Genomic DNA, 57,671 nt, shown 5'->3' on the forward strand with positions numbered 1-57,671 from the left:
ATCAGCTGTTGCCAATAAGGTAGTAGACTGACCCGCATTAATTACCTGATTATTGGTAGTAACCGTTGCTAAAGTTGCAGGTGGGTTAACAGAAACGTTAACTGCAGTTCTAGCACTTACCGCAGTTCCTGATACTGCCTCAACATAAAATACGGTTGGGGCAGCTACTGCAGGTGTTACAAAAACACCAGTATTATTGGTAACCAATGGTGTACTTCCGGTAGAAGCATACCAGTTATAGGTTACACCAGCTTGCAAATTGCTTACGCTTAATGTAGCCGGACTTCCAGCACAAACAGTTACTGCAGCAACTACTGGCGCATTAACTGTTACAGTTAAGTTATAAGCTGTTGTTGCTTTGTTTCCGTTTGCATCTGTTGCAGTTAAAGAAATTGAAAAGGTTCCACCTAAAGTTGGTGTTCCTGTAATTTCTCTTGTTGTGGTATTAAAACTTAATCCCGGAGGAAGGTTTGTAGCTAAATAAGTATATGGGCCAACGCCACCGGTTACCGCTGGTAAAGTTTGTGTTGGGTAAGGTGTACCTACAATACCATTTGGTAAAGTAGCACCTGGTAATGATAATACACCTATTACTTTAAGTGCATAAGTATTATTTGCGGTTCTGCCTTCACTATCTGTAGCGGTAACACTGATTGAATAATTTCCTGCCTGCGTAGGTGTTCCAGAAACTGCTCTAGTTGTTGGATTAAAAATTAAGCCTGGAGGAAGATTGCTTGCTACATAAGTATATGGGCCAACGCCACCGGTTGCCGATGGTAAGGTTTGCGTGGCATAAACTGTTCCTTCTGTTCCATCAGGCAAAGTTGCTGCCGGTAACAATAAAGGATCAACCACTACAATTGTATAGTTATTGGTTGCTGTTTTTCCATCAGCATCGGTAACCGTTACCGGTACGGTGAAAGTCCCGGATTGTGTAGGTGTTCCGGTAATCTCTCTTGTTGCAGGGTTAAAAGTTAATCCCGGAGGAATACCAGTTGCAGTATAAGTATAAGGTGTCGAACCACCTGTTGCAGATGGAATAGTTTGGGTAGGATAAACTGTGCCAGTAGTTCCATTAGCTAAAGTTGCCGCTGGTAAAACCAAAGGATCAGTTACCTTAAGCGTATAGTTAGCGGTAATGGTATTGCCATTGGCATCAGTAACCGTAACCGGTATAGTATAGGTTCCAATCTGTGTTGGTGTACCTGTAATTTCTCTTATTGCCGGATTAAAAGTTAATCCTGGAGGAACACCAGTAGCCGAATAAGTGTAAGGGCCTGTTCCACCTGTTGCAGCCGGAATTCCGTTAGTAGTGTAAGCTGTGCCTGTTACACCGTTAGGCAATGCTCCAGGAGCTAAAGCTAAGGCTGGTGTTACTGTTAAAGTGAAAGTTGAGGTTGTGCTACAACCTTTTGTATCGGTTGCTAGAACATCGAATGTTGGGTTACCGGTTGCAGTTGGCGTTCCACTTACCAAACCGTCTGGCGATAAAGCTAAACCAGCTGGCAAAGCACTGCCGGCAGCTAATGAGTAAGTATAACCTGGTGTTCCGCCAGAAGCTGCCGGAAGTTGCTTACTGTATGGAGAGGCAATTGTTGCATTGGTTAAAGTTGTACCTGCAAATACAATTGCCGGATTAACAGTAATAACCACCGGAACCCTTGTTGTATTTGAACATGTTCCTTTGCTTACCTGCACATAATAGGTAGTAGTTGCGGTTAAAGCCGGAGAAGTGAAGTTTGCTCCAGTTCCCACTTGGTTTCCGCCTGTCGGCGCATCAAACCAAGCTAAAGTTGTACCCCCATTTGCAGTTGCACTTAATGTTGCAGTGCTGCCTGAACAGATGGATTGTGCACCACCTATAAATGTTGGGTTAGGATAAACTATCGTTGCGCCATAAATATCTAAGCTGGTTAAAGCAGAAACCAGTGCACCAAAGCTTACCTGAACCCTATCATAAGTACCACCAGCTAAAACAGTTGCTGCAAAACGATTGCCTGATAAAAGTTGAAGACTTAATAATGCACCATTTAATTGTACTGTTCTTACAACCGTATTACCATTTAATACTGTAACGGTTACATTATTAAAAGACCGACATCGGCTAAACCAGTTGGTAAAGCCAGGTCTAAACGGATGCTATCTGTAGCAACGCCTGTAGATGGGAAAATTAATTGTTGGTAGCCTGTTGCTGTAACACCTACAGCAAGAGAAATTCTGGTGAAGTTGTTTGTATTAGCATCAGTAGAGTTACCTGCGCCATTTATAGCGCATAATAAACAGATACCATTAATGCCAGTATTCTGACTGTTTGCTGCATTACAAGCTGTTGCGCCGCCACCGTTAATTACAGTTACAGTTACCGGAACGCGGCTTGCACTTTTACAGCCATTGCTGCTTGTGGTTTCTATATAATAAGTTTTGGTTGCAGTTAAAGCTGGTGTAGTAAACGAAGTTCCTGTTCCAACCTGCGCTCCTGCTGATGGAGCATCAAACCAGGCAATGGTGTTTCCAGCATCAGCAATAGCGGTTAAAGTTGTAGTTTGTCCGGCGTTGATTACCTGGTTATTAGTCGTAACTGTGGCTAAAGTTGCCGGTGGATTAACTGAAACCGTAACCGATGCCCTCGAACTGATTGCTGTTCCGGAAACGGCTTCTACATAAAATACAGTTGCTGAACTTACTGCAGGCGTTACAAAAGTACCGTTATTGCCAGTTACTAATGGCGTACTTCCTGTTGAGGCGTACCAGTTATAAGTTACACCAGCCTGTAGGTTGCTTACCGTTAAAGTAGCAGTGCTTCCGGTACATACTGTAGCTGAAGCCACAACCGGCGCATTTACCGTTACGGTTATGGCATAAGTCGTTGTTGCTTTATTATTGTTAGCATCTGTAGCGGTTAAAGCAACATTATAAGTACCACCTTGTGTGGGTGTTCCGGTAATTTCTCTTGTAGTTGTATTAAATGACAATCCTGGAGGGAGGTTTGTTGCTGCATATGTATATGGAGACGTTCCACCTGTTACAGCCGGTAATGTTTGCGGTAAGTAAGAGGAACCAACAATACCGTTAGGTAATGTTTTTGTTGGTAAAATTAAGGTACCATTTACTTTAATTGGATAAGTGTTACTTGCTGTTTTACCTTGGCTATCAGTAACTGTAACACCAATTACATAATTACCTGCCTGGGTTGGAGTACCAGTAACCTCTCTTGTAGCTGGATTAAACGATAATCCAGCAGGAAGATTAGCACCTACATAAGTATAAGGACCAACACCACCAGTAGCAGCCGGTAAAGTTTGTGTAGTATAAACTGCTCCTTCTGTTCCATCTGGCAAAGTTGCAGCTGGCAAAAGCAATGGGTTATTGATGTTAATGGTATAATTGGTTGTTACCATTTTTCCATCAGCATCTGTTACTGTAACAGGCACTGTATAAGTACCGATAGCTGTTGGCGTACCGGTAATGGCTCTGGTTGATGGATTAAAAGTTAAACCTGGAGGAAGACCTGTTGCCGAATAAGTATAAGGCGTAGTTCCACCGGTTGCACTTGGAATAATTTGCGTAGTATAAACTGTTCCTGTAGTGCCATCAGCTAATGTCGCTGCAGGTAACAATAAAGGATCAGTAATTTTTACGGTGTAATTCGAAGTAATGGTATTACCGTTTGCATCAACAACCGTAACTGGTATCGTATATATTCCAGGTTGGGTTGGTGTGCCGGTAATTTCTCTTGTTGTTGGATTAAAGCTTAAGCCAGGAGGAACACCTGTTGCAGTATAGGTATACGGCCCTGTTCCACCAGTAGCAACCGGTATAGTCTGTGTTGGATAAACAGTTCCGGTTAAACCATCAGGCAATGCGCCTGGTGTAAGTACCAATGCTGCGGTAACCGTTAAACTATAAATTGCAGTTGCTTTACAGCCTTTGGCATCAGTTGCAACTACAGAAAAAGTGTAGGTATTGGCTACAGTTGGTGTTCCTGTAATTGCTCCGGCTGATGACAAACTTAAGCCTGCAGGCAATGTACTTCCTGCAGCCAGGGCATAAGTATAACCTGCTGTTCCACCTGTAGCTACATCTAATTGTTTAGTATAGGCAAAACCTGGAGTGGCATTTATTAATGTTGACCCATTAAAAATAATTTGTGGATTTACTGTAATTACAACAGGTATTCTTGCCGATTCAGCAGTACAGCCTACTCTTCTGGCAGCAACATAATAAGTTTTAGTAGCTATTAATGCTGGTGTTGTAAAGGTTCCATTAAAAGCAACTGTTTGTAATGCTGTTCCTCCTTCTATTGCTTCATACCATCTTAATTCGTTGGTGTTTGGAGTAGTAGCATTTAAAGCTACTGCGGTATTATAACATGCAGCAATTGCTGTACTTGCTGGAGTTGGCCTGCCCGCAGAGCGAATTACACCATAAACGTTGATGGTTTGTGTAAGGTTTAGCGCAACTACAGATCCGAGTGTAACCTTCACCCTGTCGTACACTACATTTGCACCGGGAGAAAAAGGTATCGATACTGGTTGCCCACTATTCAGTAAACCTAATAAGTCTAGATTTAATAAACTTGACGCTGAACCAGTGTAAACCTGGGTACCGCCATTATATGCGGTTATAGAAATGTTTTGTAAAAGCCCTGCTGTTAATAATGCAGGGGAAGCGCTAAGTCGCAGGTTAATATCATCACCAGGATTTGATGCTGTTGCAAAATAGAAATTTTGGCTAATGGATGATCCCACGCCAAGTACCCCTAAACTAAGTTCAGAAAAATTATTTGGATCTGAATCTATTGCCCTTTCACTATTTGTTACACCAGAACTGCCCAGCTGTAAGGCATCAAGTGTAATCCCTGTTCCTTCGTATCCAGTAGTAAATGCCTGTGCACAAGGATCAGTGCCTGAAGTATAAAAAGAATAATAAACCTTGGTATGATTAGCAACTGAAACCAAAAGTGCATTGGTTACATCTTTTACAAATACCCTATCATAAGCCTGTGTAGGGGTTATTGCGATATAAAAGAAACCATTTGCATCTTTTACCAAACGCAGATTATCTGAAGAAAATCCATCAATACTGTTACCGCCATTTGGGGGAACTGCAGAGGCACCGTTTCTGGCTCCCACCTGGAATGAATGGTTTCCAAGAACTACAGTTCCGCCTACATTAGCCAGCAAGGCACCCAAACTCCCTCCTAATAACCTGTCCAGTACATCTCCATCAAAATCTATCCTGATATAAGATGTCATTCCCGCAGCTACAGCAGCCGGATATTTTAATTCCAGTTCGCCACTATAAGAGCCAATACCAACAGCAATTCCACCATACGAATTAACCGAAGCAAAAGTGTTGTCGTTTAAAGTTGCATTTAATGCATTATCTACTCTGCTCTGAGCAGATACAGTATTTGCAAAAATTTTAGTTTGCGCATACGATTTGGCAGAAAAGAGCGTTAATAGAACGATGACTGCAACAAAAGTATTGCGGATTATCCCTATTCGGGATGAGAAAGTACGGGTTTTCATCATGTCAGGCGTTATTTTGGAAGACTTACTATGTATTAATGCTACAGTTTGGTAATGTTTTTCAAGGGGCATTATATTATTATGACAAATCTAAATCTAGAATAGGTACCTATCTTATCCATTACTATTCATTTTAATCCTATTACATTTCATTCATTTTATTCATACAGGTCTTTCTTAACGAATAGATTTCTTCAATTGTGAAATTATGATGACATTAGCAGTAAGTCATCCCATCTGTTAATTAATGAACGCTAACGACCTCCTTATCGAACTCCGGAAGTTTGTCCTTTTAAAATCTGGTTTGAGAAATATCGACCCGGGTCATTGTAAGATTATTTCTGAATATGTATATCAGGAAACCAAAAACTACGTAAGTGAAACGACGATCAAACGATTCTTTGGCTTTGCGAACACATTACATAAATTCTCCTTATTTACTTTAAATAGCCTTTCGCAATATGTAGGTTATAACGATTGGGACTCATTTTGTACGGATAAGAAAAATCAAACTACCTCTGTTCAAAGTATCTGGCAGGATTTAAAACTAAAAGCACATGCCCTTACAGAGGTATCGTTAATTGCTAAAAAAAATAATTCAGGCGTTCCATTTAATTCAACTGCGAACAGAAGTTTTTTTTATCCCGACTTTGATTATTTCTTAAAAAACAATTACCAGTTTACAACCGTAAGTGCCCAACCGGGTCAAGGGAAATCGATACTGCTCGCACACATGGTAGAGTATTTTTTCTTCTCAGAAAATGCCCTTTATAAAAACGATATTGTTTTATTAATTAACTCTGCAAGTCTTAATACCATTATCCAAAATGGAGATACTTTAAAAGAGTGGTTTTTAAAAGAATTTAAATTTGGAAGCCTTAGCGAGTTGATCAGTTTTTTTAAAAAAAATCCTGAAAAGAGAGAAGGCCGTTTTATTATTATTGTTGACGGTATTGACGGACACTTAGCTAAAGGTGATTATTTTAAAGCATTTATCGACTTCTTATATAGTATAGAAGAGAATAATTTTGTTAAGATCATATTTGGATTGCGAACTGATAGCTGGATTAATCTTCAGCCTGCTATTCATGGTTCTGCATCTTTAACCAAAGCCTGGTATATGGGCTTATTTTATGATGAGGACACATTAAGTAATGTACCACCGTTAAATGTTGAGGAGGTACTCTACACCTTAAGCCATATAGAAAATAGAATTATCAGCCAGGCAGACGTAAGTTTGCCCCTTTTAACCCAATTTAAAACACCATTCTGGCTACAGGTGTATTTCAAACTCAAGGATGAGCAACAGCACCTTGAACTGAATAACCCCTTGTTATGTTATGAATTAATTAGTTATTTTTTAGAGAGGCGCGTATTTATGGCAAAAAAAAGTACCAAAAAAATATTTCTCCTCAAAAAAATAAGTGATTGCATTTCAGAAGGAAATAAGAAATTAAGGGTTTCTAAAGAAAAAATCCTGAACTACATCAATTGTTATCCCGATGCATACGAAGAACTTTTAAATGATGGGATTATCATCCAGGAAAAAAGGTTAAGTACAACTATTCCTACAGAAATTGTCCGCTTTTTAAACGACGATATTTATACCTATTTTCTATTTATACAGATTACCGATAAATTTGAATATAAACCAAGTAAACCATTTTTCGAACACATATTAAGCAATTTCCCAGGTCAGAATTCCCAAAGAGATCATATCCTTAACTGGTCGATCAGGTTCGCTATCAACCGTAACGAAATAGCTGCTTTAAAAAACATTTTCAGGCTGCCATTTTCAAACCGCGAAAAAAATAGTGCTTTTGATTTTATTTGCTACGTATCGAAATATGAGCTTAGCAAACCCAATTCTAACTTCAATAAGTTGAGCATTGGTATCGATTTTATCGACCTTATGGCTACAGGGCGAACCATGGGCAACCTGTACAAGGAAACCATCAAAACCATATCTGAAAACGTACTGAATGAAGACATACAGATTATGCTGCATGTAATAGAATGCAACGTTAATCTCATTGATGTAGATAAAGTAGCTCTAGCCAATACCATGCAGGTATTGAAGAGAAATTATAAAAGATTAAACGAACTGTTTCCGATTAACCCTTACGATTTAATCCTTTATTTTTATAATCACCTGATTAATAAGCCTAACGAAAGCAAAAGCCTCGAAGATAAAATTATAAAACTTTGCCACGAGATAGATCAAAGTAAACCAAAAAGAAACGAAGAGATCACCTCTGCCGAAATACTCTCTTACAGATTGGCATTGATTGTCTTATTTTCTCAGAAAAATTATGCAGAATGCCACCGTTTTATTATGGCCATACTGAGTAAATATCCTAATATTTTTTACGTAAGATATTCGGTATTTTCTCCTTTTTTATTGCTTCATTTAGGTCAAACCTACATCAAACTCAACTACTTTAAAAAAGCGCAGCGCATTATGCAATTCGTAAATAAAATCATCAGCAGCGATTATACCTATTATACAAATTTTATATTGGCCTGCTTTAATGCTTTTAAAGCCAGCTTTTACAATGCCACGCATCATTATGAAAAAGCACTTACAGAAACTAATATTGGCTTGGGTATTACCCGAAAGAATAATTTTAAGACGTTAGAAATAACCTTATTATTAAGTAAGATCGATACCCTGAAACATACTGAAGAATCGGAAGAAGTATCAAGTGTTATTAAAGAACTGCTAAACTTTTTAACAGCTCACAAACTCTCTATGCCTGATTATTCTAACCTTAGCAGTCATGAGTTCGAACATACCTTTAAGATTTTAAAATCTTATCGTAAGTACCAAAGCCTGTAAAGAGGTGTTATTTTTAAAGCCAATTCTGTGTTGTTTCATGTTGAGCTCAGCTTGCATTGAGTTTGATGAAGAATCCAAACGTATTGCCGGGAATATTAATTTTGTTCTTCCGCAGGCTTAGGATATAAAATCAAACGCTTTCTCAGATTTGGAGCGCAAGGCCTGTACAAAACACTAAATTTCTTCCCGTTTTTCGCTTTTACGCTTCCTCGTACCTCGTTGCTGCAGGGTAAACGCTTCAACCTGGGCTAAAGGGGCTAATACAGTTTTTCATTTTTGAGGCTTAGGGTGTACAAACCCTTGTGCCTAAACCCGACAGCAACGAAAATACTTTTTGTTGCAGCAACCCTGAATCTGCTGTCATGCTGAGGTACGAAGCATCTGTAACCTATGAACAGATGCTTCGTACCTCAGCATGACAGCGGCACAAAAAGATTGAAGTGAATGGCGGGACTGCAAAATGCCAGGAACTGCTGTACCTTCATTTCCTGATCATAAAAACATGATTATTCTAATAGCCTGAGTTCGATAATTATTTGCTGAAAATTATATCTTATTTACGCCTAATCCCGCTTTATCGTCCTGCTGAATTTATTTCAGCATCTTTTTAGCGTGAAAGACCCTGAAATAAATTCAGGGTGACGACCGCTTTAACAGAAAACGTGATTAAAATGACACAAAATGAGATTTAATAATCGAACTCAGGTTAATAGGTTCTTATTTAATTATTATTATCTTATTTAATCAAATTATAAAGTTCATCCAGTTTTGGAGAAAGCACAATCTCTATCCTTCTGTTTTTGCTTCTTCCATCAGCATTTGCATTTGTACCCAGGGGTTGAAATTCACCTTTGCCAGTAGCCGTCATCCTTACACTTTCTACTTTTTCGTTCTCTGTTAAATAACGCACAACAGAAGTAGCCCTCAACACACTTAAATCCCAGTTGTCTTTAATCTGCCCCAGATTATTTATTTTCTGATTATCGGTATGACCCTCAACTGCAATGTTAATTTCAGGCTGCTGTTTTAATACATTGGCCAATTGCGTTAAAGCTTGTTTACCCTTTTCATCAATGATGATACTTCCTGAAGGGAATAAGAGTTTATCGGTTAACGAAACATATACCTTCCCATTTTTAATTTCAACAGTTAAACCACTTTTGGTAAAGCCCAATAAGGCCTGCTGTAGTTTCTCTTTGAGTGAGTTGGTCGCTTCATCACGTTTGCGCAGCACCTCTTCCACTTCTTTTAAACGTTTCTCACGGGCAGCTAAATCGCCAGATAGCTTGGTGATCTCACTTGAAGAATTATTTTTAAGTTTTTTATAGTTCGCATCAACGGTGTTGTAATTACTTTGCAAATCGCGAAGCTCTTCAGCCATTAATGTAGTATCCTTTTTCAATTTTGCTACTTCTTTTTCAAGGTTTTCAATTTTAATTAAACCTTCATTAAATGCGGTATAAAGTGAATCTTTGGTTCCCAATAAAGCTTTATACTTTTTTGGAGATAATACAACACAAGAAGTTAAGGAAGAAAAAAAGAGGAGAACGGCAAAGGCAAAAAAGGTATTTTTCATGTTTAAAGTTTCAAGGGTTTAGTATTCAGTAGTAAGTATTTAGTAGCAAGTATCAAGAAGGTATTATGTTTGGAAATTGATCATTGCTAATTGGTTATTCTTAATTGGTCATTGATATTTCTTGGTTATTGTTCTATAGCATTTCGTAAAAATGCAACTAATGGCTGTACTGTTTTAAAAGAACTTATCAACTTATTAACGAGGTTCGGTTTTAAAAATTCTTCATCATCGATTTTTGTGGTGGCCTCGAAGCTTTTCAGCTTTAAAAATTCGATGTTTGGATCTGCAGGATCATAGCCTTTCGGTGCATTTTTAAGGGCATTATCCACACCTAGTTTAAAGTTTTTCTTAAAATCCTTGCCGTTGATAATTTCTTTAAAATCGCCAATATTATAATCAATCTCCTGTCTGATCAATTTTAAATGCGATGCTTCAGGCATCCAGTATCCACCGGCAATAAAGCTTTTTCCTGGCTGGATGTGCAGGTAATAACCCGGTTCGTTCCCTCCTTTGCTTTTGGCCGAAAACCAGATACCGAAATTATTTTTATAGGGATCTTTATTTTTACTGAAACGCACATCGCGGTAAATGCGCAAAAGGCTTTTTTTAGGATCAGCCTCTGCCGAAAGTAATGGATCTACCTTAGCCAGTTCGGGGATTAATTTTGCTATAAGTTCGAGTACATCAGCTTTTGCAATTTCATAAACATCTTTATTGGCAGCAAACCACTCGCGGTTGTTGTTTTCAGCAACCTCTTTTATAAAGTTTAGGGTTTCTTTTTTTAACATTGCTAAAAATTGAAAGATTATATTTAAAAATGGTTGATCGTTCAAGGTTAATAGGCTAAACTGCCATCAAATAGTTTCAGCAGTCAACCTTTACCTATTGACTTCCGACTCCCGACCTCTGGCTCCCGACTTACTTATCGTAATATGGCTTATACTTAATGTTAGGCGATAAAACGTGGAGCAGTATAATTCTCGAATATCGATAGTTAAACGGATACAGAATAAAACAACCTGCAAAAATAACAATCAGATAAGGCCAGAAAGTCTCATCAGTAAGCGGACCAAAAACTAAATAGGTTAGAAAACTCGCGAAAAGCATTTCGATTACATTCATGGCATAACTAACGTACATCGCTGCATAAAAATAACCAGGTTCAATTTCTATACGTTGCGCACAATGCCCGCAAATTTCTTTGGTATGCTGAATGTTCCAGCCATACATACTGCCTGTAAAAATAGCTCCCCTGCGGCAATGCGGACATTTACAATGTACAATGGCATAAAGTTTTGAAGTAGTTTGCTCAGACATACTTTTAATTTAAATTAAAAGGTTCCTTTTTCATATTCAGGTGAATATTTCTTTTGCGGTATTTTTTATACCAGACTACACCAACAATAACAGCCATTAAATAGGGAATAGATAAAAGATACAATACGCCTGTATTTAAGCCTGCAGTTTGTGTATTCCCGTTTTTAACACCCTGCTCGGCATTAATGGTACACATCGAACATTGGGCATTAACATTGGGGCTTACCGCAAAGGTAAATACCAAAACAAACAGGATAAAAATTGCTTTCTTCTTCATCGTTTACAAATATAGGAATAAACGGATGGAGCGGTTTAAAAATTATGTCATAAAAAAAACCTCACTTTTTAGGGTGAGGTTTTATGAGATACAGTTAATTTATTCAATATTATTCGGCAATGATTTATCTGTTTTTACGTCAAGAAAGATACATTTTCCAATTATTAATAATGCCAACTTACCCATGCTTTAGCATCAGCTACGTTAACCATATCGTAAGTAATGGTTTCGGTAGTTCCAGCATTAGTTTGAATCAAATAATAGCCTTGCGATTGATTGATTTGTGCAAGATATTTTGCATAAACAGCCGCTGCCGCTGCAGGCACAGTACCAAATTGAGAACCACTGTTAGGAAAAATGATTTTACCATCAGTAGTAAAAGTTGGAATTACAGCGGGTCCATAATTTGTTGTAGCTACAATTCGAGCGTTATCATACGCACCACTGGCAGCTGGATAGTAGTCAATTCTTTTATATCCAGTTAAAGACCTTAAGCCTAATGCATCATCTACACCATTAATATGAAATCCTAATTCAGCCGACACATAAGTACTGGCTTTTGCCCATGCCCACCAATTTTTAGCAGCATTTATATCATAATACAGCGGGGCAGCTACACCAGAAATTGTAGCGGCTAAAGTACCGCTTTTGGCAGCAGCAGTGCCACTTGCTAAATCAATAGTAATTCCATCTAAACCAGTAATAATATTTGTACCATCACTAAATGCTGTTTTAAGCACAATGCCATTATTTGTAGCTCCGTAATAGGTATTAAATTGCTTATACACTGTACCACTTAGATAATTTAGCGTTAATATTTTAGTGGTGGGATTGATAATAAAATCGTATGATTTAGCCCCGATTGTTAAACGCTTAAAATATTGCACAAAAGATTTAAAACTAGCGATGCTTGTTACGGATTGCGTCATTTTACCAGCCAAATAATCAGTTGCATCAGTTTTGCTTGATTTAATTAGGGTTAGTTTACTACCTAATAAATCACCCACAAAACGTAGCGTATCACCTTTAGCAGATTTATAGGTATATGTACTATCAATTCCTCCCAAGGTTTTCGCCAATACCGCAAATGATGATGTAGAGCCTAAACTTAGTGTTGGGTTTGTTTGTCTTATGCTTAAACTATATTTAGTATCTGATGCTGCAGTAGCATTTGCTGTAGAGTTATCAAGTAAATATTTAGCTGTTGATGTACCATCAAAACTAATGTAACCTGCGTAATATTTGCCTGTAGAAGGCTCGATGGTCATTCTAAAACCATCCGTTCCAGCTGCAATCTGCTTTTTTAAATCATCAAGACTTACTGAAGGATCTGCAAATGACTTTTCAATATCGTATTTTGCCAATCCATCTTTTTTACAAGCTGAAAAAGCAATTACAATTAATAATAATATATATAATAGATTATTTTTCATTGTTGTTTATTTTAATTTCCAATTTAAAAATTAATAGAACCTGATCCAGTTTTTGCTATCTGTAACACTAACCAAATCATAGCTATTTGTACCAGTTTCAAAAGCGTAATACCCTCCTACTTCAGCGAGTTGATTATAAACTCTATTTACAATTGTAACATTGGCGGTTCCAGGATTTGTGCCTTGATTGCCATAAGGAGATTTCACAAATATCATTTTTCCGCTTGGATCTAAACGAGTGTTAAAAATTGGGCCGTATCTAGTTGCACCACCATTGTAGTAAAACCACAAAACATCAAAGGGATCAGAATAAAAGTTAGCGATAAACTGCATACCAATGTAACCGGGTATAGCCGTAACATTATGTGCATTTTTAACACCAGCAATTGTAAATCCATAGTCACTTGTAAAATTGTACTTTGTAATATACATCTTCGTTGGAGCATACGTATCAAATGTAAGTGGTGATGGTACGTTGTTTATTGATGTTACCGTTGTACCTGTTGTTACAGATACGCTGCTTATTCCAGTGTTTATATTAAAATCATGAAACTCACTAATGTTCACATTCTCATCTATAAACGGATGTCTAAAAATTATTCCTGTGGATGCTACTGCATATTCAGTAGTGAATCTTTGAAACCCATTTTTTAGATAATAAAAACTAACTGTATGCTGGTCTGCATTGATGGTAATATTATACTCTTTACCTCCCAAAGTAATTTTGTTATAATAATAAGGGAAATTGGCAATCTCAGCAACATAAGTATTATTTGTATAAGCCTTAGAAATATAATCGTCACCTTGATCAGCCTTTGCCCTTATCAAAATCAAATCACTTTTATTTAAATTTCCTTTTAGCTTAATGGTATCTGCACTTGCAGATAGTATTGAAAATTCGAAATCTGATAGAAATCCCGTTCCAGAGCCACCACCCAAAACATTAGGATCGGGATCGGCCAACATATGTAAATAACTATATGTATCAAAATACAAACTTGGCACCTGAGTTCCTTTTAAGCGATAAGAACTCTCTTTTGGAGTAGCCGCTTTGGTAGCATCAAGATCCGAATAGGTAATTACCCTGTTTTTATTGTCGAACTTAAATTTAAAGGTATACCCTCCTCCCCCTTGCGGAAAAAGATATCCAATCCACCCATTTTGCGCTCCTTGCAGCTGTGTTTGATATGCTGTTAATGCTTCTGTTAATCTTTCGTCTGGCCTTTGATCGGGTTCATTCGATTTTTTACAGGCCGCAAAAATAAAAATTAGCAAGCCAAAAAATAATATTTTTTTCATATTAAATATTTAATAAATGATTTAATTAGTTACCAGTGCGATACCATTTTTAACTTCAGTTTGCAACGCTCTAAAATCTATGCTATAAGCTGATCGATAATACTCCACAATCATCGCTTCTTTTGTTCTCAAAATTAATGCAGCTGTACCTGGATTAGCAGTAACCAAAGCATCAAAAGCTGTTTGGCCTTCTACCAATAAATATGCAATGGTTTCAACCCAGTCTTCATCAACCGCAGCCTTAGCATATGGAGTAACAAGCCCTTGTGCATTAGCATCAGCAGCATCGGTATTAAACCAACTAGCAGTGTACCATTGAGGATTAAGCTGTTTAAATTCGCGTGGGTATAAAATATTTTGATGAAGAATGTGGGCAAATTCATGATGTATGGTGTGCAGCATACGCTTAACCTCAGCAACATTTTTCCTATCATAAGTATTAATTACAAACAATGTAATTTTCTTACCTCCCTCAGCTTCACCGAGCGTTATAGTTCCATCTGAATTATAAGATGCACTACCGTACATTACATATTCTTTTGGGGAATACCTTCTTAAAAAATCATCGCCACTAACCTTTTTATAAGGAGCTATCCAAATTTTTTGAACTGCATCTAAGGCGGGGATTACATTATCCTCATTTACAGGGGTAATGTTTTTGTTATAAGATGTTTCATAAGGATCCCATTTATACTTTACCTGAATATTATAAGGGTCAGTAAAGTTAAGCTTGATATAACTATCAATGTTCCCCTTAACCCATGTATCACCTCCAAGGCCAACAATTGGTGTTTCTGGAAGAGTCTCTTTTTTACAGCTGGAGAATGTTAAACATATTCCAACCAGAGCTATATAAAATATTGAAAATTTAATTTTCATGTCTTAATAATTTAAATGATAAATTAACGCGGATTTCTTTCCAGGCCAGCTAATTCTGCCTCTGCAGGAATTTGAAGAACTCTTCTTGGATCGTTTGGACCTAATGTATATGTTGATTTCAAATCTGCGGTGGCATGAACAACAGGGAGGTTATAGCGGAGTATATCAAACCAACGCTGCCCTTCGAACATAAAATCGATCCGTTTAAAATCCAAAATTGTTTTTACAATTCCTTCCTGAATACTGAATGGTTTATAATAACTATTAATCTTCGCCTCCGTAATGGCATGTGTAGTGGCACTATAAACAGGATTTGCATCGCTAATGATTAATCGCTTACTTCCATAATCGTTAAGATCTTTTAATGCAGCCGCAGTATTACCTAAATAAGCATTAGCTTCTGCACGATTAAACAAAACCTCTTCAGCAGAAAATAAAGGGATCATATTATATGGGTCTCCAATATTTCCATTTTGACTAGTTAGCACAAAATGCTCAGGAAATTTGGGAATATTTAACGATAAATCTCTACCGTACAGTTGATAGGCCCAAGTACCGCCTGCAACATTGGCACCCCAAATGGTTTTATATACCAGGTTAAAGGTTAAAGAATAGCGATAAGATGGATAACTTCTACCCCATACCGAGTTTGCCTCTGCTAATAAAATATTAGCTGGATTACTTGCTGCAGTATAATAAGCTTGTCTTGTTGCATATTCCATAGAACGGCTATTTGATGCGACATAATCCCTTAAATTAGGCAATATGTTACCTCCAGCAAAAACCAGGTTTGCGTGTTCAATTACCTTCGCGTAATCCTTTTTGAAAAGAAAGAATCTAGCTGCAAATGCATGCGCAGCAGAGGTAGTAAAATGATATTTAGGAATCTTATATCCACTGTCTTTTATTAATGGCAAGCCTTGATTGAGGTCATTTTCAATTTGCTGATAAACATAAGCTACTGTTTTTCGCTCATACTTCTTAAAAACAATATCTTCAGGTTCAGTAACATATGGAATCCCTGGATCGGTTGCAGCTGTATTTACATCGTAAACTTTAGAAAATAATGTTACTAGCATAAAATGGCTATATGCGCGTGCAACTAAAGCTTCTCCTTTTTGCATACTATACTCATTTGGATTCGGTGCCAAGTTAATTGCCTTTAAGGCTTGGTTTGTTGCAGCGATTGCTTTGTAACATGCATTCCAATATGAATCTGGAGAATCAATATCTCTGCTTTGTACATCATCAAATCTCCATGGATCACGATTTACAGCATCACCTCCTCCAGCCGCGAGTCCTTTATCATCGGCATTATCACTCAATGCTTCGCAAAATGTAATATAGTTGGCATGAGGGTAAGCAGTAACCAACAATTCGGAAACTTTAGAGGGAGAATCAAGCGTTGCCCTTAAATCTGGTGCTTGTTCAAGATACTTTTTACAACCAGCAATTGATAAAGAGCCTAAAGCGATTAATGATATATATAAAATTTTATTTTTCATGTTTTTAAGATTAATTACAATCCAACTTTTAACGATAGTGTAAATTGCTTAGGGATAGGTAATGCCACACCGCCGCTTGTAAAAAATTCAGGATCTTGTCCATTCAATTTTTTATCAGCATATACTAACCATAAATTATTGGCAACTATATTTAACGATGCTGTTTTAAAACCTAACTTGTTTATCTGTGCTTTAGGCAAAATATAACCAAATGAAACAGATTTTAAACGAATAAATCCGCCATCAGCAACTCTATCTGAAGAATAGTTATATGCATTATATGGATATGTTCCATCTAAATTTGAAATGGTTCTCGGATCTGCTATTGAAGGTCTGCCAGTGTCGTTTGCAAATAAAAATCTATTTAAAAATTCATTTGGCATAGCATCCAGATCAGAATAGCTGTTTTTATATATTGGATTTAATCTTACTTTATTTCCTGCACTGAAGGTTAATAACATAGACAATGTAAAATTCTTATAATTGAAGTTGTTATAAAAACCTCCGTTAAACAATGGATCAACAGGCCCTTCATATTTAAGATACTTCGTAACCTCACTCTGTAAATAGACATTACTGCTCACTTCACCCTTTTCGTTAATGAAGGTTGGTACGCCTGTTTCAGCATCTAATTTTTGAAAATCAATAGAAAACAAGCCTCTAGAAGGATATCCTTGAAGAGGGCCTCCATCGGCTCCAACCAAGTTCCAAATAGTCGGCTCACTTCTCAAATTGGTAATCTTACCTTTATTGTATCCGAATGTAACCTGCGATTTCCATCCCCAATCTTTTTCTCTGAAAACATCGCCAGCAACCGAACCTTCAATACCTCTTGTTACCATATCAGCATAGTTGGCTATTTTAATAACCTCACCACCAATTCCTGAAGTTCTGATCGGGCCAATTAAATCAAACCCATCACGCTTGTAAGCATCAAGGGTAACGTTTAATCTATTTTTGAAAAATGATACATCTAATCCAATATTTGCTTCATACTGTTTCTCCCAGGTTAATTCAGAGTTTTCAAGATAATTGATCGATAAACTTGATTCAATTTCAGACAAACGTGGGCGTAAGGTACTACCGCTTCTTAAAACTAAACTAGAGTTGGTAGCACTCCCTAAACTTGCTGTTAAACCATATGTACCACGAATCGTTAATTTACTTATGGCATTCTGATTTTTCATAAAATTTTCTTCATCAACATTCCATGAACCACTCACATTCCAGGTTGGTAACCATCTTGCTTTTGGCGACTCGCCCATTTTATTGGATCCATCATATCTTAAAGTACCATTTAACTGGTATTTATTGTTATAGGAGTAAGATCCTGTGGAGGCGAATGCAACGTAACGATCAAACCATTGATCCATTGAATAGTAATTAAAGTTTCCTTCAACAGATTGTTTAATTGCATTAGGGTCGATAAACGGAACGCCTCCCTTATCATATTGATACCCGTAACCTGTAAATTGAGCATTGCGTCTATCAATGTAACGCATTTCTTGCGATGCAAATAATCGAACGATATGTTTTTCGTTGAATGTTTTGTTCCAGTCTAAACTATTTCTAATAAAGTAACTCTTTAAATAGTCATCATTAGTTAAGTATAATCCTCCATAAGGCAATACAGAAACCGGATATCCATCTGGATCTGTTGGATCGGTATATAAAAATCTATTTGCTAATCTAATTGTAGTATTTTCTGGAAAAACTCCTGCCCGGTAAGCCTGAGCCATATTTGACGATTCACGTATTTTATGTTCCTGTCCCGTTTTCACATAACGATAAGCACCAGTAAAATCGTAGTTTAAGTTCTTCAATATTTTGTACTTAACCTCGCCCTGAACTTTAAAGTCAATCATCGAAAGCTCCAATGTATTGTTCTTCAACTCATTGATGATGTTAAATGGAGCATAATTCATTGTGAAATACTCTAAATTACCATTTTGATCATACGGTGTTAAAGTACGGCTGGTATTGAGTGCATAACTAAATGGATTTAAATCAAAATCTCTTGAATATTCTCCAGTAACCGGATTACTTGTACGTCCCAAAGTACCTGGAGCATTCTGATCGCGTATCGAGCCAGTGGTAATTAGCCCAAAACTAAGCTTATCGTTAATTTTCCAGTTACCTCGAACGTTTCCTGTAAATCTCTTCACCTTATCACCAATTGTCCATCCATTATCCTGTAAATAACTGGTAGAGTAATACATTTGAGATTTTTCAGTTCCTGTTGAAACACTTAAAGAGTGCTCTTGCATAAACGAATTTTTAAATAATGTATCAAACCAGTCAGTATTTGCATAAGCATAACGGTTTAAAAAGGCAGCTCTTGCCTCTGGTGAATTTATAACCCCAGGAGTAGTTGAACCATTTGCGTAATCTAAGCTTTGGTAAAGTTTTTTATAAACACCACCATTTGGCCTGTTTACTACATCACTATAGTTTAACCAGCCTTTTCTATCCATCTCAGCATAAACTGACATTTGATCATAAGAGTTCATAATGTCAAAATTGTTATAAGATGGCTTTAAATAACTTGAAAAATTACCAGTGTAGGAAATTAAGGGCGATCCATCACCTATTTTACCTTTTTTTGTAGTAATTAAAATTACACCATTCATCGCTCTTGCTCCATACAATGATGTTGCAGAAGCATCTTTTAAGATCTGAAAACTCTCAATATCATCAGAATTCAATCCAGCAACTGAAGAGCCTAATAATGTACTTGGATCACCAGTTGAGAGTTGCTCGTTTGATATATTTACAACATCTTCTAAAATTACACCATCAATAACCCATAATGGTTTATTATCACCTGTAATTGAAGTTGCTCCACGAACGCGGATTTTAGGTGCAGCACCAAATGTACCAGATACATTTTGTACTGATACTCCGGCAACGCGACCTTCAAGCATACGGCTTACATCTGCAATACCATCACGTTTAGCATCGGCGCCATTCAGTGAAACGGCTGATCCAGTGAACAACTTTTTACTAATATTCTGATAACCAGTAGAAACGACATCAACTGTTTTTAAGTCGTTGACATCTTCTTTTAAGCTTACGTTAATTCTTGTACGGTTATTTACTATTTGTTCAATAGTATTATAACCTACGTAGCTATAAACTAAAGTTCCGGTATCGCTTACCCTAATAGTATATTCACCGTTGGCATTTGTTGTTGTAGAATTGCTTGTACCCTTTTCGCGTACACTTACACCAGGTATTGCACTTCCGGTATTATCTGATACCCTACCCTTAACCTCTATAACAGCAAAGTAATTGACAATTTTATCGAAAATCGTTTTTTCTTTAGGTTTAATTAAAATTGTTCTGTCTTCAATTGTATAGATTAGTTCTCTATCAGAAACAATCTTATTCATCACCTCTTCAATTGTAGAATTACTGAAATCTACATTCAATGTAGTTGAGGTTTTAATTTTATTGGTCGATAAAAGAACGTCATAACCAGATTGTTTTCTGATCTCTTTAAAAACCTTTTCTAAGGTTACATTTTTTTCTTTAAATGTAACCAGCTGGCCAAATGAAGCTGCGCTTACCTGCATTAAAGAGACAAGCAGTATGACCGTAACTAACTTCATAATCAATAGCAATTTAGGTATGTAGCGTCGGTGCGTACATAAAATTTCAATATAAATTTTGTACATTTAATAGTCTGTTTTTTTTTTTGCGAAGCGCAATGAAGTTTGGACGCCAAAAAGCGTTTCGCGGGTTATCCAAGAAATAATTGATTTTTAATCGATTCCGGTTACGGAATAGCTAAACAGATAATAAAGGGGTGTTGCAAGCACTCCTTTTTTTATTCATTTATCTTCGAATCGTCAGGAGGTTTGTTGAGGTCTATTCATAGTTTGCAGGGTTTAGGTTAAGGTTGATTAAGTTGTTTTATTTTTTAGAGATAAAGGTTAGTTATGTCTTCATCTGTTATCATTTATTCTTTGTGAACAATTAATTTATTGCCCTTAATATCAAAATGCACTTCTCCTGTTTGTTCAAACTTGGTCAGCACTTTTGATATTTTTTCGAAACGGCTTACCGTTCCGTAATACATTACATCTTTTGCAGCAGGATCTGCATATTCTATTTCTACATTATACCAGCGGGCAACTTTACGTAAAATGCTCTCCTGCCTTTCGTTATTAAACATAAAATAGCCTTTTTTCCACGCTATTGCTTCTTCAACATCCACTTCTTTTATGGCAATACCCGAAACAGATACCAGGGATTGTTCTCCGGGCTTAAGTATTTCGCTGTCATTGGTGCTTTTATGAGAAACACGAACACTTCCTTCCAATAAAGTAGTTTTAGTTACCTTTTCATCTTTATAGCTGTTAATGTTAAAGTGTGTTCCCAATACCTCAACAGCTTGTTTGTCGGTTTCTACAATAAAAGGATGTGCTGCATTTTTGGCGACTTCAAAATAAGCTTCACCATCCAATTTAACTACACGCTGTTTTGCGGTTCCAATGTTTAATGCGTATTGAATTGAAGAAGCTGCATTTAGCCAAACTGTAGAACCATCAGGTAGCTGGATTTGCCACTCGCCGCCGTTTGGGGTCGAAATAGTGTTTAATCTGGTATCATTTACATTTTCGGTTCCGGCAACATTATACACCAATTGACCATCGGCAGTTTTAGTGATAGAGAAACCAGCTTCTTTGGCTATATCGCCTTTCATCGCGTCTGAAAGCGAAATTTTCTTTCCGTCAGCCAGGGTAAGAATAGCTTTATTTTTTCCAGGCGCTACATCAGTAGCAAAAACATGCTCTTTCTTTTTCTGTAGAGAGAGATAAGCCGTTAAAGAAAATGCAATAAAAACAACAGCAGCGGCAGCCCATTTTAAACTATTCATTAAAATTCGCTTAGGCGACCGGGTTGGCTTGTCTATCGTCAGAATTTTATTGAGAACAGGATTCCATTTTTCCTCAACAACATGAACTGCATGCGCTTCTTCTGCGATAATCATTTTCACGATTTCGTCAGAAAGTAGTGATGTGCTGTTTTCGGCCAAAACTAAAAGTTCTTCCTTTTCAGACTGACTTAAGGTCTTAGCTGTAAACTGTTGTAATAGATAATGTATACGTTCCATAAAGATTCTGATACTAAGAAGCAGCAAAAGAAAATTAGGACTATCGGGATATTAATTTTTTTCTATTTTATTCTCAAAAAGAAAAAAACAATTGGAAAAAAGAACACAATTCCGTGCTGATCAAGGTGTATACGTATGGATTTTAAGGCAATCACAAGGGCGTTTTTAACTGTATTCGGAGAAATATTAAGTATTTCTGCGATTTCAGGTATAGTTTTACCATCTCGCCTACTCAATTGATATATATTTCTCCGCTGATCAGGTAATTTATCTACCGCTATAGCAATAATCTTCGTTACCTCATTTAAATTAATAGTTTCTACAGTATTATTATGACTATTTTGTTGTTTAGCAGTAAATGCATCAACAACCTTATCTTCTTTTAATTTTTTACGCAGGTAGCTTAAACATTCGTTAGAAACATATTTATATAGATAGGCCTTCACATTATCTACTTCTGCTAATTTATCGCGATTTAGCCAGACTCTTAAAAATGCATCCTGAATAATTTCTTCGGCAGCATCATCAGACTTGGTGAACTTAGTAGCAAAAATGTGGAGTACAGGAAGATATTTAAAGAATAAAACAGAAAAGGCCTGCTCATCTCCCTCTACGATTTTTTCTATAAGCTTACGTTCATCTTCTATCCTTCCTTGCGCCATAAATTAGTCGATTGGTATATTCATATACAAAGTATATGAATCCCTTTGTGTGATATAATATACATAAAAGTGAAAAAAAAATTGGGTTAAAGCAAATATCTTGTGCAAGCAAAATTCCTATAACCAAAAAAACCTTACGTTTTTAAGTAAGGCTTTTCAAATTTATAATCTTAAATATATCTCTAGTATTGATAATATGGCGAAATCATCAAATAAACCACCACACCTGTTATAGCAACATACAGCCATAACGGAAATGTTATCCGTGCAATTTTTCTGTGACGATCAAAACGCTCGGCTAAAGCCCTCACATAGGTAACCAAAACCAAGGGAATAATTGCAATTGACAATAAGATATGTGTTAATAAAATAAAGAAGTAAGCATATTTTATTGCACCATCCCCCCCAAACTTAGTAGAGGGCGTAGTCATATGGTATGCGATATACATCACCAAAAACAATAAAGAGCAGCCTATTGCTGTTTTCATTAAATTCTGGTGCAATTGTATCTTTCCATTTTTTATTGCCCAAACGGCAATTACCAAGAGTATGGCTGTAATCCCATTTATGGAAGCGTATATTGGTGGCAAAAAAGGCAGGGTTGGTGCATCAATACCAAGATCCTTTAACTTTACCACAAATAAAAAAGCTACAGCTACAGGTATAAGTATAGAAAGAATAATGATCCACTTATTATATTTTTTCTCAATCGGGCTATTTTCCATGAGTTTTTAAATCTCTTTTATATTAAATTACTTTGTATCGATTACTGCCTCCAAATATTAACCGCTAGGCAACTACCTACCATCTTTAACGTTCCTTAAATACTCCGCAATAAGTACTTTTATCTCATCTTCTAACTTAGCGTTCGCTCCTGCATCGTCTGCATCATAAATACCCCTTATACGGTGTAAATTATCAATCAGCACTATCTTATTGCTAAATATAAAGCTGTTCTTTCCATTGGACTCATTTGCTACTACATCAAGCAACAGGCCTTGCCTGATCAATAGATAGGTTTGTGCAGTATCTCCAGCTAAAAAATCCCACTTGCCTTCTTTTGCTTTAAAATTAGCTGCAAAATCTTTGATTAAACCTGTATCAGCTGGATCAACAGATAGGCTTACAAATTTAACCAGGGGCTTCTGTTCATAGCCATCAGATAGTTGTTTGATGTATTTACTTGCCTGCTGTTTCTTCGCTCCGGCATGAAATAAGTTTAATACTACAATCTTGTTCTCAAATGATTTCCAGCTAACCGTGTCGCTATGCTGGTTTACGAGTTTAAAATCAGGAACCAGGTGGTAAATGGTATCGGGAATCTTCTTGCCCTTTACACTATGAAAAGTTGTGGCAACAACCTTTTCACCAAAGATTGGTAAACTCTTATACCTGTTTTTTGCGAAGTGGGGCAATAAGTAAAAAAACAAAAATCCCGGTATAGCTAAAATGCTTACCAGGATTATTACCTTTTTTATAGGGTTTCTTTTCATTAATGGTTCATCATGTGGATGTTTAAAAACCCACCTTCTATCAACATTAAAACAATAAAGTAAATAATGAAAATAAATGATACTGTTAAGGCTAACTGTAAGCCTAATTTCTCATATTTTAAGTGCATAAAGTAAGCAACAATATAAAAAGCCTTTACAAGGGTTAAAGCAATATAAATATAGTTACCGACATGTTGAGGAATATGATGGCCAGGGATTGCCCATAGTGCTATGATAAACTCAATTGCAGTAATTAAAGTTAAAATACCGGCTACCTTCCAGATTTTGGCTTTATCCAATCCTGCATGTTCTCCATGCTCGTGTCCTTCTGTTGTATGTGAGTGATCTGACATATTAAATATTTTATATAATGAAATTAAACCAAATAGAAGAATGTAAATACAAACACCCAAACTAAATCTACGAAGTGCCAGTATAAACCAACTTTTTCTACCATTAAATAATGTCCTCTTTTTTCGAAAGTTCCATTAATCGTCATGATTAAAATAATCACATTGATCATTACCCCACTAAATACGTGGAAACCGTGGAAACCTGTAATGGTAAAGAATAAGTTTGCAAATTGTTGCGCAGCAACCAAAGAAACTGGCCCATCAAATAAATGTTTTAACTCTTCAGCAGATGGAATTGTACCCCACCAGAAACCCTCATGGTGTAAATGGGTCCACTCTAATGCCTGACAGCCTAAGAACATAAATCCTAAAACAATTGTAGGAATTAACCACGCAATTACTTCTTTTTTAGAACGACGATGTCCGGCCTCAACAGCCATAACCATGGTTACAGAACTAAGAATTAATATAAAAGTCATGATCCCTACAAAAACTAACGGCGCACCGCTTTCTTTTAATCCAGGAATTGATTGGAAAACCAAATCTGGATCAGGCCATGTTAATTTAGAAAAACGCTGAGCGCCGTAGTAGATCAATAATGATGAAAAAGTAAAAGCATCTGATAATAGGAAAAACCACATCATGATTTTACCATATTCTACCGACCACGGAGAACGACCACCATTCCATGGCCCGGTTTTAACTTGATCTAATTGTGATACTGCATTCATTTGGAAATAGTATAATAGTTTGTTAACAAATTTAACGGTTCAAAAGTAAAAAAACATACAGATATATCCATAATATATCTATAAAATGCCAAAAAATAGAAGCAATTTCCATTCTATACTGGACTTTCGCAATAGGAAGGTGCTTATAGCTACCTGCTAAAGCATTAATAATAAGGCCAACACCGCCAATAATGTGTAATAAGTGCATGCCAGATACCACATATATAAATGATATTGCAGCATTGTTTCCAACCAGGGTAGCTCCGGTCCTCACCATACTTCCCCAGGCATTAAACTGCATCACGCCAAAAGCAACGGCCAATATTACCGTAATCCAAAGCATGTTGCGCTGTAAGCTAAAATTAAGTTTTTTTAACGCTCTCGAAGCCAAAACTAAAGTGATGCTGCTGGCAATAATAACTAAACTAGAGTAAATAAAGGCATCGGGCAACACCAAACCGTGTCCTTTTCCTTTTGAAGCGGCGAATACCAGATAATAACTGGTAAAGCCTCCAAACATAATTGTTGACGATACGACAAATAACCAAACAATAAATTTCCTTGGTTTAGGGTCAAACGTATCCTGCATCTTTTCCATTGTTAGCACCATAAATTATTTTGCTATAAAATTTAATAATAAGCCCAACTGCACAGCCGGGATGTAAAAAAACGAACAGAACATCACTTTCTTCGCGTCAATCAGTTCTCTGTTCATTAAAAGTTTAAAAGCCAGCCAGCTAAAAATAAGTCCTGCTATTAAAGATAAGCCAGCAATATAATAACCACCAAAACCATAAATGGTTGGCAATAAACTTACCGGGATTAAAATCAAGGTGCTTAAAAAAGTAAGCAGTGCCGATGTTTTATCTCTTTTCTTGGTTGGCAATAGCCTAAAACCAGCTTTTTTGTAATCATCATCCAGCACCCAGGCAATGGCCCAGAAGTGTGGAAACTGCCATACAAACTGGATTAGAAATAAGATAACAGCAATGTAATAATCAATTTCGTGGAACATCTCTGCCTTTAAACTACCAAAAGCAGCTAAATAACCAATAAGCGGTGGCAATGCGCCTGGAATTGCTCCTACAAAAACAGCAATAGGCGATTTTCTCTTTAATGGTGTATAGGCAAAAGCGTATAGCAAAATTGAAAATACAGATAACAAACCTGTTTCAAGATTTAAATGCCCCAATAACCAGGTACCTAAAAAAGCCATAAACACACCTAAAATCAGTCCTTGGCCTGTCGTCATTCTACCCGCAGGCATAGGACGATCTTTGGTTCTTGACATTAATTTATCCAGGTCTTTTTCAATAATTTCGTTAAAACAGTTTGCAGCCGCAGTAACCAAAAATCCGCCGGCTATTAAAATTAACCAGTTACCCCAATTGATAGTAGGAATAAGGTGTCTCCCAACCTGCATTTTCTGCCCGATCAAAAAAGAGATAGACGCCGAAAACACTACCGTAAACGATAGTCTGAATTTGATAAGTTTAGAAAAATCTGAAAGATATTGCTTCAATTTTCTTAAATATTATTGTTTATATGTACTTGTTCTGTAAACCAATAAGTACAGGTAAAACTGTAAACTAAACAACAGCGTAGAGAACAAAATATGTAATGCCTGCGCTACTGGAGGAAAAGCAATGTATGCTAAAGCTAAACCACTTAATAACTGAACTAAAAGCGTAATTAAAATAAACCTGGCTGTTAACAATGGGGCAGCTTTACCACTAAAACGATCAATAACCATTTTATATACCACACCATTGGTGATTATTACCAATATAGCCAAATCGCGGTGATAAGAAAAAACACTTCCTACCTTCGATATCCATAATGCTTTCCCACTATAAGCCAGAGACTTTGCAATTACATCAACAGCTTCCCTCACATCAGTACCCAAAACGATCTGGATAATACTGACTAACAGTGTAAAGAACAAAAACCCTTTCAGCCACATTATCCTATACATAATTACTGAAGGTGCTTTATTCAGCTGTTTCGCATAATTGTAGGTATATATAGATATCGCTAAAATAACCAGTGCTAAAAGCATGTGTACCGTTACTACCCATTGTGCCAGATTGGTTGATACTACAATGGAACCTAACCAAGCCTGATAACCTACTACAAAAATGTTAAGGATACTTAGCAAAATAATCCGTTTTGCTGCTTTACGGTAAGTAAAAGAATAAACGGCTGTTAAAAACAGGAATATTCCAGCTGCTACCCCAGCTAATCTGTTTAAGTACTCCGTCCAGGTTTTAGCCGGATTAAATTCTTCGGGTACAGTAATGCTCTGATCGTGCCTGATACTATCAGCTAAGGCTACTTTGCCCATACTTTCTAAATACTTGGCAAACTTTTCATTCTTTTTTAACCTGCCTGCAACATATTTTTCTTTATAGTTGGCTGGAAGCTGAGATACATCAGTTGGCGGAATGTAACGGTCGAAACATTTTGGCCAATCCGGACACCCCATGCCTGATCCGGTACTGCGAACAATACCGCCGGCAAGTATAACCAATAGCGTAACTATGATGGTTATAAGATTAATTCTAATGAAACGCTGTTCTGATCTGCTGACCATATATCTATTAAGATGAAAAGGGTATCCGGATAAGCAGAAACTTAATCAGATACCCCTTTTAAAATTGTTTTTTAAGCTTAAACTAGCCTTTGTTTTCTTCAACAGGATTAGCTAGTTCCCAATCTTGCTGTATTTTTTCTGCTTCTTGATTTCCTTCAAAATCGTGAGGTAAATTAGAGCTCATGGTTTGCGAGAAAGGAACAGTTTGAGGAATAAAGTCCGCATCATGTCCTGGTTTGCTATAATCATATGGCCATCTGTAAACAGTTGGGATTTCTCCTGGCCAGTTACCATGTAGATGTTCAACAGGTGCAGTCCATTCTAAAGTATTAGATTCCCATGGATTTTGAGGTGCAACTTTTCCTTTAAAGATTGAATAGAAGAAGTTAAACAAGAACGCTACCTGAGCAAGCGCGGCCATAATAGCTGCCCATGTTACAAATACGTTAACGGTTAACCATTTTTTCATAAATTCAAATTCGGTAAATGCATAGTAACGACGTGGTACACCATCTAACCCTAAGAAGTGAAGCGGGAAGAATACCAGGTAAGCCGCGATGAAAGTTAACCAGAAGTGTAAGTATCCTAATTTAGCGTTCATCATTTTACCGAACATTCTTGGGAACCAGTGATACACACCTGCAAGCATACCAAAGATTGCTGCAGATCCCATTACAAGGTGAAAGTGGGCAACAACAAAATAGGTATCGTGTAAGTTAATATCCAACGAAGCATTTCCTAAGAAAATACCGGTTAAACCACCAGATATAAAGAATGAAACTAAACCGATAGCAAATAACATTGCCGGAGTGAAACGGATATTACCACGCCATAATGTAGCCAAATAGTTGAATGTTTTTACTGCTGATGGTACCGCAATGATCAACGTGGTAATCATAAACACACCACCTAACAATGGGTTCATACCGGTTACAAACATGTGGTGACCCCAAACGATGAATGATAATACGGTAATACCAATTAAAGAGTAAACCATCGCATGGTAACCGAAGATCGGTTTACGTGAGTTTACAGAGATAACCTCAGATGAGATGCCCAATGCTGGCATAATTACAATATATACCTCAGGGTGACCTAAGAACCAGAATAAGTGTTGCCATAAAATTGGAGAACCACCTTCATTTGGTAAAATATCAGTACCCATTACGATATCTGATAAGTAGAAACTTGTACCAAAGCTACGGTCGAATACCATTAATACCACACCCGCTACAAGAACAGGGAATGATAAGATACCTAAAATAGCGGTTAAGAAAAAAGCCCAAATGGTTAATGGCATTTTCCAAAGGTCCATACCTTTAGTACGCATGTTTAGAATTGTACTTACGTAGTTAATACCCCCCATTAAAGATGATGCTACGAAAAGTACCATACTGATTAACCACAAAGTCATACCCATTCCTGAACCTGGCATTGCCTTGGCAACAACAGATAGCGGCGGATAAACCGTCCAACCACCCGATGCAGGACCTGTTTGGATAAAGAACGATGACATCATTACCACACAAGCAGTAAAGAAGAACCAGTATGAAAGCATGTTTAAGAATGGCGAGGCCATATCTCTTGCACCGATCTGAAGTGGAATAAGTAAATTACTAAAGGTACCACTTAAACCAGCAGTAAGTACAAAGAATACCATGATGGTACCGTGAATGGTTACCAAAGCAAGATAAAAATCGGCTTTGATACGGCCACCCTCTGCCCATTTACCTAAAAATGTTTCAAGGAAAGGGAAATTTTTATCTGGCCAAGCCAATTGAATACGGAATAAAATTGATAAGCCCATTGCTATTACCGCCATAATAATACCGGTAATCAAAAATTGCTTAGCAATCATTTTATGATCCATACTAAAGATGTACTTTGAAATCAAAGTCTCTTTATGATGCCCATGATCAGCGTGATCGTGATTGTGTTCGTCGTGTAATGCTATTGTTGACATAATTCGTTCGCTCCTGCTTAATATTATTTATTTAAAGCCATTTGGTTAGTTTTCGCAGCTGTTGAATCTTTAGCTGCTGAATCTGCTACTGATTTTACAGGCGCAGGTGCCACTGGCAAATTAAATTGTTTTCTTAAATCATCATTTAAGTATGTTTTCTGCTCAGCTATCCAAGTTTTATATTCGGCTTCAGAAACTACACGTACCACTTTCTGCATGTTGTAGTGACCGCCTCCACAAATTTTAGCACATAAGAAAAGGTAGTTAAAGTTAGGGTCGTTCGTTTCTTGCTGCATTTCTGCAGTAGTTTTTGTAGGCGTAAACTCAAATATACTTCTCATACCTGGTACGGTATTTAACTGTACTCTGAAGTGCGGCATATAAAAACTGTGAATTACATCTTTACTGGTTAAGATCAGTTTTACCGGTTTTCCAACAGGAAGCACCATCTCATCTGCCATCTCATCATCACGGGAGTTGATATCTTTAAAATCGATACCCAATGGATTGGTAGCTGTAGTTAACTTATAGTTTTTGTTACCAACTACACCATCTGCACCAGGATAACGGATAGACCATTTAAACTGCTCAGAAGTAACTTCAATTTGTAATGGCTTGTGGTTTGGATCTTCAACTTTGAAGAAAATAGATCTCCAGGTTAAGAAACCCATCAACACCAAAACGGTTAATACTAAAGCCGGAACGATTGTCCAGATTTTTTCGATTGTATTATTGTGTGGGTAGTAGTAAGCTTTTCTTTTAGCTGAGTATTTATAGATATAAGAAAATCCAAACAATAAAATGTGTGTAGCTACAAATACAATGGTGGTAATGATTAACGTTAAGTTAAACATTTCATCAATTTTCTTTCCATGCTCAGATGCTGCATCCGGAAGTAACATTGATCCATGCACTGTATATTCCCAATATACACCATATAAACCGATCACTAAAAACAGGGCAAATAAACTTGCGTGTACCCCGTTCCAGTTAATACCAACCGGTTTACCTTGTGCTTCGCGGCTTAACTCATACACTTTTATTGCTTTACCAATAATGGCAATGAATAAGCATACAGCAAGGAAAACCAGAATATAAAATATTACCGATTTATAAACCTCGCCCATATCAACCTTCGGTGCCGCGGCAGCACCTGCTGCTGCATCTTGCGCAAATACGCTAGTGTTTGCAAAAGCAGTAATCAATACTGCTAAAGCTGCGGTCGTTTTATTCGTTATAAACTTTCTTAAACTCATTTTCTTAAAAGTAGTACGCTGTACTGCTAATTATAATAATAATTAAATATTTGCTCTATCCTATCACCACTATAGTTGATGATGCAAACTTTCTTGTAATAATGGGTGATTCTTTGCAATTAACGGCTTTTTGCTTAACGATGTTAAAACCGTAAAGGTAAACAATCCTACGAAACCTATTGCAGTACCAATTTCAACAATACCAAAACCATTATGTCCTTCTTCTACTGCTCCTGGCATAATCATTTGGTAGTAATCTACCCAGTGACCTAACAATACCACGATAGAAACGAATAATAATTTTGCATCCGTCCTTTTGTTATCTCTATCCATTAATAATAATACCGGCGCTAAGAAATTCATGGCTAGGTTTAAGAAAAACCAGAATTTATAATATTCGAAACGTTTGTAGAAGTATATAGTCTCTTCAGGCATGTTTGCATAGTAGATCAATAAGAATTGAGCAAACCATACATAAGTCCAGAAGATAGAGAAACCAAAAATAAACTGACCTAAGTTGTGCAAGTGGCTATTGTTAACCCACTGCATATAACCAGCTCTTCTTAATAAGATAATGATAATGGCGATAGTAGCTAAACTGCTTACCCACATTGCTGCGAAGTTATACCAACCAAACATGGTTGAGAACCAGTGTGCTTCTAATGACATGATGGTATCGAAAGCAAAAATCGGTGTTGTAAAACCGTAAATTACCAGGAAGATACAAGCATTTTTAAAGCTCTTTCTGTAAGAATTTAAGCCACCAGTTAAATCTTCATTATATGAAAACTTAACAAACATCATTGCAAAAATACTGTAAACACCTAAAAACAATAATTGACGACCTAAAAAGAAAGGCTTATTTAAAAATACAGATTTACCAGCAATAATAGCATCATAATGTTCAGAACCTTTTTCTGCTAAACCCTGAGTTGCCCAGTGTTTATAAAGATAAGGTACGCTAACGCTATGTCCATGTTCTACAATTGTATGCTCCATGAATAAACCTGCAGATACGATAGCAATAAGTATGACTGCTGCAATTGGCAATGTTTTGGCCATTGCCTGTGGTACACGTAAAATTGATGCAGACCAACCTGCCTGAGCAACAAATTGAACAGCTAAGAAAAACATTCCCGACATACAAACGCATGCGAAGTAATATCCCATAAGCAACAGGTTGGCAAAAGTGCGCTCTTGAATGCCACTTAAGAAACCAAAAGCAACAGCTGCAACACCTAAAGCGATACCAACTATACTTAATGTTTTTACTTTACCTGTAAACTCAAACTGTTCACTAAAATTAATATTGTGAGTTCCCATTTATATTCTGCTTTACTTATTGTTGTTTTTGTAATTCCTGAACATACATCACCACTTTCCAACGATCTGTTGGTGAGATTTGCGAAGCATGCGAGCCCATATTATTTACACCGTATGTAATGGTGTGGTAGATTTTACCGGCAGTAAGTGCTTTCATATCTCCACCTCTTGATGAACTTCCTGAGAAGTACGAAGGTACACCACTAAATTTCTCAATTTTAACCAGGTGTCCTTGTCCATCACCTTTTTCTCCATGGCAAGGGCTACAGAAAACTTTGAACAAATGCTGTCCCTGTGCTAAATTAATAGTATCAACTGGTAAAGGGTTAACCATGCTTACCCCTGCTGCTTCATATCCTTCTTTTGTATTAGGAAACTCATCATATTCGGTAAAACCTACCGGTTTAGTATGTGCAGGTGGCAACTGAGCTGTTTTACCATCTTTAAAATTTTTGTTCGGTTGATCTGGATTGTAAGCAATCGGATCATACATGTTTCTGGCATATTCTAAGCCAGTACTGCGCTTATCTTTACAAGCAGAAAAGGTAGCTGCAAAAGCGATAGCTAAAAACGCCGTGTAAACAAATTTATTCTTATTCATAGCTAATGTACTTCCTTTCATTATACTTTATTTCTAAAGCACCTGCATCTTTTAATAATCCATCAATTACAGTATGTTCTATATTGTCTTTTGCATCAACTGCAATAACAAAACGATCATCAGTAGCACGTAAATCCATCACTCTTGGTGCTCTTCCCGGAAATAAGTGAGTAGATGCATAATAGGTTAACACCATACCGAAAGCACAGAATAATACTGTAAGCTCGAACATTATCGGAATAAAATCCGGTAATGCAAATGATGGTTTACCACCTATGTTTACTCGCCAATCGATTACTGCGCAGAAATAAATCAAAGCGAATGCACAGCAAGTACCGGTAATACCAAAGCAAAATGCTGCGATATCGATTCTAGATCTTTTAATTCCTAATTTGGCTTCTATTCCGTGTATAGGCATCGGTGTATATACATCATGGATACTGATGTTATTTTCCTGAAGTTTTTCGATGCCGTGCATCATTTCGTCAGGATCGCCAAAGCTGCCTAAAATATATTTGATATCACTCATTGTTATATTTTTGCGTAATCTTCTTGTTTAACACTATCAAATTTTTCTAAAGACTCTATGTACTCAGCTACATATTCTTTATTCTCATGCCCTTCTTTAATCTGTTTCATTTTGGCTTGCTCACTTGCAGTTTTTAATAATAATTTAACCTCTGCTATAGCGATCGATGGCAATACTCTTAAGAACAATAAGAATAAAGTGAAGAATAAGCCAATTGAACCTACGAATACACTGATATCAACCCAGGTTGGATAAAACATGGCCCAACTCGATGGAATATAATCGCGGTGTAATGAAGTAACGATAATTACGAAACGCTCGAACCACATACCCACGTTTACTACGATTGATAAAATCCAGGTAGCTTTAATGCTTAAACGGATCTTTTTGAACCATAACAACTGTGGAGAGATTACGTTACAAGTCATCATCATCCAGTACGACCACCAGTAAGGACCAGTAGATCTGTTGATAAATGCATATTGCTCATACTCAGAACCTGAATACCAGGCAATAAAGAACTCAGTTAAATAAGCCACACCTACGATCGATCCGGTTAAGATGATGATTTTATTCATCGACTCGATGTGGAACATGGTGATGTAGTTTTCTAAGCCTAATACTTTACGTGCAACCAATAATAAGGTTAATACCATCGCAAATCCTGAGAAAATCGCCCCTGCCACGAAGTATGGAGGGAAGATAGTGGTATGCCATCCCGGAATTACCGATGTTGCAAAGTCCATTGATACAATAGTGTGTACCGAAAGTACTAGTGGTGTAGAAATACCTGCCAAGATTAACGACACCGCTTCGAAACGTTGCCATGTTTTAACACTTCCACTCCATCCGAAAGAAAAGATAGAATAGATTTTTCTACGTGTACCCACTGCACGGTCACGGATGGTAGCGATATCTGGTAATAAACCTGTGTACCAGAATAATAATGATACAGAGAAGTAAGTAGAGATCGCAAACATATCCCACACCAATGGTGAGTTAAAGTTTACCCAAAGTGATCCGAATTGGTTTGGTAAAGGTAAAACCCAATAGGCTAACCAAGGACGGCCCATGTGTGATACAACATAAGTTGCGGCACAGATTACGGCGAAAATAGTCATCGCCTCTGCCGAACGGTTGATGGAGTTACGCCAGTTCTGACGGAAGAGTAATAGTACAGCTGAAATTAGTGTTCCAGCGTGACCGATACCTACCCACCATACGAAACCGGTGATATCCCAAGCCCAACCAACTGTTTTATTTAAGCCCCATGCACCGATACCGTTCCAAAAAGTATAGCTTACCGCTACTACCCAAAGTAAAGCACCTAATGAGGCAACGATGAAACCAATCCACCAAGCCTTGTTCGGCTTGTTTTCTACCGGGCCTAAAATATCATCCGTAATTTTTGCATACGTGATGTTATCGCCGGTAATTAATGGTTCTCTAAGTATTGATTCGTTATGTCCTGACATAATTTGTATTTTCTTTATACTAAAGCTTACGCTTGTACTGTTGTATCTGTATTTCTAATTTTTGTCATGTAGCCGATACCCGGTTTCACATTGATCTCTTCTAATACGTAGTAGATACGCTCAGAACGTAATGCTTTTGAAACCTCTGAATTTGGATCGTTTGCATCACCAAATACAATCGCATTTGCTGAACAAGCTTCCTGACAAGCCATTTTAATATCGCCATCTTTTAATGGACGTTTCTCCAGTTTAGCTTGTAATTTGCCACCTTGTATACGTTGAATACACATAGAGCATTTTTCCATTACCCCTCTTGAACGTGTAGTTACATCAGGGTTTAAAACCAATTGGGTAAACTCGTTATTTAAATAGTTATCGAAACGTGAATCGTTCCAGTAGTTAAACCAGTTGAAACGACGTACTTTATACGGACAGTTATTTGCACAGTAACGTGTACCTACGCAACGGTTGTAAGCCATGTGGTTTAAACCATCACTTGAGTGTACAGTTGCCAATACCGGACAAACTGTTTCGCAAGGTGCGTGATCACAGTGTTGGCACAACATTGGTTGGTGAACTACAGAAACGTGATCTAAGTCTTCTAACTTAGCTATTTCTTTCTCTTTGGTTACATCACCATCTTTAGTTTCGTAGCTGTAATAACGATCGATACGGATCCAGTGCATTTCACGACGACGGCGAACCTCATCACGACCTACAACAGGAATGTTATTTTCTACGTTACAAGCAACAATACAAGAACCACAACCTGTACAAGCATTCAAATCGATTGCCATAACCCAGTTGTTACCTGGTTTTTCGTATTGATCCCAAAGATCGTAATCTTTATGCTCGCCTTTTTCGTTACCAGCACCAGGATTTTTTAAGTACGCTGCAAAAGTAGCTTCTTTAATCACTGCACGGCCCTCGAAAGAGTGGTGAGTTTGTGTTTGAGCCAATTCATAGTAACCGCCTGTTGGGGTAATGGTTACCGAAGTAGCATATTGGAATGTTCCATTTACAAAAGAAACGAATGGGAAAGCATTTTTACCCACATCGTTACCAGCTTTACCAACTTTGGTACGGCCATAACCTAATGCAATAGATGCAGTTCCTTGCGCTTGTCCTGGCTGGATCAATACCGGAAGATCTACTGAATATCCGTTGCTACCTTTAACCGTTACAACATCAAATTCTTTAACTTTTAATTTCTCAGCAAATTTTGGTGCAAGTGCAACATAGTTATCCCAGGTTACTTTCGATACCGGATCAGGTAATTCTTGTAAGAATGCGTTGTTTGCATTTTTACCATCACGCATTGGGATATTTTCGTAAACCTGTAACTCAATCTGATCGCCACCTTTAAAGGCTTTGCTGCTATTTACAATTGACGTAGCAACTTGTGCTAACGATTGTGTGAATGAATAAGCACCAGCAGCTTTAGCTGTTGAAGTAACTACACCTTTTTCTAAAACTTCTTCCCATTTCAAACCAACAGCTGGTAACATTTTAGCTTCCCAGTTGCTGCGTACAAACTGATAGTAGTCTTTAACAGGAGCATCAGCCCAGGTTAATAAACTCTCTTCAGCCTGGCGGCTATTGAAAACAGGGTTGATAGTTGGCTGAACGATGGAATAATACCCTTCGTAAGCATTTGCATCACCCCATGATTCTAAGTAGTTATGGTTAATCGCAATAGCATCACAAGCGGTAGCCGTTTCGTCAGCACGATCAGAGAATGAAATTTTAGCAGGAACCTTAGCTAATGCCTCAGTAAATGCTTTTGTATTTGCAGCGTCGTAAACCGGGTTGCTGTTTAAGAATAAAACAGCGCCAACTTCGCCACGGTTCATTTCAGCAACTAAGCCATTAAATTCGGCATCGTTACCTGCATATAAATAACAAGGGTTATCTAAATCGATAGTCGTACCATAACTTCCGATAGCGGCATTAATGGCATTTACTAAAATTTGTGTAGAAACATCGTTCGAACCGCAAACTACAAGGCCTTTACCTTTAGCTTGTACTAATTCTTTAGCTACCAGTTTAATTACTTTATCGGCAGTAGTATTGTTACCTAACGTTCCGCCAGGTAAGGCACCACCGGTAATTGCATTATATAAAGCAATTAAAGCAGGTCCTTCTTCCGATAATTTAACCGGAACACGAGTATCTGCATTGGTACCTGTTAAGCTCATTCCACTTTCGAACTGAATGTGGCGGCTCATTTTTTTATTTTCTAACGATTTGTAGTTACGGTTAGCAGTATATTGAGCAGTAAACTCTTCTCCGCTAATCCAGGTACCTAAGAAATCGGCACTGAAACTTACAATTAAATCGGCCTTATCAAAATTGTATTTAGGTAAAACTGCTTTACCGAAACTGTTTTGGTTGGCCTGAATAATACCTGTATAAGAAACCGCATCGTACTGAACCAATTTAGCAGCAGGATATTTTGTAATAAACTGTGCAATAACGGCATTAGTTGACGGACTGTTTACTGTTGATGCTACAATGCGGATTTTCTTTCCACCCGCCTGCGCTTTTGCCAACTCTCCTTTAACAAAGCTGTCGATTTTTGCCCATGTAGTTTCTTCAACTTTTCCATCTTTTACCAAAGCTGGTGCTTTTAGTTTAGATACATCATATAAATCTAAAACTGAAGCTTGCGCTCTCGCATCTGTACCACAGTTAAACTGACCCGCATTTGGATTTGGTTCAATTTTAATTGGGCGTCCCTCTCTGGTTTTAACTAAAATACTCTGGCCATTAAAGCTCGAAGTATAATAGTTAGGAATACCCGGAGTAACCTCTTCAGGTTTTACCAGGTAAGGAATAGATTTATGAACAGGGGCAGTTTGACAGGCTGCTAAAGTTACTGCACCTAAACCAAAACCCAACGCCTTTAAAAAGTCGCGGCGTGGGGTAACGGTACTTAACCCTGCTTCATTTAAAACATCTTCTATTGGAATTGGCTCGGCGAATTCGTTTTTGTTATTCTTAACAAAATCGGGTGTATTGTTATACTCCTCTAAGCCTTTCCAGTATTTTTTGTTGCTTTCCATTTAAGCTATATTACTGTTTATTCGAACGTTCTTACTAAACTCTATCTATTAATAGTGGCATTTACCACACTCTAAACCACCCAATAACGCTGGTGTAATTTTCTCGCCTTTTTTAATCTTTTCGTGCGCTTCGATAACCTTAGCGTAGAAAGCATTATTTTTCTGACCAGAAATATCTGTTTCTTTATGGCAGTTAATACACCATTTCATGGTTAATGGAGAATATTGATAAATTTCTTCCATGGTATTAACCGGACCGTGACAAGCGAAACATACAGGCTCGTTTGGTTGTAATCCTTTTGCTTTACGGATGGCATCTTCTGCAACAACTACGTGCTGAGAGTGATTGAAGTAAGCAAAATCAGGAAGGTTGTGTACACGTACCCACTCCATTGGTTTAGCTTTACCTTCATCATATTTCTGCGTTTCCGGATCGTAACCTAAAGCATTATAGATTTTTTTGATCTCAGGAGAAATCTCGCCATCATATTTATCTCTTGCCTGAACAGCTTTATGGCAGTTCATACAAACGTTTAATGATGGAATAGTTGCATTTTTAGATTTAAATGCTCCGTTGTGGCAATACTGACAATCAATTTGATTGATACCTGCGTGCAACTCGTGAGAGAATTTAATTGGCTGAACTGGTTGGTAACCGGTATGAACACCAGTATTCCACATGCCCATCCAACCGAACGAACCTAAACAGATGATTAAACACAAGATAAAGAACATCACAAATTTCTTGTTTTTGAACATCTTGCGCACACCAACCTTTAATGGCACATCTTCTTCAATCTCGATACCTTGTTTTTGTAAAATCAGGCGCTCTAACAATTTAGAAGCACGGCCTAAGATTACTAAAATAACAATCGCCAATACAACGATAGCTACAATACCAGCAATTGATAAACCTGAAGTGGTATCATCTTTTGAAGCAGAAGCAGCAGAATTAGCAGCATCACCAGGCGCTTTTGGCTCGCCTTCTTTAATGTATGCTAAGATATCTTTTACTTTCGCCTCATCTAACTCAGGGAAGGTAGTCATTGCTACTTTACCATTATCGTTAAACAATTTAACAGCTGCAGGATCTCCGGCAGCAATCATAGCCGCGTTGTTAGGAATCCATTTTAACAGGAACGCTTCAGGGTGACGATCGCTTACTCCTTCTAATGCCGGACCAATAACTTTGTGATCTAACGCATGGCACGAAGAACATTTTGCTTTGAAAAGCGTTCTTCCCTCTTTAGCATCCTGCGCATTTACGGTAGAAACCGCTATTACGGAAATTGCTGAAAACACGAATAACGACTTCCAAACGCTTTTTAAAATCATCGAGATATCTCTCATAATGAACACTTTATACTTATTTAATTTACTTTTTGTTGTGAAATTGATGCTGAACTAGGGGTAGCCCCACCAAAACTTGAACAAAAGTATAACTTATTAATAAATCCCATGACATAATAGTGACTTGAAATACAATTTATAATCATTCTAAACAAATGCCAATTCAAGCCACTCAGGCAATAAAAATGCCCATTTTTGATAGGTTATCTCCAAGGGCATACTATAAACCAATTTGGTTTATTTATTTTTTCTGATTATTGTTTTAATATCCAGGCAAACATTAACGGTGCAACAATTGTCGCATCACTTTCTACGATAAATTTTGGTGTGTGGATATCCAGTTTACCCCAGGTAATCTTTTCGTTCGGTACGGCACCAGAATATGAGCCATAAGAAGTGGTCGAATCCGAGATCTGGCAGAAATAACTCCAGAAAGGAATATTTTCCATTTCCATATCCTGATAAAGCATTGGTACCACACAGATCGGGAAATCGCCGGCAATACCACCACCAATCTGGAAGAAGCCGATTCCTTTGCCCCCACTATTTGCAATATACCAATCGGCTAACCAGCCCATATATTCAATACCACCTTTTACTGTGGTTGCAGTAAGTTCCTTTTTCATTACATAAGAGGCAAAGATATTACCCATAGTAGAATCTTCCCATCCTGGTACCACAATTGGCAAATTCTTTTCTGCCGCAGCCAACATCCATGAGTTTTTAGGGTCAATTTCATAGTATTGCTCCAAATCGCCGCTCAAAAGCATTTTGTACATAAACTCATGCGGAAAATAACGCTCACCTGCAGCTTCAGCATCCATCCAGATTTTATGGATGTGCTTCTGCAAACGGCGGAAAGCTTCTTCTTCAGGGATACAGGTATCGGTAACGCGGTTGTAATGGTTTTCTAAAAGATCCCATTCGTCCTGCGGACTTAAATCACGATAGTTTGGTACACGTTTATAATGGGAATGTGCTACCAGGTTCATAATATCTTCTTCAAGGTTTGCACCTGTACAAGAAATAATAGCCACTTTATCCTGACGGATCATCTCTGCAAGTGAAATTCCCAATTCTGCAGTACTCATTGCACCAGCAAGCGTGATCATCATTTTACCACCTTCATCTAAATGCGTTTCGTATCCTTTAGCAGCATCCATCATTGCCGCAGCATTAAAATGGAGGTAATTACGCTCCATAAACTGAGATATTGGTCCTCTTGTATTGCTCATTTCGTTTTGTATTGTTTGCCGCAAAAATAGGTATTTAGGCCGAAAGGTGAAAACGTAAAAGCGTTTAGCGTTTGGAGCATAGGGTTTGGCGCATAGCGTTGGTTAGTCCAGAGTCCTTAGTCTGTAGTCTAAAGTCGATTAAATCATAAAAAGTGAGCTTTACCAGCGATCGTCATCCTGAATTTATTTCAGGGTCTATAATCAAAGTATAACAGAATAGTTTTTTTGGAAGCAATAGCTATGGCCATTATTAAAGTTAGTCCGGCTCGTTTGTAGTGCCCGCGTGAAGCCGGCAGCTACCACTTCAATCGGGTTTAGGTGGCGGCAGGCATTGCATGAAATCCTAGCGATCGTCCTCCTGAACTTGTTTCAGGATCTGTGAAAAGGAAATTTAATAATAGGAATAATTTAATTTCAAGTTTAAACCGATTAACCAACTTCTTACTAAATTTCCTTTTCTTTGCGGTAATGAAACCATCATGAGCAAACCACTCACAATACGAGGATATGCTCATGATAGCTTCATCGCCTATAAAATCAAAAAACCTTGATGAAAAAATATTATCTGATTATTTTACTTGCGCTCATTTCAGGAAGTTCATTCGCACAAATGAAACTGATCAGGAAAATGCTCTCAAACGAAAAAGATACTACCCGTAAAGCAAGCTTTTTACCTTTACCAGCCTTTGGCTATAGTCAGGAAACAGGATTTGAATTTGGCGTTGGTGCTATTTATTCCTTTTATGTAGACCGTAAAGACACACTAAACCGCAGTTCGAACTTTGCGTTGAATACCACCTACTCCACCAAAAAGACAGCTAATTTTATGCTTAAAGGTGATATGTGGTCCAAAGGCAACAAATACCACTTTATTGGCGATATCCGTTTTAAAAACCAGCCATTTAATTTTTATGGTATCGGCAACAACGCTAAAAAGATAGATGAGGACAAATTAGACCAAAGGATTTTTAAAACACTTTTTGATGCCGAAATGAATACTTTACCCAAAGCTTATACAGGTGTTTCATTAGGTTTTGAGAATTATCATTTTATAGACAAGCAAGCCGGAGGCATTTATACCACTAACCCACAAATTTTAGATAAAGATGGTGGTTCGGTCGCATGGATCGGCGCATCGCAAAGTTACGATACCCGCAACAGCAACAACTACCCCACCAAAGGTTTTTTTGGGAGAGCAACCTACCAATATGCACCGGATTTTTTTGGGGGTGAAAGTTTTAACGGCTCGCAGATCAAACTAGACCTCCGCGGTTTCTTTAGTTTGGCACCGAAAGTGGTTTTGGGCGTACAGGGCATTTATTATAGCATTCAAAGTAAAAGCACGCCATTTTATCTCTTGCAGCAGTTAGGGAACGACCAAATGATGCGTGGTTACTACAGTGGCCGCTACCGCGATGAAAACCTAATGGCGGCACAGGCCGAAATCCGCTACCGTTTTATGAACCGTTTTGGTATCGTGGCTTTCGCTGGTACAGGTAAAGTATTTGCTAACGGCCAATTTAATACCGATGGATTAAAACCAAATTTTGGTGTTGGTGGCCGTTACTTTTTCGATCCGGCTAAAGGTTTGAGCGTTAGGCTAGATTATGGTATAGGAGAAAAATTGCCAAATGAAAAACGCCAGGCCGGGTTTTATATCAGTTTGGCAGAAGCGTTTTAGGGATGGGGATTGAATACCTTCCAGGCTTGTCATTCTGAACACAGTGAAGAATCCTCTCTTTTTTACCAATTAAAATCAGCGTATTTTACTAATCATCTATTTTCAACGCATCATCTTAAGAGATAATTTGTTTTATAAAATCAATATGAATGACAGATTTTTATCGAATTATAGGCTGCGAGGAATCGTCATTCCCAACTTGATTGGGAATCGTTATGCAAGCACTTTAAGATTCCCGCCTGCGCGAGAATGACGGCCGTACTATAGATTCTGTCTATGTTAGTGTAGTCAAAGGATCTTTAACCACGGATACACACATCAACACAGATAAGATTGTTGTCACGGAAATAAAGAAAATACTTTACTAATTATCACCCCTTCAATTTGTCATCCTGAGCGTAGTCTAAGGGTCTTCCATAATTAATTACTCCTCCTCCGTTCCTCTTCATTCCCTAACTTCCTATCCTGCTGTTTAATTTTCTCATTACCGAAATTATAACGAAAAGTAAGCCGTATCTGGCGGCTATCGTAATAGTTGTTGTATTCCTGCCTGATGTTATTTACCAGACTATTAAAACGGTAACGATTTGTTTTTAAAACATCACTTGCCGTTATCGCCAATTGTATTTTTTTATTAAGGAATAAAGCTTTAATCCCCAGATCAAGGTTATATTGACTTTTATCTTGATTCAATCCATCAATTGTTGGGAATTGGTACCAGAAATTGGCTTCACCCAAAATGGTTTTAGATTGGTTAAACACAAATTGATTGATCGTAGAAAAATAAGCACCAAATCCGTTCAGGCTACTCTGGGTTTGCGCAATTCCAGAATGGGATATTGTGTAAAAAACATCCGCTTGATTGATACTTTCCCACCATTTCCAAGGATTTAGCGTAATGGCATTGCTGAACTGGTAATGATATCCAGTGATAAAGTTAACGGGTTTGGCGGCCTGAATATTCGTACCAGCATCAATAAAATTTACATCATTAAAGCCGTTTATGGTATGGCTAAAAGATACTGTCGTGGTGAAGATATTATTGTAAGTATGAGAAATTTCGATGTTGTCGTTATACGATGGCTGTAAAAAAGGGTTTCCTTCGGTATAAGCATATTGGTTGCTGTACCAGCGGAAAGGATTTAGTTTTCGATAAGCAGGCCGGTTGATCCGGCGGCCATAATTAGCAGAAAAAGTGCTTTTGTTATTTACACGGTAACCGATGTAAAGTGTAGGAAAAAGCCTGAAATACTCACTCCGATTTTGTTCATAAGCCGATACGCCATCAATCTGCGTATATTCTCCACGCAGTCCAGCCTGAAAATCCCAGCGCTTTAGACTTTTATTATAATTAATGTAGAGGGCTTGTGTGTTTTCCTGATAATTAAAGAGATTAGTCTGGCCGGGTTCCAGCTCATAAACCGTATTGCGGACTCTATAAAAAGCAAGATCACTCCCGTTATGGATAAAACTCAGTTTTGCACCAAAAGATACTTTAAAGGTTTTATAAGGCAAATCTATATCAGCTTTTATGGTAAAAAAATCTATATTTTGTTTACTGGCGGATAGATAATCGGCAAAAGAATTCGGGATCATTATTCCATTCTGGAAATAACTCGTGTTGTTAAAAAACCTTTTTTTATCATCCCTGTATTTAAACCAATCGCCATTTATAATCAGCTGTTTCCCTGCAGATTCTAAGGCTCTTTTTAAATAAACATTGGCCGAGTGATAATGAGATCTGATTTTGGCATTGGCATCAGAATTCAGCATTGAATCTAAACTACCTGTTTTACTATAAACAGTAGTTTTAATATTTTCTTCAGAATGGAAGTTGGTTAAGCCACCGTTGTAAGAAAATCCCAGTACCGTTTTTCTGGAGGCCTGGTAATCCATTCCGATCTGTCCACTTGGCACCGTCCTAAAATTCCGGTCTTTATTTACAATGTTCCAGTTTTGTGTTGGATAAAAAACATCACTCTGCTCTAAAGGAACAAGCGATCCTTTTCTGATATTAAAGTTTGTGGAAAGCGTAATCTTATTTTTCTGGTAACTTAAACTCCCACCTGCAGATACCGTTGGATGAATAGCTTTTGTAAAAGCGGTAGTAACCGAGCCCTTAAATCCTTCGGTAGTAACTTTCTTTAGTACAATATTGATCAAGCCATTATTTCCCTGTGCGTCGTATTTTGCCGGGGGATTGGTAATCACTTCAATCCTGACGATGTTATCTGATGAAATTGACTTTAAATAATTAGAAAGCTCATCATCAGATAAGGGCACCAATTTATCATTAATCATAATATTAACAGCACCTTTGCCCGCCAATGAAACCCTATCATGCAAAACCCTAACTCCCGGCACTTTAGAAAGCAGTTCCAAAGCATCTGTTCCGATGGCAGAAACACTGTTCTCCACATTAAAAACGATCCGGTCGATCTGTTTTTCTATTAAATTTTTTCTGGCACTGATCTGAACGTCAGTAAGCTTGTTTGGATTTTCCTGGAGCTGAATATTAATTAGGGTATCTCTGCTTAAGGTCAGCGACCTATTCTCGGCTTTGAAATTAAGTGCAGCATAAGTGATTACATACGTTCCAGACAGCAAATTGTTGAACTGGTAAAACCCGAGGCTGTCTGTTTGTGTATAATTGACCTGATTTTTAGCACCTGAAATTTTAACGGTAACGAATGGCAAAGTTTTATGCTCCTGGTCAGTTACCTTCCCCGAGAGTTTGAATTGAGCATTGCAATTGATGATGATAAAAAATAAAACAAGAAGGGCTAATGTTCTTATCATTCAAACTATTTGTTGCTCTGCCAAACTTCAACTTTACCATTAATATCAAACTCACCATAAGAACCGATCGTTGTTATTCCGGTTAGTTTGTTTCGAAGGATAAGATTTTTAGCCGTTATTTTTTCCGTATTCTTATTATAGGTAGCTTCATCGGCTGATATGGTAAAATTTTTATAATCTAATTTTGCTTTCCCATAAAGCGTAACAATTGTTTTATCCCTGCTCATTTTAACAGAATCCCGGGCACTATAACTTACACTTGTTTCCACTTTATTATCTGCCTTTGTTAAAGAGTCTCTCATTCTCTGCAACATCTGGTGGTCAGCCTCAAGCCCTTTAGGAACTTTAGTCGCTCCTGTACCATTTTCGGCACTATAGCTTCCATTTCTCAAATTAAAAACAATAATTTTGGCGGTTTCAGATTCCCCGTCTTTAGCTTTTAATACTGAATTTTTGGCGATCATTTTACCATTAAGTTGATCCAATTCTACGTATTCAGCTTCTAACCTGCAGTTGCTAATGTCGATAACCACATTTTCCATGTAAGAAATTTTATGCTGCACATCACCGGTTATTTTAGAAAACGAGATGATTTTAGGCGTTACTGGTTTGGCAACTTCAGTTGTTTGATTTTTTACTACAGCTACTTTTTGTTTCCCATCGCTAAAATAAAACCGATTATAAAGTGCTTCATTTTTGATTGTATATTTTTTAGGTTCAGAATACAGCACAATCATTTTATCGGTAGTGTAAGTATTCTTCGATACCAATTTTTCGCCAATAAATTTAACCAATACCTGATCGCCAGTTTTTAAATAACTGTTATGTATGTTTTGCGCCTTAAGATTTAAGTTGATGGTAAAAAGGCCATCATTCAGAACGATCTTTTCAATCTTACCATTAACATTTTTCTCTATGGATTTAATTTTAGATGAGGCAGAACGCGCTTTATTGGCTTCGTATAAAAAGGCATGGTTTTCTATTTTCTGCTTGTAAATTAAACTTCCGTCAAAAGTGGTAATCTTTGTTGCATTATATATAGGTCTATTAGTCTCTGCGATAACTTTTCCATTTTTATCCATTTTTCGCATATTAAAGCCTTTAACTGATATATAAACGATAAGTTCATCGCCAACTTTAATCTTTTCTTTAAAAGTGGTGGCTTCAATCGGATAAATCTTTCCATCCGACAATAAATCGAATGTATAAAGACCTATAGTTTCTTTTTTAATGTTAAGGACTTTCCCCTTCAGGGCTCCTTCGTAAAAATCTTTCGAAGATTTGCTTTCATCTTTTATATTTTGTGCATACACTACCTGCACGGCAAATAGCCAGACCAATCCCACAGCAACGGGGATGGCCAATAAGTACATTAATTTTTTCATGTTTTTAGATTTAGCGTGGAACAACATTTTAATCCGGGCTTTAATCGGGCTCTTTACAAAGTTGTGGATCAGCGGCATATTACTTTTGCTTATCGCCAGTTTTAAGAGTAGGTTGGCGTATGCCTCACTGCCACAATCTGCTGAAGTAATCTCATCTGCCTCATATTCATGCACCTGCTCTAAAGCTTTATCATATAGGTAAACTATAGGATTAAACCATAAAAAGGATTTAAAAACCATTAAAATAATTTTATCTATCGAATGGTATTGCCTGGCGTGTACCTGCTCGTGTTTAAGCAGAACCGATAAATCCGTTGCACTTAAATCCGCATCATTTATAAAAACATAGTTAAAAAAGGAGCAGTTGGTAAAACCTTCTGTTTTGGTAATCAGCTTTAGTCCACTACTATTTTTGGTATAATTCCCTGTATGTTTAAGCAAAACGAATAAGCGCCATAGGCAAAGGAGGAATAAAAGCAAAGCGATGCCACTATAAGCATAAGCCATTATTACCACCCAATCAATTTTAGATGTCACCCCTGGCTGGTATTCGACCATAATAGGCTGAATAAGTTGCACAGGGGCAGGTTGAATTGGCTTTAAATCAGGCATGTCTACAAGCTCGGTTTCTAACATGGGCATTTCACGTTTAACCTCAAACTGCAAAGCAGGAATAATAAAACTCAAAAACAAAGAAGCCAGCAAATAAAAACGATTGATTTTAAAGAAGGTGAGCTTTCTTAAAACCACAAGGTAAAAACCAAAAAATAATGCCGTACAGGCAGTAACTTTAAGCAGATAGGTTAACCATTCCATAGCCCTGTTTTATTTAACATCCACGTTTAGAAAAAGCTACAAATCCGTCCAAAATCAAATTACTGATTCTCCGGATGTTTTTTTCCTGATTAATATAATTTAATGTTTTACCGTCGGATATATTGCCGAGCTCAATTAAAACTGCTGGTGCCTTTGATTCTCTCAATAAAAATAAGCTTCCGTTTTTTAAAGAATCTCTTACTTCCATTCCATTAAGCTGCTTTAACTTGCTTAACAGGCCAGTTCCCAGATCTTCAGCAGCTTTAATATTGCTGTTCTGTTTCGAAACATAAACTTCAATACCTTCGAAAGGTACAGGTGCACCTGCCTGTGTTGCATTATGATGAATGGAAATAAATGCTGTAGCTTCTCCCGTAGGTAAACGATCTCTAAGTGATAAAAACTGATCGGTACTCCTGGTTAATACTACTTTTACCCCTCTTTTTTCGGCTTCTTCCTGCAGTATTTTCACTGCCCTTAAGTTCAGGTCTTTTTCCTTTTGCCCATCAAGTGCAGAACCAGCATCGTCTTTCCCTCCATGACCAGCATCAATAACCAAAACAGGTTCTACTTCATTAAAAGCAGTATTTGGATTCACCTTAATGTTGCTGTTCAAGTAGTTCATCGCATAAACATTAGGCTTTACAGGCGTATCGGCAGAAGCCTGATTCCCTGCCGATTTTCTCTCAATAATAATTTCTTTTCGGTTTATAAATGCCATACAGCAAATCATTAATACCGGAATAATGACTACATATGCAAGCTTTTGCGGCTTTGCATTTGGTTCTTTGTACAACATCATGATCCTGTTTTTTAGTGGAAGTTTACTAAAACTATTCATCGCGAAATTTTGGGCTGGCATAGCCAGGTTTAAAAGTAAAGAAGCATAAACCTTCTTATCTGCAACTTTAGCGGTTTCACGGTCGGCGAGAAATTCGTGGTTATGATCAATGGCATTCCGCCAGAAATAAATAATGGGGTTAAACCAAAGGATTGCCGTAACGAAATTGACTAAAAGCTTGTCGACGACATGCAGCTGCTTCACATGGACAGATTCGTGTTTTATGACCAGATTCTTTTCTTCATACTGCAAAGAGGAGTCGATAATAATCTGGTTAAAAAAAGAACAGTTTTTTATGGTAGATTTCTCATTAACCAGGATAACAGCTCCGCTCCTATCAATAGCGTGTTTACGCAGCTGGATCTGAATACGTACCATCACAAACAGCATTCTAAAAACAAGAAAGACTAAAACTGAGCAATAAACATACATAAGCACTTGATCCCAGTTTAGGCTATTATTGGCGGCACTACTTTCATCCACAAAATCCTGCTCAATAACACTATCATTACTATAGGCTATTTTTGATGGAATCTCCTGGTTACTTACCATTATTTCATGGCGGTTTTCGATCGTAAGCGCCGGGATACCAAAACTCAACCCCAACATTAATAATAAATAAATACGATTCAGGTTAAAAAACGTAAGCTTGGCCAGAAAAAACTGATAAGCAGCGAAGAATATGAGTGTACAGGCCGAAACCTTTAATAAGTAAATTAAAATCATGGCTTTGGATCCTGGTTAATGATTTTCTTGATTTCTTCTATATCCTTTTCACTTAGTTTTTCCTCTTTTACCATAAATGATAACAGGCTGGTTGGAGAATTATTAAAATAGCCGGCAAACAGTTTAGAGAATGTAGTTTTGGCATATTCATCCTTTGTGATGGCCGGAAAGTACTCGTATGTTTTCCCGTAAGCCTTATAACCAACATAGCCTTTCTTTTCTAAAAGCCTTACAATTGATGAGATGGTATTATAAGGCGGTTTAGGTTCCTCTTCGAGTTCATCTATAATATCTTTCACAAATGCCTTCTGCAGTTTCCATAAAACCTGCATAATACGCTCTTCTGCTTTGGTTAATTCTTCCATACTCAAATCTATAACTTACTTTTCAGTTTTACAACTAAAAAACAAGTTATATTACTGAAAAATCAGTTTAAAAACATAACAACCTGATATAAAGCATTATAAAATCAAAATCTACATCTATTTGAAAACGAAAAGCCTGTGGTTCTTGGCTCTTGTAGCCCTGCCATTCGCTTTACTTCGTTACACTACGTGCCCGCTGCTGTCAGGTTTATGACCGAAAGGCTTGCTCTGGTATGGAGCCAAAAGTATTTAACTGTCTTTTCTAAACCCGATCGAAGCGGGATGCCGATTTCCTTCAAATTGGCAGAAGCGGGAGCGGGACCGAAGCCTGCCAAAAGAAATGGACTGTTCATTTACAAAAAACTGCTATTACTAAAGAATCAGCCAAGGCCAGACCAAACTGACGAAGTTCTCCTTCGCTCAGCCCCTTCTAAACTTGGTAAGTTTTTCAAAAAGAAATTATTTGCTTAGCCCTGCTAATGCATTAATGTATAAAATTAAAAATATACATTTATTTGAAAATGAATGACCTGTAGTTCTTGGCTCTTGTAGCCCTGCCATTCGCTTTACTTCGTTACACTACGTGTTCGCTGCTGTTAGGTTTATGACCGAAAGGCTTGCCCCTGGTATTGAGCCAAAAGTATTTAACTATTGTTTCTAAACCCGATCGAAGCGGGATGCCGATTCTTCATCGGCAGAAGCGGGAGCGGGACCGAAACCTGCCAAAAGAACCGGACTGCTCATTTCCAAAAACTGCTGTAATTAGTTGAATAAATCTTTTCACGGCACCTCCTCCTGTTAAAAATGATGTATTTTAAAGATCCTTCACTGCGTTCAGGATGACAAAAAATGTGGGGTGATAGATCTCTCCACTTCGCGATGATTCGTTGAGATGACGATTCGTTATTTGCTTAGCCCTGCCAATGCATTAATGGTTAATGCTACAATAACGGTATTGAAAATAAAGGCGATTAAACTGTGCAGGAGGGAAAGTCGTCTGATCTCCCTATTCGAAATTTCGACATCAGAAACCTGGAAGGTCATGCCCAGAACAAAAGAAAAGTAAGCAAAGTCGATAAAATCAGGTTCATCATCGCCTGGAAACTCCAATCCCGAACCACCTTTTTCCGATTTTTCCTTCCGCTTGCCGCCATAATACAAATGGGCGTAACGCATGGTAAAAGTAGTATGCACTAAAAACCACGATAAAAACATGCCAAGTATGGCAATGATTAAATCTAGCGGTTCAATATCCTTATTAATTAGCAACAGAATTACGGCCAGTAAACCAGCAAAGGTAGAAACCACTACAATGACAAAAATTTCGCCACGGGTTTCATCCTGCATTTTGGCTTTTAAATGAGTTTCGGCAGAAGAGGTATGAAAAAACATATACCAATGGAGCGTATTTAACATCAGACAAAAAACATCCCACCCAAACATAATATGCGTAAGGGTATCCATTTTACAAAGAAACGAAAGCAGGTAAGCTGCAATTCCTGAGAAAAGGCTAAGCAGCAAAACAAAAAGTGCTGATCGTTTTTGAATACCTGCTAATTTCGGTTCCTGCATGGGTTTAAAACTTAAGTTTAAAATGTTCTTTAACCTGCCCCTTTTTAAAATAAACCAAACCAATCCAAAATAAATCGATGGTTACCGTAACATCAGGGTGATTTTTAATTTCAGTCCAGGCTTCTTTCATTCCTTCGCTCCAATAAATATCGTCAAAAATGAGTAACGAATTTTCGGTAACTTTTGGCAGGCACCATTTAAAATAATTCAAAGTAGCATCTTTCCGGTGGTTTCCGTCGATATATACAAAATCGAGGCTGGGCTGGCGGGCAATAATATCGGGCAAAATTAAATCAAAGTTGCCCACATGGAGTTCAATATTTTCTAAATCTAAATCCTGGAAATTTTTCCTGGCCACCTCTGCAGTCTGTGGGCAACCTTCTATGGTGATGACTTCGGTCTGTGGATCTGTTTTAGCAAGATAGGCAGTGGTAATGCCTAAACAGGTACCCAATTCAATTGCACTTTTTGCCTGGGTATTTTTAGCTAACCGATAAATAAGCTTGGCTAACCTTGGGCTTTTTAATGCATTCTTGGCAATCTGACTCACCTTCTTGGTACGGCTTTTATTAAGATGAGAACCTGCTCCAAGGTCTGTAACGGTGATTATTGAATCGTCATTAAAAAGTTTTTTTCGTTGCTCTTCTATATTTTTATATTCAGATTTGTCGTTAAAGTCGTAAATTACCTCATCAGCGAGCTTGTACACAAATGGCGAATGCGTTCCATGCCTGCTCTTAGCTGTTAAACGGTGTTTAAGGTAATCTTTAATAAATTGAAATAGCATAATATTGCAAAAGTAATTAAACGCCGCAAACGTATGTATGTTTTATGGAAAATATCGCAGAGATAAGTGCTTTAGTAAAACTGTTGGATGATCCGGACGAGGAAGTATTCCAGCATGTAGAAAAGAAACTGCTTGAATATGGCGGTGAGGTAATCCATTATTTAGAAAATGCATGGGAACAATCTTTCGATGGCTTGATGCAGGAACGCATTGAAAATATTGTCCATCAAATCCAGTTTAAAACCGTTAAAGAAGATCTAAACCTTTGGTATTTAAGTGGTGCTTTTGATTTATTACAAGGCGCCCTGATTATAAACCGTTACCAATACCCTGATTTAGATGAGCAAAAAGTAATTAACCAAATTGAAGAGATAAAAAGGGATATCTGGCTGGGGCTGCAGTACGAAATGAGTTCAGTAGAGAAAGTAAAACTGATTAACCACGTTTTATACCAGCAATATGGCTTTGGCGGCAATACCAAAAACCACCACGATCCTCAAAACTCTTACTTAAATCAGGTTTTAGAAAGCAAAAAAGGCAACCAGATTTCGCTGGCAATTATTTACTCTACCCTGGCCCAAAAATTAGATCTGCCCGTATATGGGATTAATTTGCCACAGCATTTTATTTTAGGTTATATTGATGATAGTAAGCAAGAGGGCGCTGAGTATGGTGTGCTATTTTATATCAATGCTTTTAACCGTGGTAATATTTTTGGCAAACATGATGTCGATCAATTTTTGCGTCAGCTTAACTTAGAAGCTTTACCCGAATATTATAAACCCTGCAGTAATACCGATATTATCCGCCGCGTAATCAGAAACCTGATTTCGGCTTATGAAAATGCGGGAGCAACCGAAAAAGTAGCTGAATTAAACGAACTCCAAAACATTTTAGCAGAAAGTAGTATTTAAATTCCCCAACCTGTGTATAAAAATATTGGTAATTTACCCAGAATTTGCCTGATGGCTTTAATGCTTTTCGCTGGTAGCCTAAAGGCGCAAAAAACAGTAAAACCCAATGTAATTGCCTATTATAGCGGGCAAAACACGGCAATAGATCGCTTCCCGATTGAAAAACTGAGCCACCTGATTTACAGCTTTGGACATTTAAAAGGCGATAGTTTAAACATCACATCTGCTGAAGATTCGGCTTTGATTTCGAAAATGGTTAAGCTCAAAAAACGTAACCCCAATTTAAAGGTAATGATTGCCATGGGTGGCTGGGGTGCCTGCGCTTCGTGTTCGGAAGTATTTAGCAGAGCTGATGGGCGAAAAACATTTGCTGAAACAACTAAAGCACTTTTAGATTTTTTTAAGGCCGATGGTATAGATCTAGACTGGGAATACCCGGCTATTTCAGGTTATCCCGGGCACAGGTATACACCTGATGATAAGCACAACTTTACTTTATTGATTAAAGAACTGAGAGAAAAGCTTGGCAAAGAAGCAGAGATTAGTTTCGCAGCCGGAGGATCCCAAAACAGCATCGATTCTTGCTTTGAATGGGACAAGGTGATGCCACTGGTAAACCGGGTAAATGTAATGAGTTACGATCTGGTAGGTGGATATGCATCACAAAGTGGACATCATTCGCCTTTATATTCTACCCCACAACAAACTTTATCCGCCGATTATGCTGTAAAAGCTTTAATTGGTTTGGGTGTACCTGCGCAAAAAATTGCTTTAGGAGCAGCATTCTACGCCCGTATTTTTGAAAACACCACCAATGCGAACCAGGGATTATACCAGCCAACAAAATTTTTAAGCAGCCTTGCTTTTAAGGATTTCAACAAACAGTTCTCAACTAAAAATGGCTATACTTATTATTGGGATGAGGTAGCGAAAGCTCCTTATTATTATAATCCGAAAACCCGGTATTTCGTTACTTTTGATGATCCAAAATCAATTTCATTAAAAACCAAATATGTAATTGATCAAAAATTAAATGGCATTATGTTCTGGGAATTAGCTAATGATCTGTATAGCAACGGCTTACTTAATATAATTGATAAAACGATAAAAGATTATAAGGAACTGCCGAAGGTTACTACCCAATAATTTTGTGCCATACCTGCACCAGCTTCACTACTTTTAGCATCCATCATGGCTTTACAATGGCTTACACTATTTTTCCACGCGGTAATGACCTGATCTACCTCAGAATATCCCCTGGCTAAATTTTCTGCCCTAAAATCACCTTTATAACCTGCGCTTAATGCACGTTCGGCGGGAGTACCGCCATCTGGAGATAAATGATCAAAATAGTTTTGTTCTGCCATGTCTTTTGCATGCATTATTGCCGCATTTTGCAACTGGTTATTTGAAGATAAGCTGGGTACCGAGGGCATATATTCAGCACCACAATTGCATCCGCTCTGTCTTAGCAGATTAATCCTGTTAATCAATAAAGCAACATTGTTTTCTGGAGTTGTTATTTCATCCTTTTTGCACTGCATCAGTAAAACACAGAGCAACGTACTGCCAAGCATGATTAAATTTTTGTTCATATTTTATTTATGATGCAAATGGAGGCAGCTGCAATGCTACCTCCATATTAATTTTTGTTTAAGCAACTAGAAAGCTCTTTCTCTACCCAGGTAAATATTTTTACCAGTGTACAAAGTATTACCAGACGGACCAGGAGCCCCACTATCGCCTTCCATTTGCATGTTTATGATTAGCCACATGGGTTTATTTACCGAATTACTCATGGTATGCTTGGCCACCCAAACATTATCAATGTAATAATGGCAATCTACATCAGTTGCACTGACTTTGTTGTACCAGCATTTATAATTGTGGTACGAACCTGCATTAGAAACTGCTGTAAGTTTATTTTCCCAACCACCATCATAAGTGTTTTGCCAATTGGTATTATTGCCTTTAAACTCCATAATATCGCTTTCCGGTGGCCACGAATTAACGCCCGTAATCCAGAATGCAGGCCAGGTGCCTTTACTAGTTGGCACGGCAAAATCTCCTGAAATGGTATAACTAGGAAACTGATCGTTAATGAGCACCTGTTGCTTGGCATGGCATGCGCCAGAGTTATACCAAATGGCCACGTTGGTGAATCCATTAGCGGTACTGTTTCCAGGCGATGTAGCTAAGCGGGTAGCTTTAATTGTTAATATCCCTCCGCTTAAAGAGATTTGATTATGGTTAGAAGAACTGCCCACCATGCGTGCCGAACCATTATGATCAGTACCCCAGGGATAGTTATAATTCCATTGCGCTTCAAAATTAGCATAGCTGGCAAAAGAATTGCCATCAATTAAGGTCTCCCAGGCTTTAACCTGGCCATTTTCCGATTTAACTTCAGCCTTATCTTTTTTGCAGGATAAAAGCCCGGTAAACAAGCATACCAATAGCAGGTACCATTTCATTGTTTCTTTTCTCATTTTTTTTGAATTAGGTAAATATTTGGTTAATTGTAAAAGCATTATGTTTGATCTAACTTCATAAAAAACTGAAATACAAGCATATTTAAATTTAAAACTGTAAATCTGCTTGTATATTTTTTAGGCATCTGGTTAGATCATTTGTAGCATACCAAAGTTAAACCGACGTATGCGTAAACAAATTTATACAAACAATTAATAAAAAATAAGGGGCTAAATCGTAAAATTAGAGTGGTAAAATGAGCGCTTTTATTCAGCTGGACCACTGTAGTCTTGAAAAGTAGATAAAAAACAGAAAGCCCAATCAAGATTGATGATCAGGCTCTATTATTTTTATTTCTTTACAAAAAGGTGCTATTGAAGGTAAATATTTTTTATTTGCAGATATATACCAGACTAAAGGTTAAAGAAGATTCGTTTAATACGGTTCCATCGCCCAGTTTCTGCGCACTTTTTACGGCAGTATAAGTTGCATTTCCCTTAGCATCAAATTTGTAACTGTAATCAGAAACCAACTGATCATCTGATTTTGATGAACGCTGTATAGATTTTATCACCACATTTTTAGAATATTTACCAAAATAACCACCAGGCATATAATCCACAATCAACGAGACAGGATCTGAGGTTTCGTAAGGATTAACCGATAACTGGCTCGAATATTCGTATGTGGTTGTTTCCACTTCGTTATCTTCGGCATAGGTAATTTTGCTTTGTACCAGGTTACCATTCGAATAAGTAAGTTCGGTAGTAGAATTTAATTTTTTGTCTAAATAGCTCTTCACTACACTTAAATAGCCATCAGCATTATAAGCATAATTTCTGGTTACCGGAATGCTTACACCATTTACATTAAAAAAATCTGAATTGTAGCTCGAAACCGCTTTCCCATCTGATATGGTGAGTTCGGTTATTTCACCATCAGGTAATACACCCGTAATTTTTGTTGCCGTATAGGTATATACCCTACTTTCACCATCACTGGTAACTTTAGCCAATCTACCTGATGCATCATAAGTATAGCTGAGTGAATATTTGCCCAATATGCCTAAATCAGTATCAACACTCGCCAGTTTACAGCCGTTTCCGCCGTTAGCAAATTTAGCATTATAATTAATTTCTTTTTTACAACCCGCAATTGTGATGATGGCAATAAAGGCTACAATGGCATATTTGATTGTTTTTTGCATTGATATTTCTGGTTAAGAGGTTAAAATATCCGCAAAGATATTAAAATTTCCCTTTTTTCATCCAGTCAGCCAGCAAGTTAAACCAGTCAACATCTGAAGTTTTATTAATCAGACCAAAGCCATGACCACCATTTTCATAGAGATAAATATCAGTATCTACCTTATTCTGCTTTAGTGCTTCATTCATTAAAACACTATTTTCATAAGGAACTGTTTTGTCATCTTTAGCATGTACAAAGAAAACAGGGGGCGTTTTTTTGTTCACATTTTTATTGGCCGAGAAATAATGTTTTAAACTATCAGCAGGATTTGGTCCCAATAAATTCTTCATCGTACCCGTATGTACTGATTCTTCGAAACTAATTACAGGGTAAATTAATGCGGCAAAATTCGGTCTCAGATCTATCTTTTCATGATCTGAAATTTTAAGATCGTTATAATGAGCAACCAAAGTTGAAGCAAAATGTCCACCGGCAGAAAAACCCATAACCCCAATCTTATCGGTCTTAATCTTATATTTTTTCGCATTTTTTCTAACCAGGTAAATGGCTTGCTGTGCATCTTGCAACGGCCCATAGGTCTTATCAACCATAATTTCATCGCTCGGCAAACGGTATTTCAATACAAAGGCAGTTACTCCAATGGCATTAAAGCGTTTAGCTACATCAGTACCTTCATGACTAAAGGCCAAAGCACCATAACCCCCACCCGGGCAAATGATTACCGCTGTACCGGTGGCAATGTTTTTAGGTGCTTCGAAAACAGTTAATGTAGGTATTGATACTTTGGTAATACTTAAAGTGCCATTTGAGCGGACTTCGGTATTTTCTATATAGGTTGCTGGCGTAGGTTTTGCACCTGGAATTTCATCTGGATATAATGGCACAACTTCTTGCGCATTAGCATTGTACATTGCCATAAGCAATAAAATTATGATGATGGATGATTTTGACATTTTTTTATTTTAAAATTCCATTAAATAAGCTTTCAAAAAGTCATTTATATCGCCATTTAAAACGGCATCAGGATTAGAGGTCTGGTAATTGGTACGGTGGTCTTTCACGCGCCTGTCGTCCAAAACATAACTTCTGATTTGCGAACCCCATTCAATTTTCTTTTTCGATCCTTCTACCGCAGCAATTGCTTCATTACGTTTCCTTTCTTCGATCTCGTACAATTGAGATTTAAGCAACCGAATCGCATTCTCTTTATTCTGTAATTGCGATCGCGACTCCTGGTTTTTAATAATGATACCAGATGGTTTATGATATAAACGCACAGCTGTCTCAACTTTGTTCACATTTTGTCCGCCGGCACCGCCCGCCCTGAATGTTTCAAATTCAATATCGGCGGGGTTGATATCAATCTGAATGGTATCATCAACTAAAGGATAAACATATACCGAGGCAAAAGAAGTATGTCTACGTGCATTCGAATCGAAAGGAGAAATACGCACTAAACGATGTACCCCATTTTCGCCTTTCAGGTAACCGTAAGAAAAATCGCCATCGAATTGAAGTGTTACCGATTTTATCCCCGCAACCTCCCCTTCCTGGCTATCCTGTTCGGTAATTTTGTAACCGTTCTTTTCACCCCACATCATATACATCCGCATCAGCATGTAAGCCCAATCGCAGCTTTCAGTTCCTCCAGCTCCGGCAGTAATTTGTAATACTGCAGAAAGCTGGTCTTCTTTGCTGCG

General features: G+C 37.5%; 44 protein-coding genes (2 of these 44 cut by a window edge). 4 read left to right on the plus strand and 40 right to left on the minus strand.

Annotation, left to right across the window (positions count from 1 at the left end):
* Together ACUN24_RS01255 and ACUN24_RS01260 are read right to left on the minus strand one after the other, a co-directional pair.
* Positions 1–1,929, minus strand: partial view of an Ig-like domain-containing protein gene (locus ACUN24_RS01255; RefSeq protein ID WP_445565118.1) — the 5' portion only. The gene continues 7,119 nt to the left of window position 1, outside the view; the window shows 1,929 of its 9,048 coding nt (coding positions 1–1,929); the start codon lies at positions 1,927–1,929; the stop codon falls past the left edge of the window.
* A gap of 149 nt (positions 1,930–2,078) precedes the next feature.
* Positions 2,079–5,534, minus strand: coding sequence for a putative Ig domain-containing protein (locus tag ACUN24_RS01260; protein WP_445560902.1), 3,456 nt, complete (start codon positions 5,532–5,534; stop codon positions 2,079–2,081).
* Between the two features lie 244 nt (positions 5,535–5,778).
* On the opposite strand from ACUN24_RS01260, the gene ACUN24_RS01265 reads away from it, so the two are divergent.
* Entirely contained in the window at positions 5,779–8,370 is a 2,592-nt protein-coding gene (locus ACUN24_RS01265) for a hypothetical protein (RefSeq protein ID WP_445560903.1), read from the plus strand.
* A gap of 736 nt (positions 8,371–9,106) precedes the next feature.
* Here the strand turns inward: ACUN24_RS01265 and ACUN24_RS01270 are convergent.
* From ACUN24_RS01270 to ACUN24_RS01400, 27 genes are all read right to left on the minus strand, one after another.
* Positions 9,107–9,946, minus strand: coding sequence for an OmpA/MotB family protein (locus ACUN24_RS01270; RefSeq protein ID WP_132403022.1), 840 nt, complete (start codon positions 9,944–9,946; stop codon positions 9,107–9,109).
* Between the two features lie 125 nt (positions 9,947–10,071).
* On the minus strand, positions 10,072–10,734 hold the full coding sequence (locus ACUN24_RS01275; protein WP_445560904.1) for a DUF2461 domain-containing protein: 663 nt from the start codon (positions 10,732–10,734) through the stop codon (positions 10,072–10,074).
* A 130-nt stretch (positions 10,735–10,864) separates the two neighbouring features.
* The gene (locus ACUN24_RS01280) at positions 10,865–11,263 is read right to left on the minus strand and encodes a DUF983 domain-containing protein (RefSeq protein WP_121283982.1); all 399 of its coding nucleotides are present in this window, start codon (positions 11,261–11,263) and stop codon (positions 10,865–10,867) included.
* Between the two features lie 4 nt (positions 11,264–11,267).
* Positions 11,268–11,540 (minus strand): hypothetical protein, encoded by a 273-nt coding sequence (locus ACUN24_RS01285; RefSeq protein ID WP_445560905.1) that lies wholly within the window; start codon positions 11,538–11,540, stop codon positions 11,268–11,270.
* 164 nt (positions 11,541–11,704) lie between these two features.
* On the minus strand, positions 11,705–12,973 hold the full coding sequence (locus ACUN24_RS01290) for a DUF4302 domain-containing protein (protein ID WP_445560906.1): 1,269 nt from the start codon (positions 12,971–12,973) through the stop codon (positions 11,705–11,707).
* A gap of 30 nt (positions 12,974–13,003) precedes the next feature.
* Complete coding sequence (locus ACUN24_RS01295; RefSeq protein WP_445560907.1) at positions 13,004–14,272, minus strand: DUF4302 domain-containing protein; 1,269 nt, start codon at positions 14,270–14,272, stop codon at positions 13,004–13,006.
* Between the two features lie 21 nt (positions 14,273–14,293).
* Positions 14,294–15,151: a zinc-binding metallopeptidase gene (locus ACUN24_RS01300; RefSeq protein WP_445560908.1), complete on the minus strand. Its 858-nt coding sequence runs from the start codon at positions 15,149–15,151 to the stop codon at positions 14,294–14,296.
* Between the two features lie 23 nt (positions 15,152–15,174).
* Positions 15,175–16,656 carry a RagB/SusD family nutrient uptake outer membrane protein gene (locus ACUN24_RS01305; protein WP_445560909.1) on the minus strand — a complete coding sequence of 494 codons (1,482 nt, stop codon included), beginning with the start codon at positions 16,654–16,656 and terminating at the stop codon, positions 15,175–15,177.
* 14 nt (positions 16,657–16,670) lie between these two features.
* Positions 16,671–20,267 carry a SusC/RagA family TonB-linked outer membrane protein gene (locus ACUN24_RS01310; RefSeq protein WP_445560910.1) on the minus strand — a complete coding sequence of 1,199 codons (3,597 nt, stop codon included), beginning with the start codon at positions 20,265–20,267 and terminating at the stop codon, positions 16,671–16,673.
* A 350-nt stretch (positions 20,268–20,617) separates the two neighbouring features.
* On the minus strand, positions 20,618–21,775 hold the full coding sequence (locus tag ACUN24_RS01315; protein ID WP_445560911.1) for a FecR family protein: 1,158 nt from the start codon (positions 21,773–21,775) through the stop codon (positions 20,618–20,620).
* Between the two features lie 62 nt (positions 21,776–21,837).
* Positions 21,838–22,437, minus strand: a complete 600-nt coding sequence (locus tag ACUN24_RS01320; RefSeq protein WP_445560912.1) for an RNA polymerase sigma-70 factor — start codon at positions 22,435–22,437, stop codon at positions 21,838–21,840.
* Positions 22,438–22,619: 182 nt separating this feature from the next.
* Entirely contained in the window at positions 22,620–23,162 is a 543-nt protein-coding gene (locus ACUN24_RS01325; RefSeq protein WP_445560913.1) for a DUF420 domain-containing protein, read from the minus strand.
* A gap of 72 nt (positions 23,163–23,234) precedes the next feature.
* Entirely contained in the window at positions 23,235–23,930 is a 696-nt protein-coding gene (locus ACUN24_RS01330) for an SCO family protein (RefSeq protein WP_445560914.1), read from the minus strand.
* Positions 23,930–24,283: a cytochrome C oxidase subunit IV family protein gene (locus tag ACUN24_RS01335; protein WP_445560915.1), complete on the minus strand. Its 354-nt coding sequence runs from the start codon at positions 24,281–24,283 to the stop codon at positions 23,930–23,932. Before ACUN24_RS01335 ends, ACUN24_RS01330 begins: the two co-directional genes overlap by 1 nt.
* A gap of 23 nt (positions 24,284–24,306) precedes the next feature.
* Positions 24,307–25,014: a cytochrome c oxidase subunit 3 gene (locus tag ACUN24_RS01340; protein WP_445560916.1), complete on the minus strand. Its 708-nt coding sequence runs from the start codon at positions 25,012–25,014 to the stop codon at positions 24,307–24,309.
* A gap of 31 nt (positions 25,015–25,045) precedes the next feature.
* Entirely contained in the window at positions 25,046–25,612 is a 567-nt protein-coding gene (locus ACUN24_RS01345; protein WP_445560917.1) for a cytochrome c oxidase subunit 3, read from the minus strand.
* Positions 25,613–25,627: 15 nt separating this feature from the next.
* Complete coding sequence (gene cyoE / locus ACUN24_RS01350) at positions 25,628–26,536, minus strand: heme o synthase (RefSeq protein ID WP_445560918.1); 909 nt, start codon at positions 26,534–26,536, stop codon at positions 25,628–25,630.
* Between the two features lie 12 nt (positions 26,537–26,548).
* On the minus strand, positions 26,549–27,607 hold the full coding sequence (locus tag ACUN24_RS01355) for a COX15/CtaA family protein (RefSeq protein ID WP_445560919.1): 1,059 nt from the start codon (positions 27,605–27,607) through the stop codon (positions 26,549–26,551).
* Positions 27,608–27,689: 82 nt separating this feature from the next.
* Entirely contained in the window at positions 27,690–29,570 is a 1,881-nt protein-coding gene (locus ACUN24_RS01360) for a cytochrome c oxidase subunit I (RefSeq protein WP_445560920.1), read from the minus strand.
* Positions 29,571–29,593: 23 nt separating this feature from the next.
* Positions 29,594–30,826: a cytochrome c oxidase subunit II gene (locus ACUN24_RS01365; RefSeq protein WP_445560921.1), complete on the minus strand. Its 1,233-nt coding sequence runs from the start codon at positions 30,824–30,826 to the stop codon at positions 29,594–29,596.
* 69 nt (positions 30,827–30,895) lie between these two features.
* Positions 30,896–32,149: a quinol:cytochrome C oxidoreductase gene (locus ACUN24_RS01370; RefSeq protein ID WP_445560922.1), complete on the minus strand. Its 1,254-nt coding sequence runs from the start codon at positions 32,147–32,149 to the stop codon at positions 30,896–30,898.
* A gap of 16 nt (positions 32,150–32,165) precedes the next feature.
* Positions 32,166–32,771 carry a cytochrome c gene (locus ACUN24_RS01375; RefSeq protein ID WP_315419289.1) on the minus strand — a complete coding sequence of 202 codons (606 nt, stop codon included), beginning with the start codon at positions 32,769–32,771 and terminating at the stop codon, positions 32,166–32,168.
* A complete protein-coding gene (locus ACUN24_RS01380) occupies positions 32,743–33,279 on the minus strand; it encodes a DUF3341 domain-containing protein (RefSeq protein ID WP_132402965.1) in 537 nt (178 codons plus the stop codon). The genes ACUN24_RS01375 and ACUN24_RS01380 overlap by 29 nt, the downstream gene beginning before the upstream one ends.
* 2 nt (positions 33,280–33,281) lie before the next feature.
* A complete protein-coding gene (gene nrfD, locus ACUN24_RS01385; protein ID WP_121284002.1) occupies positions 33,282–34,754 on the minus strand; it encodes an NrfD/PsrC family molybdoenzyme membrane anchor subunit in 1,473 nt (490 codons plus the stop codon).
* A 26-nt stretch (positions 34,755–34,780) separates the two neighbouring features.
* Complete coding sequence (locus ACUN24_RS01390; RefSeq protein ID WP_445560923.1) at positions 34,781–37,819, minus strand: TAT-variant-translocated molybdopterin oxidoreductase; 3,039 nt, start codon at positions 37,817–37,819, stop codon at positions 34,781–34,783.
* 48 nt (positions 37,820–37,867) lie between these two features.
* Positions 37,868–39,169: a c-type cytochrome gene (locus ACUN24_RS01395; RefSeq protein ID WP_445560924.1), complete on the minus strand. Its 1,302-nt coding sequence runs from the start codon at positions 39,167–39,169 to the stop codon at positions 37,868–37,870.
* 254 nt (positions 39,170–39,423) lie between these two features.
* On the minus strand, positions 39,424–40,404 hold the full coding sequence (locus ACUN24_RS01400; protein WP_121284005.1) for a deoxyhypusine synthase family protein: 981 nt from the start codon (positions 40,402–40,404) through the stop codon (positions 39,424–39,426).
* A 550-nt stretch (positions 40,405–40,954) separates the two neighbouring features.
* Between ACUN24_RS01400 and ACUN24_RS01405 the strand changes: the two genes are divergently transcribed.
* On the plus strand, positions 40,955–42,085 hold the full coding sequence (locus tag ACUN24_RS01405) for a BamA/TamA family outer membrane protein (protein ID WP_445560925.1): 1,131 nt from the start codon (positions 40,955–40,957) through the stop codon (positions 42,083–42,085).
* A gap of 420 nt (positions 42,086–42,505) precedes the next feature.
* On the opposite strand, the gene ACUN24_RS01410 is transcribed toward ACUN24_RS01405, so the two are convergent.
* From ACUN24_RS01410 to ACUN24_RS01435, 6 genes are all read right to left on the minus strand, one after another.
* Complete coding sequence (locus ACUN24_RS01410; RefSeq protein ID WP_445560926.1) at positions 42,506–44,884, minus strand: outer membrane beta-barrel protein; 2,379 nt, start codon at positions 44,882–44,884, stop codon at positions 42,506–42,508.
* A gap of 5 nt (positions 44,885–44,889) precedes the next feature.
* Positions 44,890–47,085 (minus strand): M56 family metallopeptidase, encoded by a 2,196-nt coding sequence (locus tag ACUN24_RS01415; RefSeq protein WP_445560927.1) that lies wholly within the window; start codon positions 47,083–47,085, stop codon positions 44,890–44,892.
* A gap of 13 nt (positions 47,086–47,098) precedes the next feature.
* Positions 47,099–48,652: an N-acetylmuramoyl-L-alanine amidase gene (locus tag ACUN24_RS01420; protein ID WP_445560928.1), complete on the minus strand. Its 1,554-nt coding sequence runs from the start codon at positions 48,650–48,652 to the stop codon at positions 47,099–47,101.
* Complete coding sequence (locus tag ACUN24_RS01425) at positions 48,649–49,017, minus strand: BlaI/MecI/CopY family transcriptional regulator (protein ID WP_445560929.1); 369 nt, start codon at positions 49,015–49,017, stop codon at positions 48,649–48,651. The genes ACUN24_RS01420 and ACUN24_RS01425 overlap by 4 nt, the downstream gene beginning before the upstream one ends.
* A gap of 903 nt (positions 49,018–49,920) precedes the next feature.
* On the minus strand, positions 49,921–50,589 hold the full coding sequence (locus ACUN24_RS01430) for a DUF1345 domain-containing protein (RefSeq protein ID WP_445560930.1): 669 nt from the start codon (positions 50,587–50,589) through the stop codon (positions 49,921–49,923).
* A gap of 4 nt (positions 50,590–50,593) precedes the next feature.
* Complete coding sequence (locus ACUN24_RS01435; protein WP_445560931.1) at positions 50,594–51,376, minus strand: O-methyltransferase; 783 nt, start codon at positions 51,374–51,376, stop codon at positions 50,594–50,596.
* A gap of 44 nt (positions 51,377–51,420) precedes the next feature.
* Here ACUN24_RS01435 and ACUN24_RS01440 point away from each other — a divergent pair, with 44 nt between their 5' ends.
* Positions 51,421–52,290 carry a transglutaminase-like domain-containing protein gene (locus ACUN24_RS01440; RefSeq protein ID WP_445560932.1) on the plus strand — a complete coding sequence of 290 codons (870 nt, stop codon included), beginning with the start codon at positions 51,421–51,423 and terminating at the stop codon, positions 52,288–52,290.
* Positions 52,291–52,302: 12 nt separating this feature from the next.
* Entirely contained in the window at positions 52,303–53,436 is a 1,134-nt protein-coding gene (locus ACUN24_RS01445; protein ID WP_445560933.1) for a glycoside hydrolase family 18 protein, read from the plus strand.
* Here the strand turns inward: ACUN24_RS01445 and ACUN24_RS01450 are convergent.
* The 5 genes from ACUN24_RS01450 to prfB all read right to left on the minus strand — a co-directional run.
* Positions 53,403–53,885, minus strand: coding sequence for a CAP domain-containing protein (locus tag ACUN24_RS01450; protein WP_445560934.1), 483 nt, complete (start codon positions 53,883–53,885; stop codon positions 53,403–53,405). The two genes, ACUN24_RS01445 and ACUN24_RS01450, sit on opposite strands and share 34 nt — an antisense overlap.
* A 66-nt stretch (positions 53,886–53,951) precedes the next feature.
* Positions 53,952–54,779: a glycoside hydrolase family 16 protein gene (locus tag ACUN24_RS01455; RefSeq protein WP_445560935.1), complete on the minus strand. Its 828-nt coding sequence runs from the start codon at positions 54,777–54,779 to the stop codon at positions 53,952–53,954.
* A gap of 374 nt (positions 54,780–55,153) precedes the next feature.
* Positions 55,154–55,969: a hypothetical protein gene (locus ACUN24_RS01460; protein WP_445560936.1), complete on the minus strand. Its 816-nt coding sequence runs from the start codon at positions 55,967–55,969 to the stop codon at positions 55,154–55,156.
* A 40-nt stretch (positions 55,970–56,009) separates the two neighbouring features.
* On the minus strand, positions 56,010–56,924 hold the full coding sequence (locus ACUN24_RS01465; RefSeq protein ID WP_445560937.1) for an alpha/beta hydrolase: 915 nt from the start codon (positions 56,922–56,924) through the stop codon (positions 56,010–56,012).
* A gap of 9 nt (positions 56,925–56,933) precedes the next feature.
* Positions 56,934–57,671, minus strand: a protein-coding gene (gene prfB, locus ACUN24_RS01470) for a peptide chain release factor 2 (RefSeq protein ID WP_132399187.1); it runs 337 nt beyond the window's last position. Within the gene, positions 56,934–57,671 belong to an annotated coding region that runs on past the window's edge; the region does not span the whole gene.

It is taken from the genome of Pedobacter sp. WC2501 (assembly GCF_052682415.1).

Bases quoted from the DNA above. Each gene is read 5' to 3' on its own strand.
- ACUN24_RS01260 (WP_445560902.1), bottom strand. From the start codon at position 5,534: ATGATGAAAACCCGTACTTTCTCATCCCGAATAGGGATAATCCGCAAT.
- ACUN24_RS01265 (WP_445560903.1), top strand. From the start codon at position 5,779: ATGAACGCTAACGACCTCCTTATCGAACTCCGGAAGTTTGTCCTTTTA.
- ACUN24_RS01270 (WP_132403022.1), bottom strand. From the start codon at position 9,946: ATGAAAAATACCTTTTTTGCCTTTGCCGTTCTCCTCTTTTTTTCTTCC.
- ACUN24_RS01275 (WP_445560904.1), bottom strand. From the start codon at position 10,734: ATGTTAAAAAAAGAAACCCTAAACTTTATAAAAGAGGTTGCTGAAAAC.
- ACUN24_RS01280 (WP_121283982.1), bottom strand. From the start codon at position 11,263: ATGTCTGAGCAAACTACTTCAAAACTTTATGCCATTGTACATTGTAAA.
- ACUN24_RS01285 (WP_445560905.1), bottom strand. From the start codon at position 11,540: ATGAAGAAGAAAGCAATTTTTATCCTGTTTGTTTTGGTATTTACCTTT.
- ACUN24_RS01290 (WP_445560906.1), bottom strand. From the start codon at position 12,973: ATGAAAAATAATCTATTATATATATTATTATTAATTGTAATTGCTTTT.
- ACUN24_RS01295 (WP_445560907.1), bottom strand. From the start codon at position 14,272: ATGAAAAAAATATTATTTTTTGGCTTGCTAATTTTTATTTTTGCGGCC.
- ACUN24_RS01300 (WP_445560908.1), bottom strand. From the start codon at position 15,151: ATGAAAATTAAATTTTCAATATTTTATATAGCTCTGGTTGGAATATGT.
- ACUN24_RS01305 (WP_445560909.1), bottom strand. From the start codon at position 16,656: ATGAAAAATAAAATTTTATATATATCATTAATCGCTTTAGGCTCTTTA.
- ACUN24_RS01310 (WP_445560910.1), bottom strand. From the start codon at position 20,267: ATGAAGTTAGTTACGGTCATACTGCTTGTCTCTTTAATGCAGGTAAGC.
- ACUN24_RS01315 (WP_445560911.1), bottom strand. From the start codon at position 21,775: ATGGAACGTATACATTATCTATTACAACAGTTTACAGCTAAGACCTTA.
- ACUN24_RS01320 (WP_445560912.1), bottom strand. From the start codon at position 22,437: ATGGCGCAAGGAAGGATAGAAGATGAACGTAAGCTTATAGAAAAAATC.
- ACUN24_RS01325 (WP_445560913.1), bottom strand. From the start codon at position 23,162: ATGGAAAATAGCCCGATTGAGAAAAAATATAATAAGTGGATCATTATT.
- ACUN24_RS01330 (WP_445560914.1), bottom strand. From the start codon at position 23,930: ATGAAAAGAAACCCTATAAAAAAGGTAATAATCCTGGTAAGCATTTTA.
- ACUN24_RS01335 (WP_445560915.1), bottom strand. From the start codon at position 24,283: ATGTCAGATCACTCACATACAACAGAAGGACACGAGCATGGAGAACAT.
- ACUN24_RS01340 (WP_445560916.1), bottom strand. From the start codon at position 25,014: ATGAATGCAGTATCACAATTAGATCAAGTTAAAACCGGGCCATGGAAT.
- ACUN24_RS01345 (WP_445560917.1), bottom strand. From the start codon at position 25,612: ATGGAAAAGATGCAGGATACGTTTGACCCTAAACCAAGGAAATTTATT.
- ACUN24_RS01355 (WP_445560919.1), bottom strand. From the start codon at position 27,607: ATGGTCAGCAGATCAGAACAGCGTTTCATTAGAATTAATCTTATAACC.
- ACUN24_RS01360 (WP_445560920.1), bottom strand. From the start codon at position 29,570: ATGTCAACAATAGCATTACACGACGAACACAATCACGATCACGCTGAT.
- ACUN24_RS01365 (WP_445560921.1), bottom strand. From the start codon at position 30,826: ATGAGTTTAAGAAAGTTTATAACGAATAAAACGACCGCAGCTTTAGCA.
- ACUN24_RS01370 (WP_445560922.1), bottom strand. From the start codon at position 32,149: ATGGGAACTCACAATATTAATTTTAGTGAACAGTTTGAGTTTACAGGT.
- ACUN24_RS01375 (WP_315419289.1), bottom strand. From the start codon at position 32,771: ATGAAAGGAAGTACATTAGCTATGAATAAGAATAAATTTGTTTACACG.
- ACUN24_RS01380 (WP_132402965.1), bottom strand. From the start codon at position 33,279: ATGAGTGATATCAAATATATTTTAGGCAGCTTTGGCGATCCTGACGAA.
- nrfD (WP_121284002.1), bottom strand. From the start codon at position 34,754: ATGTCAGGACATAACGAATCAATACTTAGAGAACCATTAATTACCGGC.
- ACUN24_RS01390 (WP_445560923.1), bottom strand. From the start codon at position 37,819: ATGGAAAGCAACAAAAAATACTGGAAAGGCTTAGAGGAGTATAACAAT.
- ACUN24_RS01395 (WP_445560924.1), bottom strand. From the start codon at position 39,169: ATGAGAGATATCTCGATGATTTTAAAAAGCGTTTGGAAGTCGTTATTC.
- ACUN24_RS01400 (WP_121284005.1), bottom strand. From the start codon at position 40,404: ATGAGCAATACAAGAGGACCAATATCTCAGTTTATGGAGCGTAATTAC.
- ACUN24_RS01405 (WP_445560925.1), top strand. From the start codon at position 40,955: ATGAAAAAATATTATCTGATTATTTTACTTGCGCTCATTTCAGGAAGT.
- ACUN24_RS01410 (WP_445560926.1), bottom strand. From the start codon at position 44,884: ATGATAAGAACATTAGCCCTTCTTGTTTTATTTTTTATCATCATCAAT.
- ACUN24_RS01415 (WP_445560927.1), bottom strand. From the start codon at position 47,085: ATGGAATGGTTAACCTATCTGCTTAAAGTTACTGCCTGTACGGCATTA.
- ACUN24_RS01420 (WP_445560928.1), bottom strand. From the start codon at position 48,652: ATGATTTTAATTTACTTATTAAAGGTTTCGGCCTGTACACTCATATTC.
- ACUN24_RS01425 (WP_445560929.1), bottom strand. From the start codon at position 49,017: ATGGAAGAATTAACCAAAGCAGAAGAGCGTATTATGCAGGTTTTATGG.
- ACUN24_RS01430 (WP_445560930.1), bottom strand. From the start codon at position 50,589: ATGCAGGAACCGAAATTAGCAGGTATTCAAAAACGATCAGCACTTTTT.
- ACUN24_RS01435 (WP_445560931.1), bottom strand. From the start codon at position 51,376: ATGCTATTTCAATTTATTAAAGATTACCTTAAACACCGTTTAACAGCT.
- ACUN24_RS01440 (WP_445560932.1), top strand. From the start codon at position 51,421: ATGGAAAATATCGCAGAGATAAGTGCTTTAGTAAAACTGTTGGATGAT.
- ACUN24_RS01450 (WP_445560934.1), bottom strand. From the start codon at position 53,885: ATGAACAAAAATTTAATCATGCTTGGCAGTACGTTGCTCTGTGTTTTA.
- ACUN24_RS01455 (WP_445560935.1), bottom strand. From the start codon at position 54,779: ATGAGAAAAGAAACAATGAAATGGTACCTGCTATTGGTATGCTTGTTT.
- ACUN24_RS01460 (WP_445560936.1), bottom strand. From the start codon at position 55,969: ATGCAAAAAACAATCAAATATGCCATTGTAGCCTTTATTGCCATCATC.
- ACUN24_RS01465 (WP_445560937.1), bottom strand. From the start codon at position 56,924: ATGTCAAAATCATCCATCATCATAATTTTATTGCTTATGGCAATGTAC.